This window comes from Pseudomonas frederiksbergensis, assembly GCF_003732665.1.
In the GTDB taxonomy this organism is placed as follows: domain Bacteria; phylum Pseudomonadota; class Gammaproteobacteria; order Pseudomonadales; family Pseudomonadaceae; genus Aquipseudomonas; species Aquipseudomonas frederiksbergensis_G.
Genome location: NZ_MOBP01000023.1, coordinates 1 through 57174, shown reverse-complemented (window position 1 = coordinate 57174; position 57174 = coordinate 1). Strand labels below are relative to the sequence as shown.

Below are 57174 nucleotides of genomic sequence, written 5' to 3'. Positions count from 1 at the left end.
GCGTAGTCTGTACAGAAAGGTAAACGAGGCCCCTATGACTGTACCTATCGCAATCATCGGCACCGGCATCGCCGGACTCTCAGCCGCCCAGGCCCTGACGGAGGCCGGGCATGTCGTTCAACTTTTCGACAAAAGCCGTGGCAGCGGCGGACGCATGTCGAGCAAGCGCAGTGACGCCGGTGCTCTGGACATGGGTGCGCAGTATTTCACGGCCCGGGACCGGCGCTTCGTCACCGAAGTGCAGCGCTGGCAAGCCAATGGCTGGGTCGCCGAATGGACGCCGCTGCTCTACACCTTCCAGGGCGGCCAGCTTAACCTGTCGCCGGACGAGCAGACACGCTGGGTCGGCACGCCACGAATGAGCGCCATCACCCGCGCACTGCTGGGGGATCTTGAAGTGCAATTCGCCTGCCGCATCACCGAGGTCTATCGCGGTGAAGAGCACTGGCATTTGCAGGATGCCGAAGGCTTCACTCATGGCCCATTCAGTCATGTGGTCATCGCTACGCCGGCGCCCCAGGCGACCGCATTGCTGGCCTCCGCGCCGAAACTCGCGGGTGCCGCCGCCGGGGTCAAAATGGACCCCACCTGGGCCATCGCCCTGGCGTTCGACACACCGCTGGATACGCCTATGGAAGGTTGCTTCGTGCAGGACAGCCCCCTCGACTGGCTGGCCCGCAACCGCAGCAAACCCGGACGCGACAACACCCTCGACACCTGGGTACTGCACGCCACCAGCGCCTGGAGCCGACAACACATCGACCTGTCCAAGGAAGCGGTGATCGAGCAACTGCACGGTGCCTTCGCCGAGTTGCTGCACAGCGCCATGCCCGCCCCGACCTTCAGCCTCGCTCACCGCTGGCTCTACGCCCGGCCTGCCAGCAGCCATGAATGGGGTGTGTTGGCCGATGCCGACCTGGGCCTGTATGTGTGTGGCGACTGGTGCCTGTCCGGTCGTGTCGAAGGGGCCTGGCTCAGTGGCCAGGAAGCCGCCCGCCGCTTGCACGCGCACTTGCAGTGAACCGCCTCAATCCGGGTAAATTGCTGCTGTCGAAGTGGACAGCAGCCCAGCCGAAAAACCGCGAAAAACATTTTCTGGTGACCGAACTGTTCCGTGATGAAGACGGCACGGTGCTGGCGGTCGAGTTGCAGGCGGTGCTGACTCAACGCAGTGAGCGCATCAATTGGCAAATCCTGAAAGACAGCAACACCTGGCTATTGGGCTGGAAGTAAATCCCCCTGTGGGAGCGGGCTTGCTCGCGAAGGCGGTGGGTCAGCACACATGTATTGACTGCCATGCCCTGTTCGCGAGCAAGCCCGCTCCCACATGAAAATCGCGAGCGCCTCAAAAACCTATACAAATAATTTGACTTGTACAGCTTCGAATCTATGATGAGGATTATGTTGTACAGAGTCGATGCTCTGTACAGGTTTAGATTCGAGGTGCTTCGATGTCCATCGCTCCCGCCAAACCGAAAATCGCGATCAGCGCCTGCTTGATGGGTGCCGAAGTGCGTTTTAACGGCGGGCACAAAGAATCGCGGCTGTGCAGTCGCACCCTCACCGACTATTTCGATTTCGTCCCGGTGTGCCCTGAAGTCGCGATCGGGCTCGGTATTCCCCGCGAACCGATTCGCCTGGTGGGCGACCCCGAGCGTCCCGAAGCCGTCGGCACGGTGAACCGCGAGATCAACGTCACCCAGCCGCTCGCTGAGTACGGCCGTCAAATGGCCGCCGAACTGAGCGACATCTGCGGCTACATCTTCATGCAGAAATCGCCGTCCTGCGGCCTGCTGCGGGTCAAGGTCTACCACGCCAACGGCGCCCCGGTGGACGGCGGCGGGCGCGGCATCTACGCCCAGGCGTTCTGCGAACAGCACCCGAATCTGCCGGTGGAAGAAGACGGTCGTCTCAATGACCCGGTGCTGCGGGAAAACTTCCTGACCCGGGTGTTCGCCTACAACGACTGGCAGCAATTGCTCGCGCAAGGCCTGACCCGCCGCAACCTCATCGACTTCCACTCACGCTACAAATACCTGCTGATGGCGCACCACCCGGTGCAATACAAAACCCTGGGCAACCTGCTGGGCAACATGGGCCAGACCGACCCCAGGGAACTCGGCCCACGCTATTTCAGCGAGCTGATGGAGGCGCTGAAAAAATGCGCCACGCGCCGCACCCACACCAATGTCTTGCAGCACATCAGCGGTTATCTCAAGCAGGCCATCAGCACTGAAGACAAACAGGAAATGCAGCATGTGATCGGCCAATACCGCCACGGCATCGTGCCGCTGGTGGTGCCGTTGACGCTGCTCAAGCATTTCTTTCGCCAACACCCGGATCCGTACATTGCGCAGCAGGTTTACCTGCAGCCGCACCCGGAAAACCTCAGCCTGCGAAATGCGATCTAAATGAACGACACGCCCGACACCAGCGCCCGCGAAGACCTCGGCGCCGACTTCAAGAAAGCCCTGGACGAAGGCTGGCTGCCGATTCGTGAAGTGGCGCGCCAGACCGGGGTCAACGCGATCACCCTGCGTGCCTGGGAACGGCGCTATGGGTTGATCGTGCCGCAACGCACGCCCAAGGGGCACCGATTGTTCTCGGCCGAACACGTGCAGCGGATTTTGACGATCCTCACCTGGCTCAATCGCGGTGTGGCCGTCAGCCAGGTCAAGCAACTGCTCGACACGCCCCAGGGCTTTACCGAATCGGTGGAGAACGATTGGCAACTGCTGCGCAACACCCTGCTGCAAGCGGTCGCGCAGTTGAGCGAACGCAGCCTGGACGACACCGTCAATCAGGCCATGGCGCTGTACCCGCCCCGGACCTTGTGCGAACAACTGCTGATGCCTTTATTGACCGAGCTGGAGCAACGCTGGCAGGGCCAGTTCGGCGCGCAGATGGAGCGGGTGTTCTTTTATTCCTGGCTACGCAGCAAATTCGGTGCGCGCATCTACCATAACAACCGTCAGTTGCGCGCCGCGCCGCTGCTGTTGATCAATCACTCGGATTTACCCCTGGAACCCCACCTGTGGCTCACCGCCTGGCTGATCAGCAGTGCCGATTGCCCGGTGGAAGTGTTCGATTGGCCATTACCGGCGGGCGAACTCGCCCTGGCGGTCGAACACCTGCAGGCCCGTGGCGTACTGCTGTATTCCAGCAAAGCCATGAACCTGGCGCAGTTGCCGAAACTTTTGAACGGCGTCAGTTGCCCAAAAATAATTGTCGGACCAACGGTATGCATCCACCACGCCGAGCTGTCCGTAAGAACTAACGAGATCGCTGATTTGTTCCTGGCCGAAGACCCGTTGTCGGCGCATCAGGACCTGGTTCAGCGTGGGCTTATTTAATGTCGAGCACGGACACCACCATGCAATTGATCTGGCTGCGCAGCGACTTGCGCCTACACGACAACACCGCCCTCTCGGCCGCTGCCGCGCGTGGCCCGAGTGTGGCGGTGTATCTGTTGAGCCCGGAACAATGGCTGGAACATGACGACGCACCGTGCAAGGTGGATTTCTGGCTGCGCAACCTGCGCAAACTGAGCCTGGCGCTGGCCAAACTCAATATTCCCTTGCTGATTCGCAAGGCGCCGCGCTGGGATAACGCGCCCCAGGTGCTGCTCGAACTGTGCCGGCAGTTGAAGATCGGTGCAGTGCACGTCAACGAGGAATACGGCATCAATGAAACCCGCCGAGATCAGGCGGTGGCCCAAACCCTGAAGGCGGCGGGCATCGAGTTTCACAGCTACCTCGATCAACTGCTATTCACCCCAGGCACGGTGCTGACCAAGACCGGCACGTATTTCCAGGTGTTCAGCCAGTTCCGCAAAGTCTGCTACGACCGGCTGCGCTATTCGCTGCCCAAACTGGTGAGCGCTCCCGGTATTCAAGCGCCGCTGCACCTCGACAGCGATGAAATCCCTGCCAGTGTCCAAGGTTTTGCAACGCCCACAGACAGCTTGATCAGCCTGTGGCCTGCCGGTGAAGCCGAAGCCCGACGCCGCCTCGACACCTTTGCCGACGCACAAATTGACTACTACCAGAGCGAACGCGACTTCCCGGCCAAGCCCGGCACCAGTCAACTTTCGGCCTATCTCGCCGCCGGGGTGATTTCCCCCCGCCAATGCCTGCACACCGCCCTGCAAAGCAATCAGGGCGAATTCGAAAGCGGCAAGGTCGGCGCGGTCACCTGGATCAACGAACTGCTGTGGCGCGAATTCTATAAACATATCCTCGTGGGCTACCCACGGGTCTCGCGTCACCGCGCCTTCCGCCCGGAAACCGAAGCCCTGGCCTGGCGCGAGGCGCCGGACGAACTCGCGGCGTGGAAAGAAGCGCGCACCGGCCTGCCGATCATCGACGCGGCCATGCGCCAACTGCTGGAAACAGGCTGGATGCACAACCGCTTGCGCATGGTGGTGGCGATGTTCCTGACCAAGAACCTGCTGATCGACTGGCGCGAAGGCGAACGCTTTTTCATGCAGCACCTGATCGACGGCGACCTGGCGGCGAACAACGGCGGCTGGCAGTGGAGCTCGTCCACCGGCACCGATTCGGCGCCCTACTTCCGTATTTTCAACCCGCTGAGCCAGTCGGAAAAATTCGACGCCGAAGGTGTGTTCATCAAGCACTGGCTGCCGGAACTGGCGGGGCTGAATAAAAAAGAAGTGCACAACCCGGCGAACGTCGGCGGGTTGTTCGGCGTTGCAGATTACCCATCGCCCATCGTCAATCTTGGCAAGTCGCGCGAGCGCGCCCTGGCCGCGTTCAAGAACCTGCCATCGCGACAAAACGCCGGAGGTGGGTATGAGTGATTTCCTGCAGCGCTTCGCCCGGCAGTTCGGCGACTTGAATAAAGACAACCTGCAACGCCTCAACCAGCTCTACACCCATGACGTGCAGTTCACCGATCCGCTGCATGAGGTGCAGGGCCTGGTGCAACTGCGCAGTTACTTTGAAGAGCTCTACGCCAACGTCAGCGAACTGCGTTTCGACTTTCACGGTTTTGACCAGATTTGCGAAGGCGAAGGTTACTTGCGCTGGGTCATGAGCTACCGCCATCCGCGCCTGGCCGGTGGCCGAGTGATTCGGGTCGATGGCTGCTCGCATCTGCTGTGGCGCGACAAGGTTTATCGCCATCGGGATTATTTCGATGCCGGGGCACTGCTTTATGAACATTTACCCGTATTGGGCCGGGCGATTGCCTGGCTGAAAAGGAGAATGGGATGAGCTTTACAACTCCACGTCGATACTGGTTAACGGGAGCCAGCAGCGGTATTGGTGCCGCGCTGGCCGAAGAAATATTGAAAACCGGGGCGCACCTGGCGGTCAGTTCGCGCTCGCTGGTGCCACTGAAAATCCTGTCCCAGCGTTATCCGGGGCAAGTGATGGTGGTCGCCGGGGACCTGACCAACAGCCAGACCGTGCGCGAAATCGGCGAACGGATCGCCGAGGATTGGGGCTCGCTGGACACGGTGATCCTCAACGCCGGCACCTGCGAATACGTGGATGCCAAGCAGTTCGATGCGTCGATTGTCGAGCACGTGGTACGCACCAATCTGCTGGCCAGCAGTTATTGCATCGAAGCGGCCCTGCCGTTGTTGCGCAAAGGCATCGCGCCGCATCTGGTAGGGGTCGCCAGTTCGGTGACCTACCTGCCGCTGCCCCGGGCGGAAGCCTATGGCGCGTCCAAGGCCGGGTTGCGTTACCTGTTCGAATCGTTGCGCATCGACCTGGCGCCGGAAGGCATCGAAGTCACGGTGGTCAGCCCAGGTTTTGTCGACACACCGCTGACGGCGAAAAACGATTTCCCGATGCCCCTCAGTTGGCCTGTGGATAAAGCTGCGCGGCACATCTTCGCCAAGCTCAAGAACCGGCCACTGGAAATCGCTTTCCCGGCGCTGTTCATGGCCGCCCTGTGGCCACTGTCGAAGATGCCGGCCCGGGTCAAACTGGCCATTGGCAAACGCATGGTGCGCAGCAATCCGCCGATCAAGGATCAACCGTGAACATCGCCATTATCGGCAGCGGTATCTCGGGGCTCACCAGCGCCTACCTGCTCAATCGCAGCCACGAGATCACCCTGTTCGAGGCCGGCGATTGGGTCGGCGGGCACACCCACACCGTGGAGGTGACCGTCGATGACCAGCGCTATGCCGTGGACACCGGTTTTATTGTGTTCAACGACTGGACCTACCCGAATTTCATACGCTTGCTGAATCAGCTAGGCGTGGGCTTCAAAGCCACTGAAATGAGTTTCTCGGTCACCGACCCGGACTCTGGCCTCGAGTACAACGGCAACAACTTCAACAGCCTGTTCGCCCAGCGACGCAACCTGCTGTCGCCGGGGTTCTGGGGCATGTTGCGCGACATCCTGCGCTTCAACAAAGAAGCCCTGCGCGATCTTGAAGAACAGCGGATCAGCGCTGACACCACCCTTGATCAATACCTCAAGGCGGGCGGCTACGGCGAGCGCTTTATCCTGCATTACATCGTGCCCATGGGCGCGGCGATCTGGTCGATGTCCATGGCCGACATGCTCGGTTTCCCGTTGCAGTTCTTCGTGCGGTTTTTCAAGAACCACGGTTTGCTCTCGGTCAGCAATCGTCCGCAATGGTGTGTGATCGAGGGCGGCTCGAGTGCTTACATCGCGCCGCTGACAGCCTCGTTCAAAGACAGGATTCGTCTCAACTGCCCGGTGACCCGGGTCGAGCGCGATGCCGATGGCGTGGTTATCCACAGCCCCGCCGGCAGCGAGCGTTTCGACAAAGTGGTGTTCGCCTGCCACAGCGATCAGGCGTTGAAGCTGCTGGCCAACCCCAGCGATGCTGAACAATCGATCCTCGGCGCCCTGCCCTACGCCGACAATGAAGTGGTCTTGCACACCGACACCCGCCTGCTGCCCTCGCGCAAACTCGCCTGGGCCAGTTGGAATTATCGCCTCAACGGTGCCGGGCACACCTTGCCCGCCGTCACTTACGACATGAACATCCTGCAAGGCATCCACAGCGACACCACATTCTGCGTCAGCCTCAACCAGAGCGCCGGCATCAGCCCGTCCAAGGTGCTCGCCAAATACACCTACGCCCATCCGCAGTACAGCCTCAAAGCCGTGGCCGCGCAGCAACGCTGGGAAGAACTGGACGGCGCGCTGCACACTTATTATTGCGGCGCCTATTGGGCCAGCGGCTTTCACGAAGACGGGGTGGTCAGCGCCTTGCGCGTGGCCCGGTCGTTCGGTGAAGTGCTGTGAACAGCGCCCTCTACAGCGGCTGGATTGCCCATCGGCGATTCGCGCCCCGGCGCCATGAATTCCGCTACCGGATCGGTTTGCTGTACCTGGACCTTGATGAACAGGACGCAGTGCTCGGCTTGTCACCTCTATCGGGGCGCAGCCGCTTCGCGCCGTTCTCGTTTCGCGAGGGCGACTACCTCAAAGCCTTCACCGCCACCGGCATGCGTTTGATCGACGCGGTGCGCCAGCAGGTCGGCCACGCCATCGGTCATGAGCCCCAGGGTTCGGTCTGCCTGCTGACCCAGGCCCGCAGTTGGGGCCTGTCGTTCAACCCGGTGAGTTTTTTCTATTGCCACGAAGCCGACGGTCAACTGGCGGCGATTCTCTGCGAAGTCACCAACACCCCGTGGCGCGAGCGTTATCACTACGTGTTGCCGGCCCGTTCGGTCGCGGGGCTTGAAAGCCAACATCAGCATTTCGCCGTGGCCAAGGCGTTTCATGTCTCGCCGTTCCTGCCCCCGGACCTGGAATACCGCATGAGCTTCAGCCCCGCCGCGCAAAAGCTCGGCGTGCACATGGCGGACTGGCAGGGTGAACTGAAACTGTTCGACGCCACGCTCAACCTGCAACGGGTCACGCTGGACCGCGCAAGTGTGCACCGGTACTTGCGGCGCTTCCCGTGGATGACCGCGAAAACCTGCCTGGCGATCTATTGGCAGGCCCTGCGCCTGCTGCTCAAGCGCACACCGATTTTTGCTCACCGAGCTGCCGATGGCAGCTTTCAAACCGCCATCGTCCCTCCACAGGATCGCCGCCATGAAATCCTCTAGCGTTTCGGCCAAAGCCAATCTGCTCAGCACCAACGGCTTGTCAGGCTCGCTGCTGCGTCGGGGCGTGTTGCGGCAATTGTCGCACCTCAAGCATGGGCAACTGGTGGTCGTCGAAGATGGCGAACGACACGTCTTCGGCACGCCTGGCGATCATCTGCTGGGGGAGATTCAGATTCTGGATGCCGCAGTGTGGGGACTGGTGGCGAGCAACGGTTCGATAGGCGCCGGCGAGGCGTTTATCCACGGCTACTGGACTTCGCCGGACCTGACGGCGGTGGTCCGGGTGTTCGTCAGCAACCTTGAGGTGCTGGATGCGCTGGAGGGTGGCCTGGCCAAACTCGGGCGGCCGCTCGTGCAAGGTCTGCATTGGCTCAACCGGAATACGCGCAAGGGCTCGCAGAAAAACATCGCCGCCCACTACGACCTGGGCAACGACCTGTTCGAACAGTTTCTCGACCCGACCATGATGTATTCGGCGGCGCAATTCCTCAGCCCCGACGACACCCTGGAACAGGCGCAGTTGAACAAGCTGCAACGGATCTGCCAGAAGCTCGACCTGCAACCCGGCGATCACCTGCTGGAAATCGGCACCGGTTGGGGCAGCATGGCGCTGTACGCCGCGCAGAACTACGGCTGCAAGGTCACCACCACCACGCTCTCCAAAGAACAGTACGCTTTTACCGCACAGCGGATCGAAGCCCTGGGTCTGCGGGATCAGGTCACCTTGTTGCTGTCGGATTATCGCGACCTCAGCGGTAAGTACGACAAACTGGTTTCCATCGAGATGATCGAAGCGGTGGGCCATCGTTTCCTGCCGACCTACTTCAAGCAATGCGCGCAACTGCTCAAGAGCAACGGCTTGATGCTGTTGCAGGCGATCACCATCCGTGACCAGCGCTACGAACAGGCCAAGACCAGTGTCGACTTTATCCAGCGCTACATCTTCCCCGGTGGCGCCTTGCCCTGTGTGCAGAAGATGCTGGAGATCGTCAGCCGCGACACCGACATGAACCTGCTGCACATGGAAGATTTCGGCCTGCACTACGCCCGCACCCTGCGTCTGTGGCATGAGAATTTTCGCCGCGCCCACGGTCGTTTGAGCGAATTGGGCTACGACGAATACTTTTTGCGGCTGTGGGAGTTTTATCTGTGCTACTGCGAGGGTGGCTTCCTGGAGCGCACCATCGGCACCGCGCAATTGCTGCTGGCCAAACCGGCGGCGATGCCTGCGCCACTGCTCGGCCGTTTCGATGCTTGAACGCCTGGCCAATGCGGCACTGTTCCAGCTCGGCTGGTTCGCCTGCGTGGTGGGCGGCAACAGCCTGTGGTTGCTCGTGGCACTGGCGGCGCTGGTGATTCATCTGCTGTGGATAAGTCGTTGGGTCGATGAAGGCCGGCTGATCCTCAGCGTGGTGTTGCTCGGCACCACGGTCGACAGTTCATTGCGCTGGCTGGGGGTGTTCGACTTCACCGATGTCGCGCCGTTGATCCCGCTGTGGCTGATGCTGCTGTGGGCGTTGCTCGCGACCACGTTGCGCCATTGCCTGATGTGGAGCGCCACCCCATGGTGGCTGGCCAGCGTGTTGGGAGCCATCGGCGGGCCGCTGTCGTATTACGCCGGCAGTCAGTTGGCGGGGGTGCATTTTCCCTACGGCCAAGTGCCGACGCTATTGGGCATCGGCCTGCTCTGGGCGCTACTGTTTCCTGTGCTGCACTTCATGGCACAGCGCCTGGCGACGAATCACCAGGACTGAGCGTCCGTCCGGGCTTTCACACAGCAACGGTCCACTGGCTTACACTGCGCCCCATGAAAACCATCCCCCATAAGCAAATCGCCGAACCGGCGGTCACTTGCTCGACCTGCTCAGCCTGTTGCTGCCAGCTCGAAGTCATGCTGATCACGGAAACCGGCGTGCCCGAACGTTTTATCGACACCGATGACTGGGGCGGGGAAGTAATGTTGCGCCTGGATGACGGCTGGTGCGCGGCGCTGGATCGCAACACGATGATGTGCACCATCTACGAAAAACGCCCGCTGATCTGCCGGGAGTTCGAGACCGGTTCCCCGGAATGCCTGGAGGAACGGCAGGGGATTGTTTCGGTGTATCGCTAATACCGAAACCGATGAAGATCCCATGTGGGAGCGGGCTTGCTCGCGAAGGCGAACTGACAGTCAACTTAGAGGTTGAATGTTAAATCGCTTTCGCGGGCAAGCCTCGCTCCTACAGGATTTCGTCGTTTTCATGATCGACACCAATCCTGTAGGAGCGAGGCTTGCCCGCGAAGCTTTTGACGTTACAACGGCATCGTGTAGTGCAACGCGTAGCTTTCCACACCGTCGTTGTTGCTGTTCAGCCCGGCATTGGAGTAGTGCGTCGCCCGGATCCCGACTTCATGCCCGCCGGCAAAGCGCAGGCCGAAGCCGAAACGGTCTTCGAATTGAAAGGCCTGGCCAATGTTGTTGTCTTCCAGTTTGGTATTGGAGAACAACGCCACACCGATCCCGGCTTCTACGTAAGGTTTGACGTTTTGCCCGGCAAACTCGTAAACAAACACCGGAGAGAACGACAGGCTGCTGGTGCCCGACGTCTTGTCGCCTTCCCAATAGGTATAGGCGCCGCTCCAATAACCGGTCACTCGACCGACATCACTTTGCAGCCAGCTCTTGTCCCAATCGAATTGCATGCCCAATCGGTAGGTCATGGTCGAGTCGCTGGTGGCGCCCACCCCGAACTCGACCCCTGCCGCTTGCGCAGCCAAACTTTGCCCCATTAGTGCGGCCGCAATCGCGGCCAAGCAGAATAGTCGCTTCATTAGAAACTTCCTTTTCCGGAACGATTTCGTGTGGATTCTTTTTTGCAGCTCACAGACACAGCTATAGAATTCGACGTTTAATCAGAAGTTCACCCCAATTACCCGCTTGCCCCAGCCTTTTTTTCTAGTATTTGAAGCTTTGCACAATGCCAGCCGAATTCCACAGTACCGGCAGGATATTTCTAAAATGTTCCGGATCGGCGCTGGTCCAGAACTGCGCGGCTCGAACCGGACCTTGCGCCAGTAATTCACGCTCGGCCAACAGACGCTGAAGTTGCCGTGCCACAGCGGCGCCGGTGTCGATCAAGCTGATGTCCTCCGGGATCATCTGCCTAAGCAACGGCTTTAGAAAGGGGTAATGCGTGCAGCCGAGGATTATCGTATCGGCGCCTGCGGCCAGCAGCGGTTCGACGTAACTCTGGAGCAACTGGCGCAGGGTGGCGCTGTGCAGATCGCCGCTTTCAATCAGCTCCACCAGGCCGGGGCAAGGCTGGGTAATCACACGCACATCCGTGGCAAAACGGTCGAGTAACGCGGCGAACTTGGCGCTCTGCAATGTGCCGGTGGTGGCGAGGACGCCGACCACGCCACTGCGGGTGGCGGCGGCGGCCGGTTTGACCGCCGGCTCCATGCCGACGATGGGCCACTCAGGATAATCCCGACGCAGATTGGCCACGCCAGCGACGGTGGCAGTGTTGCAGGCCAGTACCAAGGCCTTGGCGCCCTGCTGCTGGAAGAAGTCGGCGATGGCGCTGCAGCGTTGCTGGATGAAGGCCGGGGTTTTCTCGCCGTAGGGAATATTCCCGCAATCGGCGACGTACAGCAGCGACTCGTTGGGCAGCAAACGCTGGATCTCGGCCAGCACCGAAAGGCCACCGACGCCGGAGTCGAACACGCCAATCGGCGCTTCACGCATGGGCCGTACCACAGACGCTGCAACCCGGATCACGCTTGACCCGCAATTCGCGGAAGCGCGTGCCCAAGGCATCGATCAACAACAGGCGCCCCACCAATGGCTCGCCGAAACCGGCCAGCAACTTCAACGCTTCGAGGGCTTGCAGGCTGCCGACCAGGCCCACCAGCGGACCGATCACCCCGGCTTCGCTGCACGTCAGTTCGGCTTCGCTGCCGTGCCCGTATAAACAGTGGTAGCACGGACTTTCAGCACGTCGCGGATCAAACACCGACAACTGCCCTTCCAGTCGAATCGCCGCGCCGCTGACCAAGGGTTTGCGCGCCATCACGCACGCAACATTGACCGCCTCGCGGGTGGAGAAATTGTCGGAGCAGTCGAGCACCAGATCCACCGCCGCCACGGCAGCGGCCAGGGAATCTTCGTCCAGCGCCGCACGGTGGGCGACCAGTTGAATCTCGGGGTTGATCGCGCTCAAACGGCGGATCGCCGAATCGACCTTGCTCACGCCGACGCTGTCGGTGTCGTGAATAATCTGGCGTTGCAGGTTGGTCAGGTCGACCGTATCGAAGTCCGCCAGATGCAGCTCGCCAACCCCGGCCGCCGCCAGGTACAGCGCCACCGGCGAACCGAGACCGCCGAGGCCGACGATCAGCACACGGCTTTCCTTGAGCCGCAATTGACCGTCGATGTCGACGTGTTGCAACAGAATCTGTCGGCTGTAGCGCAACAATTCCTGATCATTCAGCACGGCAGGCGCCCCAGGCTGATCCGTTGATGACCGCCCAGATCGGTGCGGCTGTGAACCTCTTCAAAACCACGGGTCAGCAGCAAATCCCGCACCGCCTCGGCTTGGTCGTAACCGTGTTCCAGCATCAACCAGCCGCCGGCTTCGAGGTAATCCGGTGCCTGGGCGACGATAAAGCGCAGATCGTCGAGCCCGTCGACACCGGCAACCAACGCGCTGGCCGGCTCGAAACGCACATCGCCTTCCACCAGATGCGGATCCGCCGAAGCAATGTACGGCGGGTTGCTGATGATCAGTTGAAAACGCTGGCCTTCCAGGGCGCTGAACCAATGACTGCTCAGCACCGTGGCGTTGTTCAGGTGCAGGCGTTGGCGATTGCGTTCGGCCAACGCCACGGCTTCGAGCACGCGGTCCACGGCGGTGACTTTCCACGCCGGACGCTCGCTGGCCAGGGCCAAGGCAATTGCGCCGCTGCCGGTGCCGAGGTCGAGGACCCTGGCCGGTGTCGCGGACAACAGTTCCAGCGCCGCTTCCACCAGCAGCTCGGTGTCCGGGCGCGGGATCAGCGTGTGCGGCGCGACTTCCAGATCAAGTTTCCAGAAACCTTGCTGGCCCAGAATGTAGGCCACCGGCTCGCCGCCGCGACGCCGTTGCAGATACTCGGCAAAGGTCAGCGCCGCTTCGCTGGGCACGATGCGCTCGGGCCAGGTGTGCAAAAAGCTGCGGCTCTTGCCCAACGCAGCGGCCAGCAACAGCTCGGCATCCAGGCGCGCCGTCGGCGAGTCGGGCAGGTCGGCAGCACGCAACAAACTGGCAATGATCGTCATTTATTCACCTATCGCCGCCAATTGGTCGGCCTGGTATTCGGCCAACAACGGCTCGATCACAGCATCGACGCCCCCGGCGAGGATTTCGTCGAGGGAATACAGCGTCAGGTTGACCCGGTGGTCGGTAACCCGGCCCTGGGCAAAGTTGTAGGTGCGGATCCGCTCGGAGCGATCCCCCGAACCCACCAGCAGTTTACGCTCGCTGGCGATGGCATTCGCTGCGGCGGTGGTCTGCTGGTCGTTGAGCTTGGCCGACAGCCAGGACATCGCCCGGGCGCGGTTCTTGTGCTGGGAACGTTCTTCCTGGCACTCCACGACAATACCGGTGGGCAAGTGCGTGATGCGGATCGCCGAGTCGGTCTTGTTGACGTGCTGGCCACCGGCGCCGGAGGATTTGTAGGTATCGACCCGTATATCCGCCGGGTTGATCTCGATGGCTTCCTGCTCGTCCGGCTCGGGCAACACCGCCACGGTGCATGCCGAGGTGTGGATGCGACCCTGGGATTCAGTCGCCGGAACCCGTTGCACACGGTGGGCGCCGGATTCGAATTTCAACTTGCCGTAGACGTTATCGCCTTCGACCCGGGCGATGACTTCCTTGAAACCGCCGTGTTCGCCGATGTTCTCCGAGAGGATCTCCACCCGCCAGCCACGCCGCTCGGCGTAACGGGAGTACATGCGGAACAGGTCGCCGGAGAAGATCGCCGCCTCGTCGCCGCCGGTGCCGGCGCGGATTTCGAGGAACACGTTGCGCCCGTCGTTCGGGTCCTTGGGCAGCAGCATGCGCTGCAGCCGGGCTTCGATTTCGATCAGTTGCTCTTTGGCCTCGCGCACTTCTTCCACGGCCATTTCGCGCATGTCCGGGTCGCTGTCCTTGAGCAATGCCTGGGCACCTTCGAGGTCGCCCTGCACTTTGAGCAACTGTTTATAGGTGTCGACGATCGGTTCGACCTCCGCGTATTCCTTGGAATAGGCGCGGAATTTGGTCTGGTCGGAAATGACTTCGCCATCGCCAAGCAGAGCGGTCAATTCCTCGAACCGGTCCTGGAGGATGTCCAGCTTATTGAGCAGTGACGCTTTCATTGCGGTTTTTTATCCGAGCTATCCGACGAGCCCTCACCGAGGGCAAAGAGTTCCTGGGCCATGGCCAGCGCATCGAGGCGGCCTTCGGCAGTCAATTTTTTCAACTGCACGCTTGGGGCGTGCAGCAGTTTGTTGGTCAAGCCACGGGCCAGTTGCACCAGCACGTCTTCGGCGCTGCTGCCGTTGGCCAGCATGCGCTGGGCCTTTTGCAATTCTTCGTCACGCATGCGCTCGCTTTGCTGGCGGTAGGCCTTGAGCACATCCACCGCCGCCAGCTCGCGCAGGCGCACCATGAAATCGTCGGCGCCAATCGACACCATCTCTTCCGCCGCTTGGGCAGCGCCTTGGCGACTCTTAAGGTTTTCAGCGACCACTTCGTGAAGATCGTCGACGCTATAGAGGTAAACGTCGTCCAGCTCGCCGACTTCAGGCTCGATATCCCGCGGGACGGCAATGTCCACCATGAAGATCGGCTTGTGCTTGCGCAGCTTCAGAGCACTTTCCACCGCGCCTTTACCCAGGATCGGCAATTGGCTGGCGGTGGAACTGATGACGATGTCGCTGCGCACCAGCTCGGCCGGGATATCCGACAGCAGCACCGCGTGGGCGCCGAACTGTTCGGCCAGAATACTGGCGCGCTCCAGGGTGCGGTTGGCGACGACGATGCGCTTGACCCCCAGCTCATGCAGATGACGGGCGACCAGGGTGATGGTCTCGCCGGCACCGATCAACAAGGCCTGGCTGCGTTGCAAGTCGCTGAAAATCTGTTTCGCCAGGCTGACCGCGGCAAACGCCACGGACACCGGGTTTTCACCGATGGCGGTGTCGGTGCGCACTTGTTTGGCGGCATTGAAGGTTGCCTGGAACAGCCTTCCGAGCAGCGGACCTATGGTGCCGGCCTCCCGGGCCACGGCGTAAGCCGATTTCATCTGGCCGAGAATCTGCGGTTCGCCCAACACCAGCGAATCGAGCCCGGAGGCGACCCGCATCATGTGACGAACTGCCGCATCATCTTCGTGCACATAAGCGCTCGCGCGCAGCTCATCGAGGCTTAAATGATGATAATCGGCCAGCCAGCGCAGGATGATGTCCGCCGAAAGGTGGTCCTGCTCTATATAAAGCTCACTGCGATTGCAGGTGGAAAGGATCGCAGCTTCGCGGCTGTCGGTGAGTCGGCAGAGCTGTTGCAAGGCCTCCACCAACTGCTCAGGGGTAAAGGCCACGCGCTCGCGGACGTCTACTGAAGCAGTCTTGTGGTTAATACCGAGTGCAAGAAAGGCCATTCAAGGTCGCTGATAGTGACGTGAAGCCGGCAATTGTCCTACTTCGACACAGACAGAACAACTACCGCCGACTATTGTCCCAATCACTTGCCTCTATAAAGGCATCAATTGAGACTCGGTTATGTTTGGCCGAAGGCTTGTGTCATGATGATCCGACCGCAGGTTAGTCGTCCTTCTCCTATATGAATAGATCTTCCGCGTTGCTCCTCGCTTTTGTCTTCCTCAGCGGCTGCCAGGCTATGGCCCCCGTTTCGTCGGACGGCACGCCGCCGACTGAAGACAGCACTCCAGCCCCTGAAAAGCCCAAGGTCTACAGCTCCTTCAGCGAAGAAACCGTCTTCAGCCTGTTGAGTGCCGAACTGGCTGGCCAGCGCAATCGTTTCGACATTGCGCTGGACAACTACGTGACCCAGGCCATCAACACCCAGGATCCGGGCATCTCCGAGCGCGCCTTCCGCATCGCCGAGTACCTGGGCGCCGATCAGGCCGCCCTCGATACCGCGCTGATCTGGGCGAGAAACGCCCCGGACGACCTCGAAGCGCAGCGCGCCGCCGCCGTGCAACTGGCACGCGCCGGGCGCTATGACGACTCCATGGTCTATATGGAGAAAGTCCTGCTGGGCAAGGGCGACACGCATTTCGACTTTCTTGCTCTGTCCGCGGCGGATACCGACCAGGACACCCGCAACGGCCTGATGAAAAGTTTTGACCGTTTGTTGCAGCGCCATCCGAAGAATGGCCAGCTGATTTTCGGCAAGGCCTTGTTGATGCAACAGGACGGCGACGCCAAGGGCGCACTGAGCCTGCTGGAAGACAATCCGCCTGAAGCCGGCGAAATCGCACCGATCCTGCTGCGCGCACGCCTGCTGCAAACCCTCAACCGTGGCAGCGAAGCCCTGCCACTGTTGCAAAAAAGCATCAAGAAATACCCGGACGACAAACGCCTGCGCCTGACTTATGCGCGCATGCTGGTCGAACAGGACCGCATGGATGACGCCAAGGTCGAGTTCTCCAGCCTGGTTCAGCAGTACCCGGAAGATGACGAATTGCGTTACTCCCTGGCGCTGGTGTGCCTGGAAGCCAAGGCCTGGGACGAGGCCAAGGGTTACCTGGAAGACTTGATCGCCCGGGAAAGCCATGTGGATTCGGCGCACCTGAACCTCGGCCGGATCGCCGAAGAGCGCAACGACCCGCAAGGTGCCTTGATCGAGTACGCCCAGGTCGGCCCCGGCAATGATTACCTGCCAGCGCAGTTGCGCCAGGCCGATATCCTGATGAACAACGGCAAGACCGCCGAAGCCCAGAGCAAACTGTTGGCCGAGCGCGACGCACAACCGGATTACGCGATCCAGTTGTACCTGATCGAAGCCGAAACCCTGTCCGCCAACAACCAGGGCGACAAGGCCTGGGGCGTGTTGCACAAAGCCTTGCTGCAATACCCGGACGACCTGAATTTGCTCTACACCCGGGCCATGCTCGCGGAAAAACGCAATGACCTGGCGCAGATGGAAAAAGACCTGCGCCTGATCATCAAGCGCGACCCGGACAATGCCATGGCGTTGAACGCCCTCGGCTACACCCTGTCCGACCGCACCACCCGCTACGAAGAAGCCAAGGCCCTGATCGAGCACGCACACCAGCTCAATCCGGAAGATCCGGCGGTCCTCGACAGCCTTGGCTGGGTGAATTTCCGCCTGGGCAATCTCGATGAAGCCGAGCGTTTGCTGCGCCAGGCCCTGGAGCGTTTCCCCGATCAGGAAGTCGCCGCTCACCTGGGCGAAGTCCTGTGGGCCAACGGCAAACAGCGCGAAGCCAAGCAAATCTGGGGCAAGTTCCTCAAGGATCAGCCCGACAGCCCTACCCTGCGCGGCACCATCAAGCGCCTGACCGGATCAGAGACTCTTTAAGATTATGTTTTTGCGCCACGTTATTGTTTTCAGCTTCATCGCCCTGCTCGCCGGTTGCGCGGGTTTCGGCGCTCGTGAGTCGGTCCAGGGCCAGGGCAACCCGGCCCAATGGAACACCTACAAACAGCAGATGACCGCCCTCGACGGCTGGCAGATCAACGGCAAGATCGGCATTCGCGCACCCAAGGACTCGGGCAGCGGCACGCTGTTCTGGCTGCAACGTCAGGATTACTACGACATCCGCCTCTCCGGTCCATTGGGTCGCGGTGCCGCACGCCTGACCGGGCGTCCTGGCAAGGTGTCGCTGGAAGTCGCCAACCAGGGCCGCTATGACGCGACCTCTCCCGAAGCCTTGCTCGAAGAACAACTGGGCTGGAAATTGCCAGTGTCCAACCTGGCCTGGTGGGTTCGCGGGCTGCCGGCCCCGGACAGCAAGAGTCGCCTGACCCTGGACGCCGACAGTCGCCTGGCCAATCTGGAACAGGATGGCTGGCAGGTCGAATACCTGAGCTACGCCGAGCAAAACGGCTATTGGCTGCCCGAGCGGATCAAACTGCACGGCACCGACCTTGATGTCACGCTGGTGATCAAGGAATGGCAACCACGCAAACTGGGGCAGTGACCATGACTGCTCCGCGCTTGACGCTGCCCTCGCCGGCCAAACTCAATCTGATGCTGCACATTCTGGGGCGCCGTGAAGACGGCTATCACGAGTTGCAGACGATTTTTCAGTTTCTCGATTACGGCGACGAAATCACCTTCGCCGTGCGCGATGACGGGGTGATTCGTTTGCACACCGAATTCGACGGCGTGCCCCACGACAGCAACCTGATTGTCCGCGCCGCGAAAAAACTTCAGGAGCAATCCGGTTGTGCGCTGGGCATTGATATCTGGATCGACAAAATCCTGCCCATGGGCGGCGGAATCGGTGGCGGTAGCTCGAATGCCGCGACTACTCTGCTCGGCCTCAATCACCTGTGGCAACTGGGTTGGGATGAGGATCGACTGGCCGTGCTGGGCCTGACGCTGGGTGCCGACGTCCCGGTTTTCGTCCGTGGCCACGCGGCTTTTGCCGAGGGCGTGGGGGAGAAACTGACCCCTGTAGACCCCGAAGAACCGTGGTATCTCGTGCTCGTGCCGCAAGTATCTGTAAGTACAGCAGAAATTTTTTCAGATCCTTTGTTGACACGTAACTCTTCTGCCATTAAAGTGCGCCCCGTTCCCAAGGGAAACAGTCGAAATGACTGCTTACCGGTAGTAGCAAGACGTTATCCAGAGGTACGTAACGCCTTGAATTTGTTAGGTAAATTTACCGAAGCAAAACTCACCGGAACTGGAAGTTGTGTGTTTGGGGGCTTCCCAAGCAAAGCTGAAGCTGATAAAGTCTCGGCCCTTCTTACAGAGACCCTTACAGGGTTTGTAGCAAAGGGAAGCAACGTTTCGATGTTGCATCGCAAGCTGCAAAATCTGCTCTAAAGGAATCGATTACTGGGTAATCGTTGCAACAGATACAGGGGCGTCGCCAAGCGGTAAGGCAGCAGGTTTTGATCCTGCCATGCGTTGGTTCGAATCCAGCCGCCCCTGCCATTTTCCTATACTCATCCAGGTTACCCTCAGCCTTCAGGTACTGCGCGTGTCCAAGATGATGGTCTTTACGGGGAACGCTAACCCCGATCTGGCTCGGCGTGTTGTACGTCAGCTGCATATCCCTCTCGGTGACATCTCTGTCGGTAAGTTCTCCGACGGCGAAATTACTGCCGAGATCAATGAAAACGTCCGCGGTAAAGATGTCTTCATTATTCAGCCGACTTGCGCTCCGACCAACGATAACCTGATGGAACTGGTAGTGATGGCTGATGCCTTCCGCCGCTCCTCGGCTACTCGTATCACTGCTGTTATTCCTTACTTTGGTTATGCCCGTCAGGATCGCCGTCCGCGTTCCGCACGTGTGGCTATCAGCGCGAAAGTCGTTGCTGACATGCTTACCGTAGTCGGCATCGACCGTGTTCTCACGGTTGATCTGCATGCTGACCAAATCCAGGGTTTCTTCGATATTCCAGTAGATAACATCTACGGCTCCCCGGTTCTGGTGGATGACATTGAAGATCAGCGCTTCGAAAACCTGATGATCGTGTCCCCGGACATTGGTGGCGTCGTGCGTGCACGGGCTGTTGCCAAATCCCTGGGCGTGGATCTCGGGATCATCGACAAACGCCGTGAGAAAGCCAATCACTCTGAAGTGATGCATATCATCGGTGATGTCGAAGGGCGTACCTGTATTCTGGTCGATGACATGGTCGATACCGCCGGCACTCTGTGCCACGCGGCCAAGGCCCTGAAAGAGCATGGCGCTGCCAAGGTTTTCGCCTACTGCACACACCCTGTGCTGTCCGGTCGGGCGATCGAAAACATTGAAAATTCCATGCTGGACGAACTGGTGGTGACTAACACCATCCCGTTGTCCGCTGCTGCTCAAGCCTGCTCGCGTATCCGTCAACTGGATATCGCGCCGGTAGTTGCCGAGGCGGTCCGCCGCATCAGCAATGAAGAATCGATCAGCGCGATGTTCCGTTAAGGGCCCTGCCCTTCTCGAATGTCTCGTTGACGAAAAGCGCCCCGCCCCGGCATTCCTGTCGGGGCGGGGCTTTTTTGCCCATATCGCCTTTAGCGCTGGTCGCAACCGCTGGGGCGAATGTGGTTATTTTGGAGATACAACATGAACGATTTTACTCTGAATGCTGAAGTGCGTTCCGACCTGGGGAAAGGTGCGAGCCGCCGCCTGCGTCGTCTCGCAAGCCTGGTTCCAGCTGTAGTTTACGGTGGCGACAAAGCCCCTGAATCCATCAGCATGCTGGCTAAAGAAGTTGCCAAACTGCTCGAAAACGACGCGGCTTACAGCCACATCATCGAGCTGAACGTTGGCGGCACCAAGCAAAACGTAATCATCAAAGCCCTGCAGCGTCACCCGGCCAAAGGCCACGTGTTGCACGCTGACTTCGTACGCGTAGTAGCTGGCCAGAAACTGACCGCTATCGTGCCTGTACACTTCGTTGGCGAAGAAGCTCCGATCAAGAAAGGCGGCGAAGTTTCGCACGTTGTTTCCGAAATCGAAGTGACCTGCCTGCCGAAAGATCTGCCTGAGTTCATCGAAGTCGACCTGGCTAACGCTGAAATCGGTTCGATCATTCACTTGTCCGACCTCAAAGCCCCTAAAGGCGTTGAGTTTGTTGCTCTGGCACACGGTGATGACAAGGCTGTTGCCAACGTCCACGCTCCACGTGTTGCTCCAGAAGCTACCGAAGAAGGCGAAGCAGAGTAATTTACTCTGTTCGCCGGAGTGACCGGAAACATCGCGGACTAGAGCGTAGCGAGAAAGCGGGCGAGAACGCGGAGTTTACATAATGGTAAATGAGCACTTGTCGTCCACTTTTGCCGCACTCCCTGATTGCGGCGATGTTATCCACCACTCCAAGGAAGGGCCCCTATCGTGACTGCCATCAAACTGATCGTTGGCCTGGGAAATCCAGGCGCTGAATACGAACAGACCCGGCATAACGCAGGGGCCCTTTTTGTTGAGCGCATCGCGAACGCGCAAGGTGTGAACCTTGTGGCCGATCGCAAGTATTTCGGCCTGACCGGGCGCTATTCGCATCAGGGTCAGGATGTTCGTCTGCTGATTCCCACCACGTACATGAACCGCAGCGGCCAGGCCGTGGCGGCACTCGCCGGTTTCTTCCGCATCACGCCTGAAGAAATCCTCGTGGCACATGACGAACTCGACCTGCCTCCGGGCGTTGCCAAGCTCAAACAGGGCGGCGGCCATGGCGGTCACAACGGGTTGCGCGACATCATCGCGCAACTGGGCAATCAGAATACCTTTCATCGCTTGCGGCTTGGCATTGGCCACCCGGGCGTTGCCAGTATGGTTTCAAATTTCGTCCTGGGTCGTGCGCCACGCGCCGAACAGGAAAAACTCGATGCCAGCATCGACTTTGCCCTCGGCGTGCTGCCGGATATCCTCGCCGGGGAATGGAACCGTGCGATGAAAAACCTGCACAGCCAGAAGGCCTGACTCTAATCCGAGGGGATACACCATGGGATTCAATTGCGGCATCGTCGGCCTGCCTAACGTCGGCAAGTCCACCCTATTCAACGCCCTGACCAAATCCGGGATCGCGGCCGAGAACTTCCCCTTCTGCACCATCGAGCCGAACACCGGTATCGTGCCGATGCCGGATCCACGCCTGGAAGCCCTGGCGGCCATCGTCAATCCAAAGCGCATCCTGCCGACCACCATGGAATTCGTCGACATCGCTGGCCTGGTTGCCGGCGCCTCCAAAGGTGAAGGCCTGGGCAACAAGTTCCTCGCCAACATCCGTGAAACCGATGCCATCGCCCACGTAGTCCGCTGCTTCGAAGACGAGAACGTGATTCACGTCTCCAACAGCGTCGACCCGAAACGCGACATCGAAATCATCGACCTGGAACTGATCTTCGCCGACCTCGACAGCTGCGAGAAGCAACTGCAGAAAGTCACCCGCAACGCCAAGGGTGGCGACAAGGACGCCGTGGTCCAGAAAGGCCTGCTGGAGCAGTTGATCGCTCACTTCACACTCGGCAAGCCTGCGCGCACCCTGATGAAGAACATGGGCGCCGACGACAAGGCCGTGGTTCGTGGCTTCCACCTGCTGACGACCAAACCGGTCATGTACATCGCCAACGTCGCTGAAGACGGTTTCGAGAACAACCCGCTGCTGGACATCGTCAAGGCCATTGCCGAAGAAGAAGGCGCCATGGTGGTTCCGGTCTGCAACAAGATCGAAGCCGAAATCGCCGAGCTGGAAGACGGCGAAGAGAAAGACATGTTCCTCGAAGCCCTGGGCCTCGAAGAGCCTGGCCTGAACCGCGTGATCCGCGCCGGCTACGAGATGCTGCACCTGCAGACCTACTTCACCGCCGGTGTCGAAGAAGTCCGCGCCTGGACCGTACGCGTCGGTGCCACCGCACCACAAGCCGCTGGCGTGATCCACACCGACTTCGAAAAAGGCTTCATCCGCGCCGAAGTCATCGCCTATGACGACTTCATCCAGTACAAGGGCGAAGCCGGCACCAAAGAAGCCGGTAAATGGCGTCTGGAAGGCAAGGACTACATCGTGAAAGACGGCGACGTGATGCACTTCCGTTTCAACGTTTAAAAACAGCCAGCAACAAAAAGCCGCGTTTGATACGCGGCTTTTTTGTGCCTCAATGTTTTACCCGCCACACCACCGAACACCTGTGGGAGCGGGCTTGCTCGCGAAGGGGCCATCAGCTTCAACATCACTGTTGGCTGACACACCGCTTTCGCGAGCAAGCCCGCTCCCACAGGGGGATTGATGTTAGGTCAGGCCTTTTTGGTTCTCGGCAGGAAGATCGCCAGTACGCCAAACAGCGGCAGGAACGAACACAGGAAATACACGTATTCAATCCCGTGCACGTCCGCCAAATGCCCCAGCAGCGCCGCGCCAATCCCGCCGAAACCAAACATCAAACCAAAGAACACCCCGGCAATCATCCCGACATTGCCCGGCACCAACTCCTGCGCGTACACCACGATGGCGGAAAACGCCGAGGCCAGGATGAAGCCGATGACCACGCTGAGAATGCTGGTCCAGAACAGGTCGACATGGGGCAGGATCAAGGTGAACGGCGCCACGCCGAGGATCGAGAACCAGATCACCGCCTTACGCCCGATCTTGTCGCCAATCGGCCCACCGAAGAAGGTCCCCGCCGCCACCGCGCCCAGGAACAGGAACAGGTGCAGTTGCGAACTGGCCACCGACAGGTCGAATTTCTCGATCAGGTAGAAGGTGAAGTAACTGGTGAAACTGGCCATGTAGAAATACTTGGAGAACACCAGCAAGCCCAGTACCACCAGCGCGCTGATCACTCGGTTTTTCGACAAACCGTGGGTCGCCGCCTGGCCTTGCTTGAGCTTGAACAGGTTCAAGTGGTTGGCGTACCAGCGGCTGATGCGATAGAGCACGAACAACGCAAACACCGCGAACAGCCCGAACCACGCGACATGCCCCTGACCGTAGGGAATGATGATCGCTGCGGCCAGCAAGGGACCGAAGGCCGAGCCCGCGTTACCGCCAACCTGGAAGGTCGATTGCGCCAGGCCAAACCGCCCGCCCGAGGCCAGTCGCGCCACGCGAGAAGCTTCCGGGTGAAAGGTCGAAGAGCCGATGCCGATCAACCCGGCGGCCAGCAGAATCATCGGGAAGCTGCCCACTTCCGACATCATTAAAATGCCGATCAATGTGCACACCGTCCCGGCCGGTAACAGCCATGGCTTGGGATGGCGATCGGTGTAGTAACCGACCCACGGCTGCAACAGCGAAGCGGTCAGCTGGAACGTCAGGGTAATCAAACCGACCTGGGTAAACGTCAGGCCATAGTTGGCCTTGAGCATCGGATAAATCGACGGCAACACCGACTGAATCAGGTCGTTGATCAAGTGCGCCAGCGCGACGGCGCCGATGATGCGCATGACTAATGGACTGCTTTGGGGAGTCGCGGACGCCGGCGTACTGCCGGTCTGGGCATTGCTGATAGCCATGGGGATTTCCGTACTACAGATGGGTGCACACGGGCAGGTGCGTCAATGTGCCATTTTTCAGTGCAGCAGCGCCATCCCCTTAGCCAGCTAACGACCTTAACGTTCATCGAAGAGTGGGTGATAGCGCAACGCCATGGTCTAAATCTTGCCTTGTTTATCCCCTTCAACGCGGCCCCCTTACAAAGGGGATCGAGAATGGGAAGTTTCGCTACAGAGTCGGCCTACAGAGCTGGCGAGGGTGAACTTTCGAGGCCTTTTAAAAGGGCACAAGTCGCGGTCGCAACGATCACGACGCACGCTAATGGTGCGTGGTGTCCAGAGGAGTCATGGGGCATGCAGGCTTTTTTATCACCGGGGATCGGGCTGCTGGGGCGTTTTGGCTTCGCACGCAAATTTCAGCTGCTGTTTCTGCTGTTCATCCTGCCGCTGGGCGGCAGTCTGTGGATGATCGGCCAGGATTATCGGGACAAACTGCAGCTCATATCCGGCGAACGTGCCGGGGTTCGTCAACTGCTGGCCCTGGATGCGCTGGACAACCTGCTCGCCGCCCAGCGTGACCGCGCCGCCCGTTGGCGCGCCACCGAAACCAATCGCCAGCCGACACCGGCCACCATCGCCGCCATGGGCGCTTTCGACGCCGTGCAACCCGCCGTCGCCCAAGCCACCTCGGAGCTGGGCGATGCCCTGAAAACCGAAGGCGCCGAGGGTGAAACCCTGACCCGTTACCAAGCGCTGCAAACCGCCCTGAATGGCCTCGATTCGAAAAGCCTCAGCGGCGTCGGCTGGTGGCCGGACGGTTATGATCGCTTCACCAATGCCTTGAGCGCCCTGCAAGCCTTGCGCGAACAAATCGCCATGGACAATCGCCTGACCCTGGCACCCTGGCTGGAAACCTATTTGCTGACGCAGATTTCCACGCAGCACGCGCCGGACCTGATCGAACGGGTCGGACGCCTCGCAGCGGTCGGCCAGGCGTCGGTGGTGTCCGGGCAGTTCACCTTGCAAAGTCGCCTGCAACTGCGGGACTTGCGCGGTCGCATCGGTGATGCCCGTGAGCAGCTTGTGAAAACCGCGAGCCTGCTGGAAGCGCGCCTGCCCAGCGCCCTGCAAACCTGGGCCGGGCAATACCATGACAGCCTCAAGCATCTCGATGGGACCTTGAAAGTCCTCGACGACGGCGTGTTTGGCGGCAGCATCAACCTCAAGCCGGACGACTTCGAACGTAATCTCGACTCGCTGCTGACCGACCTCGCCTCCCTGCGCCAGCAATCCCTGGTGTCGCTGGATCAACGTCTGGATTATTACCACACCTCGGCCATCCGCCAGTTCATCCTGGTGGCGACGATCTTCGGTTGCCTGTTGCTGGCCGCGCTCTATCTGTTCGTGTGTTTGCAGGCTTCGATCCGCCGCAGCGCCAGTGGCATCACCGTGCTGGCCGAAGCCTTGCGTGACGGCAACCTGAGCCTGCAAGTGCCGGTGCAAGGTCGCGACGAATTGGCGGCAATCAGTACCGCGCTCAACGTCGCGGTGGTGCAACTGCGCAACAGTTTGCTCGGGGTCGATCACGAAACCTTGCAACTGAGCAACGCCGTGCGCACCCTCAACGATCATTCCAGCGGCGCATTGGGCGAAGTCGAGGCCCAGCAGATTCAAATCAGCCAGATCGCCGCGGCTGCCACGCAACTGGCCGCCACCTCCCAAGGGGTCGCCCAGAGCTGCGAACAAGCGTCCGGCAGCGCCCAGCACACGCAGCGCATCGCCGCCGACAGCAGCCGCGACAGCCAACGCACCACGGCGAGCATTCAACAGCTCAATCAGCGCCTCAACGACACGGCGGCGGCATTGGGTCGGGTCAGCGAGCAAGGACAGCAGATTCAACTGGTGGTCGACACCATTCGCGGTGTGGCCGAGCAAACCAACCTGTTGGCACTCAACGCTGCGATCGAAGCAGCGCGGGCGGGTGAACAAGGTCGCGGCTTTGCCGTGGTGGCCGATGAGGTGCGCAGTCTGTCACAGCGCACGCAATCGTCCACGGCGCAGATTGCCGGTACTGTCGACAGCCTGCGCAACACGGTGAACGAAGCGGTGAGCTTGATGGAAGCGGCCTGCGGCCAGGCTCAGTCCGACGCCGAAGCCGTCACGGGCCTCGGTCAACGCCTGGGGGAAATCGCCAGCGCCGTGCAGAGCGTCACCGACACTCTGGCGCAAATCGCCACCGCCGTCGAAGAGCAGGCGAGCACCGCCGATGAGGTCAGCGGCAACATCCAGCAGGTCGATCAGGCCGCCGTCAGGTTGCTGGAAGGCGCACGGGCGGTGAACCTCGCGGCAGACACCTTGAGCCAGGGCAGCAAGGCCTTGAGCGCGAATACCGGGAGATTTCAGCTCAGTTGACGCCCTGCCCCGCGCCGGTTTTTCGGCTCAGGACGATAAGCGGTTGAAAGTGTAGAGAAATATTTTAGATTTACGCTTGACGCATCTGCATTACCGGTGAATAATGCGCGCCACTTGGCTACATAGCTCAGTTGGTTAGAGCATAGCATTCATAATGCTGGGGTCCGGGGTTCAAGTCCCTGTGTAGCCACCAAGTACTAAAAACGGCTTACCGAAAGGTAGGCCGTTTTTTTATGCCTCGAGAAAAGTGCCCGCCCCGTCAGGCATGCATCGTCGATAACGCGGACAAACCTCGCTCCCAAATCTGCCAGGTGCGCAGCCACACCATGGCCTGCCAATCAGGGTCCGCAGGATAAAACTGCTCCAGCAGATTGAGCTTGATCCCGCGCCCGACCGCATCACTCGGATTGCCATGCAGATGCAACCAGTGGTCATCGCGCAGATGTCGATGAACCGCCGCACCTGGATACGTCCCGCACTCGATCACAAATGGCATCAGCCGCACGTTCGGCAAGGCATTGAGCAGCGCTTGCGAGGTGTAGCCGGTGGCGGTCGCGGCCACGCCGGTTTCGCTCGTGGTGTTGGCGCCGGTGTGCAGAGTGTAGAGCCATGGGCCGTAAATCGCCTGGGCATCGTCCAGCGCCGGGTACGCCGCTTCGGTGATAGTCAGCAGCATCGGATGACCGTATTCACCGGCGCCGGTGTGCAAGTCGAAGCACATGGCGACGTCAGCATGGGCGATGTGTTTCTGAATGATCTGGTGCAACGTGCGGTTCGACCAGCTCGGCGCCAAACCGCCATAGAACAAGCCATCGGGATGACTGTGCTGGCCGCCCTCGACAATCGACATCACTGCCGGCCATCCGTGTTCATTGATTTGCGCATCGAGCAAGGCATCGGCGCGATCACGCTCGGGTCCGTTCAGCTGCGTGCAAGCATAGATTTCATGCAGCGACGCGTAGGCCTGGTTGTCCGGCAATGGTTGTTCGTAGTTCAGGTGGTTGCGGTTGAGGTCGATGTTGTCTTCGTTGACCCGACGCAACCACGCCGTGCCCCACGGGTTGATCAGATGGATTACCACCACCGCCACATCCGCCGGTAGTGAACGCTTGCCCAGATCCTGCAACCACTTGATCTGGCATCCCGAGCCATAGAAGCCTTCGACCCCGTGGGTGCCGCTCAACGCGATCAACAAACGCTTGGCCTTCGGATCACCGATTACCGCCACATCGGTGCTCAACGGTTCACCGAACGGCCCTGTGAGTGGATGCGGATACGCGGTCAATGTCGCTCCGGCAGCAGTGGCCGCCGCGAGAAATTGTTCACGTTGGCCACGGTAACTTGGCTGGGTAGGAAACTCAGTCTGCATGTGTGCCTCTTGTAGGTTTTCTGGCCGCTGTGTTGCTCTCGACCCTACAGAAAATTCGCCAACTCATGAAGGATAAAAACGTTGTGGCGCTCGGACGCGGTTTGCGTCGTACCTTGTCGGTCGATAAAGTCCCCAAACCTTTTTCCCACGGACGGAGTGCCCCCACGTGTTCCCAGCCTTCCACTTGAGCCGCTATCGCCTGTCAGCCCTGTCGCTGATCGCCACCGCGCTGACCCTCGCCGCGTGCAATGCCCCTCCGGCTTCAACGCTGCCCATCGCGCCAGAAGCCGCCTCGGGTTATCGCACCGACCTGCAAACCCGCCATGCTTCGAAACACATGGCGGCAGCGGCCAACCCGCTGGCGGCCGAGGCCGGGCGGGAGATGTTGCGTCAGGGTGGTTCGGCCATCGATGCGGCCATCGCGATGCAAGCGGTGCTGACCCTGGTGGAACCGCAATCCTCGGGTATCGGTGGCGGCGCGTTGATCGTGCTGTGGGACGGCAAAGCCGTGCGCACGTATGACGGTCGGGAAACCGCTCCGTCCGGCGCCACCGAGAAACTTTTCCTGCAAGCCGACGGCACACCGATGCCGTTCACCCAGGCACAGATTGGCGGTCGTTCGGTGGGGACGCCGGGGGTGTTACGCGCACTGGAACTGGCGCATCAGAAACACGGGCATTTGCCCTGGGCGAAGCTGTTCGAGCCGGCGATCAAACTCGCGGAGCAAGGCTTTGCCATCTCGCCGCGCTTGCACCAGTTGATTGCCTCGGACTCGTCGATGCAGCGTTCACCGGACATGATGGCGTACTTTCGCAATGCCGACGGCAGCCCGAAAGCCGTCGGTACGCGGCTGAAAAATCCGGCACTGGCTGCCGTGCTTAAACGCATCGCCAACGAAGGACCGGACGCGCTGTACAAAGGACCGGTTGCCGAAGAAATCGTCGCCAAGGTCCAGGGTCATAAAAATCCCGGCAGCCTGTCGCTGAACGATCTGCAAGGCTACCAGGCCAAAGAAAGGGCGCCGCTGTGCACCGACTACAAACGCTGGCAAGTCTGCGGCATGCCGCCACCATCGTCAGGCGGGATTGCCGTGGCGCAGATCCTCGGCACCCTGCAAGCCCTGGAAACCCGCGACCCGCGCCTGGCCCTGGCGCCACTCAAACCACACAAGACTGATAAACCCGCCGGCATCGAACCCGCCCCTGAAGCCGTGCACCTGATCTCTGAAGCCGAACGCCTGGCCTACGCCGACCGCGCTCAGTACGTGGCCGACACCGACTTCGTGCCCGTGCCAGTCAAAGGCCTGGTAGATCCCGCTTACCTGGCTAGCCGCGCCGCCCTGATCGGCGACCGCAGCATGGGCACGGCCAAACCCGGCACACCGCCGGGCATTCAAGTCGCCTACGCGCCGGACCGCTCGCCCCTGCGCATCTCCACCTCGCAGGTGGTCGCCGTCGATGACGAAGGCGGTGCAGTGTCCATGACCACCACCGTCGAATCGGCGTTCGGCTCGCACCTGATGGTCCAGGGCTTCATGCTCAACAACCAGATGACCGACTTCTCATTCATCCCCGAAGAGAACGGGCAAAAAGTCGCCAACCGCGTCGAACCCGGCAAACGCCCGCGCTCGTCCATGGCGCCAACCCTGATCTTCGACCGCCAGAGCGGCGAATTCCTCGCCACCATCGGCTCCCCGGGCGGCTCGCAAATCATCGAATACGTCGCCAAATCCACCATCGGCCTGCTCGACTGGAACCTCGACCCGCAAGCCGCCATCAACCTGCCGAACTTCGGCAGCCGCAACGGCCCGACCGAACTGGAACAAGGGCAATTCAGCCCGGTGCTGATTCAGGGGTTGAAGGACAAAGGGCATGTGGTGAATGAAATCGACATGACCAGCGGCACCCAGGCGATTGTTCGGGTCAAGGATGCGCAGGGGAAGGCTTCGCTGGCAGGTGGGGCAGATCCGCGGCGCGAGGGGGAGGCGTTGGGGGATTGAGTCTTACGCAGGAATGAGAAAAGGCTTACCGGGAGGTAGGCCTTTTTGATATTGCCTGCCAGACAGTTGCGCGCCGAGAGGCGATGTCGCGGAGTAAATCGTTACCAAGCCTAGCGACTGATCTTCAACGCCTGCCGCGCCTGGTGCTTTTCCAGCGCCAGATCGATCAAGCGGCTGACCAGTTCGCTATAGGTCATGCCCGTGGCCTGCCACAGCTTGGGGTACATGCTGATGCGGGTGAAACCGGGCAGCGAGTTGATCTCGTTGATCAGCACTTCGCCACGGTCGGTCAGGAACACGTCGACCCGCGCCAGCCCTGAACAGCCCAGCACCTGAAAAGCCTCGACGGCCAAGGCGCGAATACGCTCGCTCGCTTCATCGCTGATGTTGGCCGGCACCACCACTTCGGCGGCCTGGTCGTCGATGTATTTACTGTCGTAGGAATAAAAACCGCTGCGCACCACGATCTCGCCGCAACCACTGGCAATCGGCTGATCATTGCCAAGTACCGCGCATTCGATCTCGCGACCGCTGACGGCGGATTCGATCAGGACTTTTTCGTCGAAGTCCAGGGCCAGGTTGATCGCGGCCGTGTATTCAGCTTCATCGGTCACCTTGCTCACGCCCACGGAAGAGCCCTGGTTCGCCGGTTTGACGAACAGCGGCAGGCCGAGCTTGGCTTGCACCTCGGCGAACCCGGTGCGCGCAGCAGTGGCGCGGTTCAGCGTCACAAAAGGGGTCACCGCAATCCCGGCGTCACGCAGCAGGCGTTTGCTGATGTCCTTGTCCATGCACACCGCCGAACCCAGCACATCGGAGCCGACAAATGGCAAGTCCGCCATGCGCAACAAGCCTTGCAGGCAGCCGTCCTCGCCGAGGGTGCCGTGGACGATCGGGAAGATCACATCGACGTGGCCGAGCAACTCCTGGCTGGAGGTTTCCACCAATTGCTGACTGGCCTTGCCCGGCACCACCGCCAGTTCGCGATTGGATTGATTGAGGGCAATCAGCGCCGGGTTTTCCTGATTGAGCAGGAAGTTCGAGGGGTCGTTGAGGTGCCAGTGGCCTTGTTTGTCGATGCCGATCAGCACCGGTTCAAAGCGCGAACGGTCCAGTGCATCGACGATGTTCTTTGCCGATTGCAGCGACACTTCATGCTCCGCCGAACGGCCCCCGAAAATAATCCCAACCCGCAGTTTGCTCATTGCCTGGCCTCATTTTGAATGTGATGTTTCATACCACGGCAGCGCCGATGAGTTAAAGGCTGAAACTTCGCGCTGCGTCCACCAGTCATTGTTTATGCGCAGCACGCTTATGCGTTCCCACCACGCCGAGGCCGCCCTTGAACGCTCCGACCGATCGTCGCAACACGCTCTCCCTGGACGGGCTCAACTTCTTTCTCGCCGATGTGCGCGACGGACTCGGCCCTTACCTTGCGATCTATCTGCTGGCGGTGCATCACTGGGACCCGGCCAGCATCGGCCTGGTGATGACCCTGGCAGGGATTGCCGCGTTGCTGACCCAGACCCCGGCCGGTGCGCTGATCGACCGCACCCGGCGCAAGCGCGGCGTGATCATCGTCGCCGCGCTGCTGGTGACGGTGAGTTGCCTGCTGCTGCCCTTCATTACGTCCTTTACGTTCGTGGCGCTGACCCAGGCCTTGAGCGCTGTCGCGGCCTCAGTATTTGCCCCGGCTATCTCGGCCATTTCACTGGGCATCACCGGGCCTCGGGCCTTCACCCGACGCACCGGGCGCAATGAAACCTTCAACCATGCCGGCAATGCAGCCGCCGCATTGCTGGCCGGTGGCTTTGCCTATTTGTTCGGCCCGGTGGCGGTGTTTTACCTGATGGCGGTGATGGCGTTGGCCAGCGTGGTCGCCATCAGCTTCATCTCGCCCCACGCCATCGATCACGATGTTGCCCGAGGTTTCGACCCGCAAGGCCCGCCCCATGGCGAGCAGCCCTCGGGGCTGAGTGTGCTGCTGCACAACCGGCCGTTGCTGGTGTTCGCCATTTGTTGTGGGCTGTTTCACCTGGCCAATGCAGCGATGCTGCCGCTGGTGAGTCAGAAATTGTCCCTGGTGAATTTGCAGATGGCCACGCCACTGACGTCTGCGTGCATCGTCGCCGCACAATTGGTCATGGTGCCGGTGGCGTTGCTGGTGGGGTGGAAGGCCGATGTCTGGGGACGCAAGCCGTTGCTGCTGGCCGGGTTCCTGATCCTGCCATTGCGCGGGGTGCTTTATACCCTGTCGGATGATCCCTACTGGCTGGTCGCCGTGCAGTTGCTCGACGGCGTCGGGGCCGGGATCTTTGGCGCCTTGTTCCCGGTGGTGATCAAGGACCTGACCCAAGGCACAGGGCGCTTTAATGTGAGCCTGGGCGCGCTGTCGACGGTGTTCGGTTTGGGCGCGGCACTGAGCAATGGATTGGCCGGTCTGGTGGTGCAGCAGGCCGGCTACAGCGCCGCATTCCTGACCTTGGCGGCGGTGGCGGCGACTGCGCTGGTGTTGCTGGTGGTGGCCATGCCCGAGACACTGAATCGCGCCTGCGTGGCTAACGATCGACCGATCGCCACGGCGCTGACCTGATCAGCGACTGGCCACCAGATGCGCACCAAACAGCAGGTAGCAACTGCCGGCAAAACGGTCCAGCCACTTGCGCGAACGATCATAAGCCTCTGCCACCCGACGGCTGGCAAACAGCAACGCCACGCTGCAATACCAACTGAATGACAGGCTGGCCATGGTCAGCACCGCCAGCGCCAGCAACATTGGTGGGGGCGAGGCCGGCATGGCAGTGGCGAAAATCGTCGCGACGAACAACGCAGCCTTGGGGTTAGTCATATTGCCGACAAAACCCCGGCCATACGCCGACAGCAGCGTGCGCCCTGCCCCACCCAGCGCATCATGACCGCCCGGCACCATCGCCGGTTTGCTCTTGAACTGCTTCAAACCCAGATAGATCAGGTAACAGCCACCGGCAATCTTGAACGTCAGGTACAGCGTTGGCGCCGCGCTGAACAGCGATTTGATCCCCAGGCCACCGGCCAACCCCCACAGCACCGTGCCGGTCGCCACACCCAGCGCAGCCACCACGCCATGCCGTCGCGAGCAACTGGCCGCCAGTTGCGCAGTGTTGAAGAAGTTCGGGCCGGGGGTCACGACAGCAACCGTCCACAACAGGGCCAGGGACAATAACGGCGCGGCGTAACTCAATGGGGTCGGTTCCATGGCAGGGATCGCCTTCGTGTGTCTCAGAGAAGCCTTACCTTGCAACATTTACTGACGACTTTCTAGCGGTCGCGCTGATGCCACCGGTCGCAGACAGACCGACCGTTGCTGGGTTAACGTGTGCTGAATCGAGCCCAAGACACGCCACCATGGCCAAGCAACTGCCTTCCAGCGATTGGTTTCACCGCACGCCCAACATCGGCGGGCTGGAGCGTATCGAAGCGTTTTTTGCCGGCCATGGCTACGACCTGCACCGTCACGACACTTACGCCATCGGTCGCACCCTGGCCGGTGTGCAGAGTTTCCAGTACCGCGGCGGCTGGCGCCACAGCCTGCCGGGCGGCACGCTGGTGCTGCACCCGGATGAAGTCCACAACGGCGAGGCCGGCACCGACAGTGGTTTCCACTATCGAATGATGTACATCGAGCCAGCGCTGATCCAGCAGATGCTCGGTGGCCAGCCACTGCCGTTCATCAAGACCGGTTTGTCCACCGATCCGCGCTTGTTCGCCGCCACCGATGTGCTGATGCGTAGCCTGGATGACCCGCTCGATCCGCTGGAAGAACAGGACGCCTTGTTCGACCTGGCACAGGCCCTGAGCACCGTTTCCGGCGCGCCGGACAAGCGCCAGCGCTTCGACTATGTGGCTGCCGAGCGCGCCCGGGAGTTCATGCACAGTGCGCTGGATCGTACCGTGACCCTGGACGAACTGGCGCAACACGCCGGTCGGGATCGCTGGAGTCTGTCCCGGGATTTTCGCCTATTGTTTGGCACCAGCCCCTACCGCTACCTGACCATGCGTCGCCTGGACCTGGTCCGTGCGCTGCTGACTCAGGGCCAGTCACTGGCCAGTGCCGCACTGATTGCCGGCTTCAGCGATCAAAGCCACATGACCCGCCAGTTCAGCAAGACCTACGGCCTGTCGCCGGCCCGCTGGATGAAAATGCACCGACGCTGAGCCTCGCACAATCGTTCAAGAATCACACCGATACGCTGGTTATCGTGGGCTCGGAATCAATCTGGAGAACCACCTGATGAACACGTTCAAAAGCCTGAACTTTTTGCAGAAAATCGACCTGATTGAGCAACACTGGTCACCCCGGGTCATCGCCGAAATGAACGACTACCAGTTCAAAGTGGTGAAGTTGCTGGGGGATTTCATCTGGCACGATCACCTGGACACCGACGAAACCTTCATCGTCCTCGAAGGGCAATTGCGCATCGATTTTCGTGACGGGCATGTGCTGGTTTCAGCAGGGGAAATGTACGTCGTGCCCAAAGGGGTCGAACACAAACCGTCGGCGGAACAGGAAGTGAAGCTGTTGCTGATCGAACCCAGGGGCGTAGTGAACACCGGAACTGAAGGCGGCGAACTTACGGCGGTGAATGATCTGTGGATTTGAAAAAGGCCGCAAATACGCAGACTGTGGTCACCGTGATCACTTGACCGACTTTGCGGCCGAGGAATAAGGACATTCCATGAGCAACTTCCCGAGCATCGAAACACCGCGCCTGCTGCTGCGTGAAATCGTAACGGCCGATGCAGCGACATTGTTGGCGATTCACGGTGACGGCCAAGCCATGCGCTGGTTTGGCATGGACCCGATTACCGACATCGCCCAGGCCCAAGCCTTGGTCGACACCTTCGCTGAAGCCCGCACTCAACCGAACCCCGGCATCCGGTGGGGCATCCAGTACAAAGAACACGAAGAGTTGCTTGGCAATTGTGGCTTCTTCAAATGGAACCGCGCATGGAAAAGCTGCGCGTTGGGTTTCGCGCTGGGGCAGTCAGCCTGGGGCAAAGGCGTGATGTCAGAAGCGCTACAGGCCACTTTGGTCTGGGGGTTTGAACAGATGCAGCTCAATCGGATCGAGGCCACTGTCCATCCAGAGAACCAGGCGTGCTTGAAGTTGCTCGAACGCCTGGGTTTCGTCCAGGAAGGACGCCTTCGACAGGCGGGTTTCTGGTTGGGGGAACATCACGACTTGCTGCAACTTTCGTTGTTGCGCGCCGAGTTTGAACCGTCGCCGATCAGCGCTCTTTAGTCAGACTCGCCCAGGGTCTTGCCATCCACCGGGTCACCGATCTTCAGGAAGTGTCCACCGGCGACATGGTGCAAGGTGCGCAGCGCGTCATGCCCTTCGAAGTGCCAGCGGCCGTCGCTGAAAACGCGTTCATCCGCCTGTGCGGCAATCACTTCGGCGAGAAACAGATCGTATTGCTGGTGATTGTGCGGCTCCGGTAATAGTCGGCATTCCAGCCACGCAACGCACCCTTCGAGCATCGGCGCTTCGATCAGTTCGCCGCTGAAGGTCTGCAAACCATAGGCCTGGAATTTGTCCTGGCCTTGATCTTGAGTCAATGCCAGGCCAGAGGTCGAGCCCACGGTTTGCACGACATCAGCCTGGGCGACGCAGGGCACGTTCACCACGAACGTACCTGAGGCTTCCAGCAGTTGCCGGGTCCAGGTGGACTTGTCCAGCACCACGGCGATTTTTGGCGGTTCGAAATCCAGCGGCATGGCCCAGGCCGCGGCCATGATATTGCGCTGGCCGTCGTGGGTGGCGCTGACCAGCACGGTCGGCCCGTGATTGAGCAGGCGATAGGCCTTGGACAACGGAACCGCACGGCGATGGGAAACGGTCATATGTCTGCTCCTGAGGAAAACGCCGATTGTAGCGGGATCGCCCGGGCAAACATCAAGTCGCCAGTTGATTGGCAAACTGCCCGACCGCGTTCACCACTTTCTGCGCGCCGTCCTGAATCTCGACGATCACCGTGCCCGCCTCCGCCGCCAGCGCCAAACCTTGCTCGGCCTGTAGCTTGCCGTCCGTCATCAGGGCCACGGCGTTGCGCGCCATGTCCTGGTTCTGCCGCACCACGCCGACAATCTCATCCGTCGCCTGGCTGGTGCGTGACGCCAGTTGCCGCACTTCGTCCGCCACCACCGCAAAACCCCGGCCCTGCTCACCGGCCCGCGCCGCTTCAATGGCCGCGTTGAGCGCCAACAGGTTGGTTTGCTCGGCAATGCCGCTGATGGTCTTGACGATGGTGCCGATCACCAGCGACTGCTCGTTCAGCGCTTCGATGCCTTCGCCGGCGGTTTGCATATGCTTGGCGAGGTCGCGCATCACGCTCACCGCCTGAGTCACCACCGCCGTGCCGCGCTGGGCGCTGTTATCGGTCTGGATCGACGTGCTGTAGGCGATGTTGGCCGCCTCGGCGACCGCTTGTTCCTGATTGACCTGATCGGTAATCACCGTGGCGAATTTCACCACTTTGTAGAGTTTGTTATTGGCGTCGACCACCGGGTTGTAGGACGCCTCCAGCCAGACTGTACGACCGTGGCTGTCGACGCGCTTGAAACGGTCGGCCACAAACTCACCATTGTTCAAGCGACGCCAGAAGTTCTGGTACTCCGCGCTGTTGTACTCCTCAGGTGTACAAAAGGTGCGGTGATGTTTGCCCTGAATCTGCGCCAGGCTGTACCCCATGCCGTTGAGGAAGCGCTCGTTGGCAGTCAACACGTTGCCGTTGAGGTCGAACTCGATCACCGCCGTCGAACGCACCAGCGCACCGATCAGGTTCTCGTGCTCGCGGGACGCTTCGATGGTGCGGGTCAGGTCGCTGGAGTAAATCGAGTAATGCTTGATCCGACCGTCCGCCGAACGCACCGGTTGCAGGATCGAACGCAACCAGGCCTCGACGCCATTCCCCCGCAGCAAGCGCACGGTGCCGGCAAAGTGCTCGCCACGGGTCAGCGCGCTTTTGAAACGCTGATGGAACTCACCCGACTTCACATGGGCCGGCACGATGTCCTCGATGTGCCGCCCGATCAGGTCGTTGCTCTTGTAGACCATCTCACCGAGGAAATTCTGATTGACCGATTGCACCCGCCCGTCGGGATCCAGGGTCAAGACCAGCATCTCGCTTTCCAGGCTGTCCTTCACTTGGAGAAGGCTGGAGAGTTCTTCGCGAAGAGCCGACAGCTCCTGCTTCAAGCGTTTATTGAACATGGGAAAGCACCGATGGACAGGGATGAAAAGCGGTATGCAGCTTAGCCATCGGCCTTGGGGATGTTTTCTGAAGAGGGGTTGAGGGTTGTCCTACAAAAATAAGGGTGGCGAGCCAATTCGCTTATCGACCGCCCGCGTAGGCAGGTTACAAAACCCACCGCTCTACCCCGCCCACTTCAGGTATTCTCCGGTTAAATTGCAACAACATGTTGCAACGGTATCTACCCGATAAGGAGTCCCGTTTTGGAGTTATCGACTGCTGCCTGGATGGTTCATGACACTCGTTTGATCCTCTGCTGCCTGTTGGCGATTGCGACGATTATCGTGTTGATCAGCGCCACCAAACTCCCGCCCTTTCTGTCGATTCTGATCGGCACCTTCATTGCCGGTGTCGGTGCTGGTTTGCCGCCGGAAGACGTGGCCAAGGCGTTCAGCAAAGGGGCCGGGGCGATTCTCGGTGAGGCGGGGATCATCATTGCGTTGGGGTCGATGCTCGGAGCGCTAATGGCGGAATCCGGGGCCGCCGACCGGATCGCTTCGACCTTGCTCGGGCTCGGTAAGGGCAAGTCGTTGCCGTGGGTGATGGCGTTGGTGGCGATGGTGATTGGCCTGCCGCTGTTCTTTGAAGTGGGCCTGGTGATGATGGTGCCGATCATCTTCGTCATGGCCCGTCGCTCGGGTCAGCCGTTGCTGAAGATCGCCATTCCGGCGCTGGCCGGGATGACCACGTTGCACGCCTTGATGCCACCGCATCCGGGGCCGCTGATTGCCGTCAGCGCGTTGCACGCTGACCTTGGCCTGACCATGTTGCTGGGTTTCAGCATCGCCATTCCGGCAGTGATCCTGGCCGGCCCGCTGTATGGCAACTGGCTGTCGAAACGCATGCACGTCGAGGAACCGGCTGAGCTCGGCGCCCTGTTCAGCGCTCCGCCCAAGGCCCCGCGCCAGCCGAGCTTCGGTATGTCGTTGCTGATTATTCTGTTGCCGGTGTTGCTGATGCTCGGCAGCACCTTGGCGAAAGTTGCCATGAGCCCGGAAAGCACCGTCGCCCTGACCCTCAAGTTCCTCGGCGAACCGCTGGTGGCGCTGGGCATTGCGGTGATGGCGGCGGTGATCTGCCTTGGCTGGGCCAATGGCATGCGCCGCGAAGAAGTCGGCGGTACGTTGCGTAAAAGCCTGGCGCCGATTGCCGTGTTGCTGCTGACCATCGGTGCCGGCGGTGGCTTGAAGCAAACGTTGCTGGATGCCGGCGTCAGCCAGACCATCAGCAAAGTCGCCGAAGGCGCGCACATGCCGTACCTGCTGCTGGCGTGGCTGATCGCCGTGGCGTTGCGTCAGGCCACCGGTTCCGCGACGGTCGCGACCACCACCACGGCGGGGATTCTGGCGCCGATGATGGCGGGGCTGGCGGCGACGCAAAGCTCACTGGTGGCGCTGGCGATTGGCGCGGGCTCGGTGTTTTTCTGCCATGTGAACGATGCGGGGTTCTGGATGGTGCGCGAGTACTTTGGCTTGCAGCTCAAACAGACGATCTGGGTCTGGTCGATCCTGCAAACCATCGTGTCGGTGGTCGGGTTGGTGGGGACATTGTTGTGGTGGCATTGGTTGACGTGATGGCCGCCCCGTCCCCCGGCTAGCTACAGACAGGGCGCCACGGAGCGGCTCCCGACCTTGGGAATGCGCGCGCCGAAATACGCCGCGCTGCTTACCCCCACCGCGCCCATCACCGCGCAGAAAATCACACAGATCCACGGACTCCACGGCATCAGACCGATCAACAACAGCGGTGTGATACTTGCCCATGCCGCGTAGGCAATGTTGTAGGTGAAGGAAATCCCGGACACGCGAATCCGCGCCGGGAACAGGCTGACCATCACCGATGGCACGGCACCGACCACGCCACAACCGAGGCCGGCAATCGCGTAGGCCAGACCAATCCAGTCACCGCCGATGATCAGGCAGGTGTAGAGCACGCCGATACCCAGCGGCAGCAAAAGGCTATACAGCATCACCGTGCGCCAGGCGCCGATACGGTCGACCAGCAACCCGGCGAGCACACAACCGATGTTCAGGAACACGATGCCCAAGGCGCTCAGGGCGAAGGTGTGGCTGGCGGTCATGCCGAAGGTTTTCTGCATCATGGTCGGGGTGATGACGACGAACACCACCACGGCCGAAGTCAGCACGCAGGTGAGGATCATCGCCGGCAGCATCGCCAGCCGATGTTCGCGCAGCACCGTGCGCAGTGGCAATTCAACAGCTTCATCGCGACGGGCCTGCATCGCCATGAACACCGGGGTTTCGCTGAGCCAGCGCCGCAGCCACACGCCGATCACACCGAACACGCCACCGAGCAGGAACGGATAGCGCCAGGCGAAATCGAGGATTTCCGTCGGGGTGAAGGCCTGGGCGAGGAAGGTCGCGGTCAATGCGCCAATCAGGTAGCCGAACGTCAGCCCGGCCTGGAGGAAACCGAGGGCATAACCGCGATGACCGGCCGGCGCGTGCTCGGCGACAAACACCCAGGCGCTCGGCACTTCACCGCCCACTGCCGCGCCCTGGAGGACGCGCAGCGCCAATAGCAGCAATGGCGCGAAATAGCCGATCTGGGCGTAGGTCGGCATGATTCCGATCAGTAGGCATGGCAGCGCCATCATCAGGATGCTCAGGCTGAAGACCTTCTTGCGCCCCAGTTTGTCGGCGAAGTGCGCCATCAGGATGCCGCCCAGCGGTCGCGCCAGGTAACCGGTGACGAAGATCCCGAAACTTTGCAGCAAACGCAGCCACTCGGGCATTTCCGGCGGGAAGAACAACTGGCTGAGGGTCAGGGCGAAGAATACGAAAATGATGAAATCATAGATTTCCAGGGCCCCGCCGAGCGCCGCAAGGCCCAGGGTCTTGTAATCCGAACGGGTAAACGGCGCCGGGCGCGTTTCGGTATTGGCAGTCATGAAAAGAACTCTGGCACGGGCAAAAAACCAAGGCGCCCATGGTCTACGCAAATGGGCCGGTGGACAAGCCGTTAGACCATAGTCCGATTCCCACAAAACAGCGTCACAAAAACAGGCGGATTGATTTACTGTTGGCACCTGACCAGACGGGCCTTTGCGGCCCGAAACATCACAATAATCATAAAAATCCGAGGTGCTCCCGTGGCCGCTGATATCGACGATAGCCGCTATGCCCGTTTTGCCCTGCGCTGCTCAAGTTTTGCCGAACGCTGGTTCCCCGATTCCTGGGTGTTCGCCGCTCTGGCGGTCATCATTGTGGCCCTGGCGACCATGGCCATGGGCGCCAAACCCACCGATGCTGCCATGGCGTTCGGTGACGGGTTCTGGAGTTTGATTCCGTTCACCATGCAGATGGCGTTCGTGGTGATTGGCGGTTATGTGGTCGCCAGTTCGCCGCCCGCCGTGAAGCTGATTGACCGCTTGGCAAGGATCCCGAAAAACGGTCGATCGGCGGTGGCTTGGGTCGCGTTGATTTCGATGGTTGCGTCGCTGCTGAACTGGGGGCTGTCACTGGTGTTCGGTGGCTTGCTGGTGCGTGCCCTCGCCCGCCGCACCGACCTGAAAATGGATTACCGCGCCGCCGGTGCCGCCGCTTATCTGGGCCTTGGCGCGGTGTGGGCGCTGGGCCTGTCGTCGTCCGCCGCACAGTTGCAGGCCAACCCCGCCAGCCTGCCGCCGTCGATTCTGTCGATCACCGGCGTCATTCCGTTCACTCAAACGATCTTTCTCTGGCAGTCCGGCGTGCTGTTGCTGGCGCTGATTGTGGTTTCGCTGATCATCGCCTACGCCACCGCGCCCGGCCCGAATTCCGCCCGGGATGCCAAGGCCTGCGGCATCGACCCGAGTTTCAACCTGCCACCGCTGCAACCGCGCACCCGCCCCGGCGAATGGCTGGAGCACAGTCCGTTGCTGACGATTTTGCTGGTGCTGCTGGCGGCGGGTTGGCTGTTTCATGAGTTCTCGACCAAACCGGCGATCAGCGCGATCTCCGGTTTGAACACCTACAACTTTCTGTTCCTGATGCTCGGCGCCCTGCTGCACTGGCGCCCGCGCAGCTTCCTCGATGCCGTGGCCCGGGCGGTGCCGACCACCACCGGCGTGCTGATCCAGTTCCCGCTGTACGGTTCAATTGCCGCGCTGATGACCACCGTCAAAGGCACCGACGCCCAGACCCTGGCCCACCACATCTCGACCTTCTTCGTCCAAATCGCCTCCCACGACACCTATGCTTTATTAATGGGCGTGTACTCGGCGATTCTCGGCTTCTTCATCCCGTCCGGCGGCGGCAAGTGGATCATCGAAGCGCCGTACGTCATGCAAGTGGCCACGGACCTCAACTACCACCTGGGCTGGGCGGTGCAAATCTACAACGCCGCCGAAGCGCTGCCGAACCTGATCAACCCCTTCTACATGCTGCCGCTGCTGGGCGTACTCGGATTGAAGGCGCGGGACTTGATCGGGTTTTCGTTTGTGCAGTTGCTGGTGCATACGCCGCTGGTGCTGTTTCTGCTGTGGGCGCTGGGGACGACGCTGGTTTATACGGCGCCGGTGATGCCTTGACCGGAGGACTGCACCTGCTCGGGAGAGTGGGTGCAGTCACGTCTGATGGGTAGGTAACACCTTCAATAGCTCAGGCAACGCTGCCTGAACCGTATCCCACACCACATCAAGATTGATATCGAAGTAGCCGTGAGCAATGCGATTGCGCGCATGCTTCGCCATGGCACTTGGGTGTTCTGCGTAGCGAACTCCCCGTAGCGATCCATGATCTTGGTCGCTGCCTCGCCAATGATAATGAGGCTCATGATGACGGCTTGTTGAGTACGCTTGTCGTCGAAAAACTCTTCCTTGCTCAGTCCTTCGACAAAAGTCAGCGCATCGGCCGACGCCTGGCGCATATGGTCAAGGTAATCACCGAGACGGTTCTCTTTCATACGGGCCGAGCCTGCTCAAGCACCTGCTGACGAAACTTCAATGGAAGATCTCCGGGGGTCAGCAGGTCAACTGTTACGCCAAGCAAGTCCTCAAGCTCGACCTGAAGTCCGCCGAGATCAAAAAGTGTGGCGCCGGGCAGTGCATCGACCAGCAAATCAAGATCACTTCCCTCTTCATCCGTTCCGAGCAGCGCCGAACCGAAGACACGAGGGTTGGACGTACGGAATCGACCGACAACCTCGCGCACGGCTGCACGTTTTAGATCAAGAGCTGCGGAGGGTTTCATGATTCACCTTTGCCAGGTTCTGTATCGCGCCAGTCTAGCAGTGCCTGAAGATGGTAAACACCACGCACCGTTACAGATGCGTGCCGGACATCGCAGTGCCAACCAACCGAAACTCTCGTGTAACCTCCCCGTCACATCGCGCTGCTAGCGTCCCGCCGAAACACATTGCAACAATTTCGCGAAAAGGAATCGAAATGGCCGACGAAAACGACGGAAACGACCTCCCTTCCCCCGACGCCGATCAACCTGTCGATACCAGTCGCCGCCGCTTCCTGGGTGGTGTTGCGGTATTGGGTGTCGGAGCAACCCTGAGTGCTTGCGGCACCAAAGGCGATGACGCCGGCAAACCGGTCGAGCGGCCACTGACGCCGACCGAGCTGGACAAAGCCCTGCACGAAAACGTGAAGAATGTCGTGGTGATCTACGGCGAAAACCGCAGCTTCAATAATCTGTTTGCGGATTTCCCGGGGGTCGAAAAACCGTTGTCGGCGCTCAAACCCCAGGACTACGCGCAAAAGGATCGCGACGGCAATGTGTTGGCGACCTTGCCGCCGGTCTGGGGCGGATTGAACCAGGTCGGCCCGCAGACCCTCGATGGCGTGATCTACCCCGCCGGCACGCAATTCCAGGAACACCTGCCCAACGCGCCCTACGCCCTCAAAGGCCCGCAAGGTGAAGACTTGCCGCTGAGCCTGGTGACCCGGGATCTGTGGCATGTGTTCTATCAGAACCAGATGCAGATCAACGGTGGCAAGAATGACGGCTTTGTCGCTTGGGCCGATTCCGGTGGTTTGACCATGGGTCATTACACCCAGACTCGCTATTCCCTGCGCCTGTGGGATGTGGCCCAGGAGTTCGTGCTCTGTGACAACTTCTTCCAGGGCGCTTTCGGCGGTTCGTACCTGAACCATCAATACCTGATCAGCGCCCAGGTGCCGTTTTACCCGGATGCCGCCAACTCAATCGCCAAGCCCAACATCGCCACGCTGCAAAGCGATGACCCGACCGATAACCGCCTAAAGCCACTGGACGCCTCGCCCGCCAGTGCCATGACTGGCCCGCCGCAGTTCGGCCCGAGTCTGCTGACACCCGATGGCTACGCGGTAAACACCATGGCGCCGCCCTACTGGCCGACCTGGATTCGCGATCCCGAGCGCCCGGACTACGCCAAGCCGCTACCGAGCGTATTGGTCCCGCAAACCCACGAACACATCGGCGACAAGCTGTCGAAGAAGAACATCGACTGGGCCTGGTACGGCGGCGCGTGGCAAGCCACGATCGATGAATACAAGGATTCGGGCAACATCCCGAAAATCCCCAACTTCCAGTATCACCACCAGCCGTTCAACTACTTCAAGCGCCAGGGTCCGGAAAACCCGGCCGAGCGGGCCAAGCGTCTGCGCGACGGTGGTTTGGGCGATGAGTCGAGCACCAACAAATTCCTGGCGGATGCCGAAGCGGGCAAGTTGCCAGCGGTGAGTTTCTACAAGCCCCAGGGCAACCTGAACATGCACGCCGGTTACGCCGACATCGCGTCGGGCGACCGGCATATCGTCCGCGCGCTGAAAGTGCTGCAGCAAAGTCCGCAATGGAAAAACATGGTGGTGGTCATCACTGTCGACGAGAACGGCGGCTGGTGGGACCACGTTGCGCCGCCCAAGGGTGATCGTTGGGGGCCGGGGACACGAATTCCGGCGCTGGTGATTTCGCCGTTTTCACGCAAGGGCACGGTGGATCACACGGTCTACGACACGGCCTCGATCCTGCGCCTGATCACCCGCACCTTCCAGTTGGAAACCCTCGACGGGATCAAGCTGCGCGATGACGCGATGATTGCCCGGGGGCAGAAGCCGATGGGGGATTTGACCAACGCCCTGCATTTTCCGGCCTGATTGATTGCGGATAAAAAAGAATCGCAGCCATTGGCTGCGATTTTTCGTATGGACACTGGACCGCCTGACACAACTGGTTTCAGTATGTACCGCCCCCACCTACGAGGGCCCTCACGCTGAAAAGGATCTGAGCATGTTCAAACTCGCAGGACTTACCCTCGCCGCCCTCACCCTGAGTGCCGCCGCCCACGCCGATGTCGATCTCAAGCTGGGCAGCACCGAGCGCGTCACCCGACTTTTCGCTTACCCCAACAATTGCAACGTGATCTGCTTTCGCAACTGGACGCTGGAGCAAACCGTCGAGCATTACCTGACCCAGAGCGTGCAGCGCGACGGTTACAGCGCCGCAAAAGTCCGGGTAAAAACTGACAACCATCAGCTCTACGCCGAAATCACCGGCGTGCCCAAGGGTTATGACAAACCCCTGGCGGCGCTGCTGGATGCCGGGGATCTGGCCTACAACGGCGCGAAAAAGCTCAACATTGATGGCAAATGGGCTTATAGCTGGTATCTGTTCCTGCCGTTGGGCATGGCCCTGGAAAACCGCAAAAGTGTCGAACTGCTGCACTTCCCGCCGGATTACTCCCTGACCCAGGCCCAAGACTACCTGGAATCGGCCACCACCGATCGTTGGGCCACGCTGCTGGTCGACAACGGCATTCCGGCCGCACAGACGCCGGCCTACCAGACCATCATCGACATCGCGCCAATCGCCGCGCCGTCCAGCGCCGGCAAGGATCTGGAAGGGGTCTACGACTACTTCAAGGACTACCAGACCACCATGGTCAAGGAAGTCAGCCAGAACGGCAAAGGCGCCGCGTTGCCGATGGTCGCGTTCGGTGCGCCGGTGCGTAACTGGATCAAGGCGCAATACGGCGTAACGGTGGGGGTGCTGGGTCTGGCAACGATCAGCCCGAGCGCCGGGGTGAAGGTGCCGGTGCTGGGTTCCAACCATCCGAGCTACATCTGGTACGCCGCAGATCCGGCCAGCTACACCGGTCCCGATGCCCAGGCCAAGGCTGATGCCGCCGGCCTCACCGTTATGGGCCAGGATTTGAGCGCCGCGTGCTGGCAGGCGGGGATGGGCAGCAAGCCGGGCAGCGATCCAGCGGCGCAGCTCAAAAGCTGCACCCAGACCTGGCAAGTGACCCAGAAAGAAAAAACCTGCGAGCTGTTCTACACCTCGATCCGCAACCTGACACCGGCCGACGCCGCAGCCAAGTGCGCCACGCCACCGGTCAAGTCGCAGCTGCAACAACTGCAAGCCCCGGCCCCGGCGCCCGCAGTCCCTGCACCGCATCTCTGAAACGATAAAGGCCCTTTGCGTGAGTTGCGCAAAGGGCCTTTAGCTCAGGGGTTACATCGCCCCGACCGGACGCAGGCGATACTGCGGCGGCAGTTGCTCGAAGCCGCTGATGGTCGCGTTCAGGCTTTTCCAGCGACCGTCCTTGATGCCATAGATGCAACCGTGGATCGACAGGCTCTGCCCGCGATGCCAGGCGTTTTGCACAATGCTGGTGTGGCCGACGTTGGCCACTTGCTGGATCACGTTCAGCTCACAGAGGCGGTCGACCCGCTCTTCTTCGGTGGGCAACTGGGCCAGCTCTTCACGCTTTTCATAATAGAGATCACGAATCGAGCGCAGCCAGCCATCGATCAGGCCCAACTGACGGTCCTGCATCGACGCCCGCACACCGCCACAACCGTAGTGGCCGGTGACCAGAATGTGTTTGACCTTGAGTACATCCACCGCGTACTGAATCACCGACAGGCAATTGAGGTCGGTGTGCAGCACCACGTTGGCCACGTTACGGTGCACAAACAGGTCGCCGGGCAGCATGCCCACGATCTCGTTCGCCGGCACCCGCGCGTCGGAACAACCGATCCACAGGTATTCAGGGGTTTGCTGGCGCGCCAGTTTGGCGAAGAAGTCAGGATCTTCTTTGGTGATCGCGTCAGCCCAACGCTCGTTGTTATCAATCAGATCTTGTAATTCGTTCATGCAAGGAAGCCTCAAGAATGATGCGCAACTTTGACAGACGACCGCCCGTCGGGGTCACGCCCGTGATGCAGATAGCCGGTCTTCCAGGCCGGCGGAATTCTCAGGAGTACAGTGGGTCCACCCTAGTAAGGCCCACAGTATGAGGAATTGCCATGACTGAATCACGACGTCCGTACGATGCGGTGCAACCCGAGCCCATCGATGACAACGAAGACCGTATGGGTTCGATGCACGAACTGGACTTTAACGAAGAAGAACCCAGCGCGAAAATCGGTGACGAACTGCCGGAAAACGAACGCGAACGCCTGATGCCCAAGGGGCGCGTGCGCGAAGCTGGCATGACCGGGGCCTCGACCGATGACCACGAGTCTACCGACGATGACATGAGCCCGGAAACGCTGATTCTGGAAGACGGTGCGCGGGATGCCCAGGAAGCGGGCGAAGTCGATCCGGCTGATTGGGATTTGAGCAATGTCGATGAAGACGATATTGGCGGCGGGAATGGGTTGGATGAGGCGGAGTTGGCGCGGCGCGATCCGTTGGATGGGAAGCGTTGAGCTGTAGCGCCTGAGAGGCCGCCTTCGCGAGCAAGCCCGCTCCCACACGTGACCGGTTTCTACCAGAGAAATGCGGTCGAATGTGGGAGCGGGCTTGCTCGCGAAGCTGTTAAAAACCCTCAATCCACCAGGGTACAGGCCATGACCACCGCGTCTTCGCGCCCACCCACCGCCGGATAATAATCCCGGCGCCGCCCAATCTCGTTAAACCCATACCGCTCATACAACTTGAACGCACCACGGTTGCTGTCGCGCACTTCCAGAAAGCACTCCCGCGCCTTGGCGTCATATGCCCGCGACATCAAATGCTCCAGCAACGTCAAACCCAGGCCTCGGCCCTGGTTTTCCGGTTTGACGGTGATGTTCAGCAGGTGCGCTTCATCCAGAATGATCTGCACCACACCGTGGCCGACCTGTTGCGAGCCTTCGAACATCAGCCAAATCTGGTACTTGCCCAAGCCATCGAGAAAAATCCCGCGGGTCCAGGGGTGGCTATAGGCCGCGTATTCGATCTTCAGTACAGCGTCCATGTCCGCCTCGGTCATCGGGCGGAACGATACAGCGTCACTCATTCGATTCTTTCCAACGCGCCATCAGCCGACGCATGGCTTGCCAGACATCAGCCTTACGCTGTGGCTCTTCCATTAATAATTCCAGGCCCGGCAGGGCCCAGACCGAGCCCAGGCCTTCGACCTGGAGTTCACGGTTGAAGGATTCGGCGTTCGCCTCGCCGGCAAACCGCACCGCCGGCAGACCGATCAGCCACAGGCACACGCAGGGTGCGTCTTCGAGCCGGGCCGAGAGAAAGCCCTGGACGAAATCCCGCGCCGCTTCCGGCCCCTGGTCCATGGTGCCGCGGACCAGCAACGGCCAGCGCACCGGCTCGCCGACGATCTGCGGGCTGTCCGGCAGACCGGCGGCGCGCAGCATGTCCTTGAGCAACATGTACGCGGGATCGCGAGTCTGGAACGGTTCGCCTGTGGGTAACTCCACCAGCAGCAGGCAACGCCCGGCCCGCAACAATTGCAGGGCAAAGCGCGGCGGCGGCACGACCGGTGCCTTGGCCACCACCGGCGCCGCTTCTTCTTCGACCTTGGCATTGGTGCGCGTGCTGGCCAGCGATGGCCGTGGCACCTCGATTTTCACCCGCTCGGCGGGTTTGACCACCGGTTCCACCGGCGCCTCGGCCACGATCGCCTGCACCACCGGGGCGGCGACCAACGGTTCGGGCGCTTCCAGCAGTTCTGGCCGCGAGGGCGCGGCAAAGGGCAATTCGGTGCGCGGCAGCCAGTTGACCACCTGCATGGCGGTCAAATAAGCGCGACGACGGGACTCGATAAGCAAAGGTCGGCCACTTGTGGATAACTAATAGTGCGCTGATTCTACCGCCCTTCGCTCAAGATCGCCCGCCCTTGATCGATACTCTTGCCCACAGAAACAGCGACTGCCCGTCCCGCGAGTGAATCGCAACCGGCGTGATGCAGTACAATCGCTGCTTTTATTCGACAACCAGCCGGCCATCCCGATGATCGAACCCAAGCGCGTCTTGCGCGCCCTCGCTGAACACTGGGCACTTCTGGAGCCACTGTGCGAGCACTTCGACCAAGGCACCCTGAGCCTCAACGAACTGCGTTCACAGTTGGCCGCCCAGCAACTGGACAGTACCCCGCAGGACATCACCAGCCTGCTGGACGTGTGGATCCGTCTCGACATTCTGGTGCCTGTGGCGAAAAGCCCGAACCGTTTCGAGCTCAATGCGCAGATCCACGACTTCCTCGCCTACCTGCGCCGTGAGCATCGCCTGGGCCTGTGCCTGGAAATCGAAGCCTACCTGCGCCACCTCGAACGCCTGGCCGGTTACATTCAGGACGCCTTCGACATCCGCGACGGCCACGACCTGGCGCGCCAGTTGCGCCTGCTCGACATGCGCGTACGGGACGTATTGAAGAAACTCGCCAACGACGAACAGGCCCTGGTGGCCGTCGCCGAACGGGCGAAGACCAGCGACCGACAGATTCCGCTGCGTCAGCGCTACGCTGAAGTACTGGCGACCTGGGACGAATACGTCGAGCCGATGATCCAGTTGGTGAACGCCGACGGCGCCTTCGAACAAGGCGTGCGCAAGGTCGAGAACGTACTGTTGCGCATGCTCACCGAACAGCAACGCCTCGGCCATCTGGTCGATGACGACATGCTGTTGCGCACTCATGCGCGCATCCTCGAAATGCAGACCAGCGCCCAGCTGACCCTGCGTCACGCCCGGGAACTGCTGCTGCCGTTGCGTGAAGAAGCCCGCCGGCACAACGCCGTGACCCGCGGCGCGGCGCTGGCCCTGTCGGCCATTCGCCGTAAAGGCATCGATGCGGTGCCCCAAGCCGCGATGCCGATGTTTACCCGGCCGCAAAGTACCTTCCTCGGCAGCGCCAGTCAGGTCGAAGCCTATGTTTACGCCTTGGCCCGTTTCGAGCCAAAACCGGCGCGTTTCCCCAAGGCCCACAAGACCCAGAAAGGCGAAGCCCCACGCGCGCCGCGCACAGTTCGGGAAATGCTTGAGCGTTGTGAAGACGCTCTGCCGATGCCGGACCTGATGACCTGGCTGCTGGAGCAGGAACCGGACGGCGCCACCGACGAATTGCTGTATTGGTTCTCGCGCCTGTCCCGAGAAAAACGCTTCACCCGCGAGCGTCTGGAACGCCGCGATTACCACACTCATGAGCACCAGGTCAGCCTGCGCTCCTTCGCCCTGCTCTCGGCCCGCGACAGCGCCGCCGAGGATTCTGCGAGCACACCCCATGCATCTTGATCTATCCGAACTGTCCCAACTGGCGCCGATCTTTCGCGAGTTGTTCAAGGGCTACCACGTCAGCCGCCGCGACCCGGAGCTGTACGCACAACTGTCGAACTTCCAGGACCAGTACCGCACGCTGTTTCGGGCGCTGGGGTTTGAACTGGTCTGCGACACCCGTGGTTTCTACTACTTCGTGCCGGAACTCGCCGCTGCTGCGGTGAACAAGACTGCGCAACGTCTGGCGCTGTTCACCTTCATCCTCGTCGAACACCTGGCCGACCAGGGCCGCGACCCGGTGGCCGTGCTCGACGGCGGCAGTCTTGGCCGTGATGAGTTGCCGTCGCTGCTGGAGAAGTACCGCGACCTGTTTATCCAGGCCGAAGTACAGACCGTCGAAGAACTCGAAGAAAAAATCATGCGCCGCATGACTCAGCTCGGTTTCGCCGGCGAAGAAAACGGCATCTACCGATTCCTGCCGCCGATGCACCGTTTCCTCGACGTCTGCCTGTCGGTCCAGCAAGACCGCGATCTGGCGGCCAGCCTGCACAGCGTCTTGCCGTTGCCGGTGCCGGTATTGATCGATGACGACAGCGACGAAAAACTGCTGCAAACCGATGATCCGCTCGACTTGAGTGACTTCGAGGAAGAAAGCGAAGAAGACGCCATGGCCCGCGCCATTGCCGAAGAACAGGAGACCGACGCATGAGTAAGGAACGCTACGGCATTCGCCGCTTCGCCCTTTTGAACACCGCCGGTTACAGCCTCGGCCTGTTCCCGCTGGAAGAACCACTGTCGGTCTACGGCGCGAACAACCTCGGTAAATCCGCCTCGATCAATGCCTTGCAGTTCCCGATCCTGGCGCGCATGTCGGACATGAGTTTCGGCAAGTACAGCCTGGAACAATCCCGGCGCTTCTACTTCGCCTCGGACACCAGTTACATCCTGGTCGAAGTCTCGCTGCCCCATGGCCCGCACGTAATCGGCGTGGTCGGTCGCGGCCCGGGCGGTGGTTTCGGTCACCAGTTCTTTGCCTATGCCGGCAAGCTGGACCTGGCCCATTACCAGAAAAACGACACCTGCCTGCGTCAGAAAGAGTTGTTCACCAACCTTGAGCGCGAAGGCCTGAAAGCCTACGAACTCAAGCCCGATGAACTGCGGCGTTTGCTGGTCGGCGGCCACACCTCGATTCCGCTGGACCTGACTTTGATCCCGCTGCGCTCCACCAGCGAACAGAGCCTCAAGACCTTCCGTGCGTTGTTCATCAACCTGCTGCACATGCGCGAAATCACTGCGGCCAAGCTCAAGCAATTGTTCCTCGATGCCTTCGAACACAGCCTGCGCTCCGGTAGTGTCGATTACATCGCCGCGTGCGAAGAAGCCTTCCGCGATGTACGACGCATGGAGCAGGACTACAACTCGCTGGTCACCGCCGGCCCGTTGGTTGAAGCACTGGCCTCCGGCGTTGCCCAGCGCAATATCCTGCGCGGCAAGTTGCATCGCATTTCGCCGCTGCTGGATTCGTTGCTCGGCACCTGGTCGGACTACGCCAGTGCGCGCAAGGAAGAGCTGACCATCCAGGCCGAGCACTACCGCAACGAGCAGGACGCCCTGCAAAACGATCAGCGTGGCGGCACTCAAGAGCTGATGCGCCTGGAGCGGGAAATCACCGGAATCCAGCGCTGGCTCGGCGAATTGTCGGTGCTCAAGCATCGCTTCGCATTGGTCACCGACGTCAAAGTCCTTGAGCAGCAATTGTTGGCCGCCAAGGATGCCCACGATGAACTGGCCGGTGCGCTGGCCCAGTCCCGGCAGTTCAGCGCCGAAGACCTGGACGAGCGTCTGCGGGATTTGGAAAAACGCCTGAAGTCAGTGAAGCAGCAACTCGATCACGCCGACAACAACAGCTACGCCCGCCTGCGCGAAGAGTTCTCGCAACAGGATGTCGAGCGCCTGATGCGCCTGTTCAACAGCGCGCTGTTCAGTCTGCCCCTGGGTGAACACGGGATTACGCTGGACGAGGACGGCAAATGGGTCAAATCCCTGGAACTGATCCTCGATGGCTTCAAGGGCGAGCGATTCGACGTGCCAGGCCTGTCCATCGACATCTCGCACATCGAGCCGCCAGCCCTGCAAGCCCTGGCTGACCGCGCCGCGTTGCGCGATCAGAAAGAGCGCTTGGAGAAAGAGCTCAAGCAACTGAAAACCCAGGCTGCCGTGGTCGCCGACCGCGCGGCGAGCAAGACCCAGACCGAAGCGCTGTACCAGCAAGTGCTGGACGCGCAGAAAGCCCTGGAAGATTTCCGCCGCTCACAAACCCTGAGCGCGGAAGAAGACGACAAGCTTGAGCAACTGGCGCAGATGGAAGCGGCCCAGGAAGAGTTGAAGCGCTCCAGCGATGCCTTCACCGAACGCGTCCAGCAACTGTCGGCCAAGCTGCAACTGGTGGGCCGGCAAATCGGCGACATGGAATCCAAGCAACGCACCCTCGACGACGCTTTGCGCCGCCGTCAGTTGTTGCCGGCAGACTTGCCATTCGGCACGCCGTTCATGGACCCGATCGATGATTCCATGGACAACCTGTTGCCGTTGCTCAATGACTATCAGGACAGTTGGCAGGGCTTGCAGCGCAGCGATGGTCAGATCGAAGCGCTGTATGCGCAGGTGCGCCTCAAGGGCGTGGCCAAGTTCGACAGCGAAGACGACATGGAGCGCCGTCTGCAACTGCTGATCAACGCTTACGCGCACCGTACCGACGAAGCCCTGACCCTGGGCAAGGCGCGGCGTGCCGCCGTAACGGACATCGCCCGGACCCTTCGCAACATCCGCAGCGACTACGACAGCCTCGAGCATCAACTGGCGCTGTTCAACCGCGAGATCAACAAGCGTCAGGTGTCCAACCTGCAGAGCTTCCGCATCGTCCTCGCGCCGAACAAGGAAGCCCTCAAGCACATCGACCAGATCATCCACAGCGCTGGCCAATACGAAGAAGGCGAAACCCTCTCCGTGTTCGACCTGAGCCAAAGTGCCGATCAGGACAACAAGAACGAAGAGGCCAAGGAATACCTGGCACGGCTGGTGGCGGCGAACCACAACCAGCTCGGTCTCAAGGACTTGTTCGAACTGGCGTTCGAGATCACCAAGGTCAACGGTCAGCCGGTCATTCACACCGACATCGACGGTGCGGCGTCCAACGGCACCACCATGACCATCAAGGCGCTGACCAACATGTACTTGTTGCTGCACTTGATGGACCGCGACCAGGCCGGTCGCGTGCGCCTGCCGTACTACCTCGACGAAGCGGCGGACATCGATGAGAAAAACCAGGCTGCGCTGCTGGAAACCAGCCTGCAACTGGGCTTCGTGCCAATCCTGGCGAGTGTGAAGCCGCAGGTCTGCGCCAGCGTGGCGATTGACCTGGAAGGTGGCAGCGGGCCGAACGGGATCTACATCGATGAGGCGGACTGGAAGTACATTCGTCGGCATGACGAGGTGAAGGCGACGGTGAACGCTGAAGCGGATGAGCCGGAGTTGGATGCGGTTTGATTGGCTTTAATCGATGACAAATAAAAAGGCCGCGATCCAATGATCGCGGCCTTTTTTATTGAAGGTTTTTCAGTGGCTTTGAGGGCCTCTTCGCGAGCAAGCCCGCTCCCACATTGGTTCTGCGTGGTACACAAATCCAATGTGGGAGCGGGCTTGCTCGCGAAGGCGGCCGCACAGACGCCGCAGGTCTACTTGCCGAGTGAAATCTTCGGCGCCCAGGTCAGCCACTCATCTTCAAACTTGTCGAACAACGGGAACGTCTGCTCTGGCCGGGCCGGAGTGCCCATACGCTCAACGTCCGGCGTAGCGAAAGCGATACCGCCCTGAATCAGTGTCTCCAGCGATTCGGTCCGCACCGTCGCGCCTTTGAACAACCCGAAGTCCAGGCCGAAACCGCTGGTGTTCCAGAACCGCGTACCGCTGCGCACCAACGGCGCGTACTTCGGTTCGATCAGGATGTGTACCAACACGCGATCCGCCGTCGAACCCAACTCATAACCGGTCACTTTGCCCACGGTGATTTCGCGGTAGGTCACCGGTACGCCAGTCTTCAGCGAACCACGGCGAGCCGCGCTCAATACCAGGCTCAAGCCTGCCTCCACCTTGGCCGACTCCGGCGGATTGGCCAGGGCGACAAAGTTCTTCTGCGGGCCGAGGTTCTTCGCCGCCGGTTGCACTTCGATGTACTGACCGGTAACCAACGTTTCGAGGTTCGACGTTTTGATCAACCCCAGCTCAGGCTTGACCACCCAGAACTGGCTGCCTACCCGCGCAATGCGTTCCGGCACTTCGGTAATCCGTGCGGTCAGCATCACCGACTGCAAATCATCCGTGAGGTCAACGTCCTCGATCTTGCCGACATCCAGGCCTTTGAAACGGATGGGCGTGCCGGTACGCAAACCGTCGGCGCGATCGACCTTGATGGTGACCACCGCGCCTTTCTGGTTCGCCTCGTCATGGCTCGGGAACAGACGGAAACGCGGGATTTTCTTCTGCAACGGTGCCTTGGCTTCCGGGGTTTCGAAAGCGATACCGCCGGCCATCAGGCTTTGCAGCGATTCACTCTTGACCTGGATGCCACCGGTCAAACCACCGCTGAGCGTAATGCCGCTGGCGTTCCAGAAGCGCGACGAGGCGTTGACCAGCCCCTCGTATTCCTTTTCGATGTGAACGCCGATCACCAATTGTTTCTTGGTCTTGGAGAACTGATAACTCTGGACCGAACCGACCTTGACCTGCTTGTAGAGCACCGGGCTGCCAACTTCCAGGGAACCGAGGTTTTCAGTAAACAGCACCATGTGCAGGCCCGGTGAGCGCAAGTCCAACGGCGGCGCCTTGGCCCTCGCGACAAACTCGCGTTGCGGCGCACCGCCCTTGTCGCCAGGACGAACAGCGATGTAGTTACCTTTGACCAAGGCCTCCAGACCGGTGATACCCGCCAAAGAAATCGACGGTTTTACCACCCAGAACTGAGTCCCCGTCACCAGGTAATCTTCGGCCAGCGGGTCGAGGGTCAATTCCGCAGTGGCGCCCGATAAATCAGGATCGATCTTCAGCGCCTTCAGGTTGCCGACCTGGATGCCTTTGTACATCACCGGCGTACGGCCCGCCTGCAAGCCTTCGAAGTCGCTGAGTTTGACCTTGACCCGAATACCGGCGGCGGCTGCATCGAAGTCTTCGTAGAGACGGAACGGCAGGCTCGGATCGGTGGGAGGGCTGTCCTTGCGGTTTTCCGGCGTGGCGAACGCGATACCGCCGGCGACGATGCTGGCCAGGGATTCGCTGCGGATCTTCACCCCGGACAGATTGGCGTCGATGCTGATGCCGCTGGAGTTCCAGAAACGCGTGTGTTTGCGCACCAGGCTGGCGTAGGTCGGCTCGATGAACACTTTGAGCTCAACCGTGCTTTGGTCTTCGGACAGCAAGTAGCTTTTGACCTGGCCAACTTTAATCTGCTTGTAGAACACCGGGCTGCCGCGGTTCAACGAGCCCAGGCGATCAGCCTTGATGGTCAAGTGCAGACCCGGTTTGGAGTCGGACAGCGGTGGCTCTTCGGCCAGGGCCTTGAACTTGCGGGTCGGCTCGCCTTCACCAGGACTGACCGCGACATAGTTACCCGAGACCAGGGTTTCCAGCCCAGTAATACCGGCCAGGCTTACGCTCGGCTTGACCAGCCAGAAACGGGTGCTGGTCTTGAGGTATTGCTCCACGTCCTTATTCATTTCGATGGTGGCGATAACCCCTTTGGAGCTGCCTTCATCATCGAGCTTGAGGGTCTTCACCTTACCGACCGACATGCCTTTGTAGACCACTTCGGTCTTGTTGGCTTGAATGCCTTCGCCGCTTTCAAAGCGCACCTGAATCTCGATACCGGTTTCGTTGTAGGCACGCCAGCCGAGCCAGCCACCAATGATCAGGGCGATCAGTGGCAGGACCCAGATAGCAGACCAGTTCGAGGCCGGTCGGGTTTTCGCTGTAGGCAAATCAGTCATGGTCGTCGTCCGACTCCGTGTTATCCCAAATCAGTCGGGGATCGAAAGTAACTGCGGCAAGCATCGTCAGAATCACCACACTGGCGAAGGCGATGGCGCCAAGATTGGCTTCGACGCTGGCAAGCCGTCCGAAATTAACGACCGCCACCAGGATGGCGATCACAAAGATATCCAGCATCGACCAACGGCCGATGAACTCGATAAAGCGGTACATCACAATCCGTTGGCGCGCCGACAGTGGCTGGCGGCGCTGCACCGAAAACAGCAACAGGGCGATGCCGACGAGTTTGAACGTAGGCACCAGAATGCTGGCGATAAAAACCACGGCGGCGATAGGAATCATGCCGTGCTGAACCAGTTGGATCACCCCGGACATGATGGTGCTTGGATCACCCTTGCCCAAGGAGCTGACGGTCATGATCGGCAGCACATTGGCGGGGATGTAGAGAATCGCCGCGGTGACCAGCAACGCCCAGGTGCGCATTAAGCTGTTCGGCCGACGGGCGTGAACCAGCGCACCGCAACGGTTGCAGACCTGTTCGTCGGTGTCGGCTTCCTGCTTGTTCAACTCGTGGCATTCGATACAAATCAGAATGCCTGCATCAATCGCCCGCATGGGCATCTTCTCCTGATAAAGCCTGCCAGATCTGGTGAGGCGACATCACAACCTCCAACCACACCTGGACCAACAACAGACTGATGAAGCACGCCAGCCCGAGACCGACGGTGATGGCTGCCATATCTGCCAGTTTCACAATCGCAACCAGCACGCCCATGAGGTAAACCTCGAGCATTCCCCAATCCCGCAGGTGGTGATAAATGCGGTAAAGCAACAAACCGTAGCTGCGCCCGATATCGAAACGAATGCTCAGGAGCACCAGCAACTGACAGAGCAACTTGAGCAGCGGAATGCCCATGCTGCACAGGAACACAACGACCGAGACGCCTTGCATGCCGGTATTGAACAGACCGACAACGCCGGTCCAGACAGTGTCTTGCGACGATTGCCCGAGTAGATTGAGCTGCATGATGGGTAAAAAGTTCGCCGGGACATACAACAACAGTGCGGCGATGACCAGGGCGAGGCTGCGCTGGACCACGTTATGCCGATGAGCATAGAGCTCATAGCCGCAGCGCGGGCAGAGGGCTTTCTCGCCATGGGCGAGTTCGGGCTTGCGCATCAGCAGGTCGCACTCATGACACGCCACCAGGTCGTCCAGCGGTAAATCTGACAGCCCTTGGGCGTCAACCGAGTCTGGCATAAAAGGCTCTTGCTCCGAAAAAGGTGGGCCTATTCTAGTGTTCCGGATCGAAAATAACTGTGCAAATTTGTGCGGCTGTCGAGCGCACTTTCTCGCAGGCAAAACAAAACCCCTACCTGCATACGCAGATAGGGGTTTCGGAATTTAAT

At 60.4% G+C, this 57174-nt stretch carries 52 protein-coding genes, 2 tRNA genes and 3 pseudogenes; 35 read left to right on the top strand and 22 right to left on the bottom strand.

The genetic code is table 11. The annotated features are described in order from the left end of the window. The first annotated feature begins 34 nt into the window (after positions 1-34). The 12 genes from BK665_RS29960 to BK665_RS29905 all read left to right on the top strand — a co-directional run bounded on the left by BK665_RS29960 (position 35) and on the right by BK665_RS29905 (position 10182). Complete coding sequence (locus BK665_RS29960) at positions 35-1021, top strand: NAD(P)/FAD-dependent oxidoreductase (RefSeq protein ID WP_123410114.1); 987 nt, start codon at positions 35-37, stop codon at positions 1019-1021. After that, positions 1018-1233, top strand: a complete 216-nt coding sequence (locus tag BK665_RS29955; RefSeq protein ID WP_123410113.1) for a TIGR02450 family Trp-rich protein — start codon at positions 1018-1020, stop codon at positions 1231-1233. Before BK665_RS29960 ends, BK665_RS29955 begins: the two co-directional genes overlap by 4 nt. 218 nt (positions 1234-1451) lie before the next feature. Beyond that, positions 1452-2411 (top strand): YbgA family protein, encoded by a 960-nt coding sequence (locus BK665_RS29950; RefSeq protein WP_123410112.1) that lies wholly within the window; start codon positions 1452-1454, stop codon positions 2409-2411. Next, a complete protein-coding gene (locus tag BK665_RS29945) occupies positions 2412-3353 on the top strand; it encodes a MerR family transcriptional regulator (RefSeq protein WP_123410111.1) in 942 nt (313 codons plus the stop codon). 20 nt (positions 3354-3373) lie between these two features. Next, positions 3374-4819: a deoxyribodipyrimidine photo-lyase gene (gene phrB / locus BK665_RS29940; protein WP_123410353.1), complete on the top strand. Its 1446-nt coding sequence runs from the start codon at positions 3374-3376 to the stop codon at positions 4817-4819. Continuing rightward, positions 4812-5234, top strand: coding sequence for a nuclear transport factor 2 family protein (locus BK665_RS29935; protein ID WP_123410110.1), 423 nt, complete (start codon positions 4812-4814; stop codon positions 5232-5234). The genes phrB and BK665_RS29935 overlap by 8 nt, the downstream gene beginning before the upstream one ends. Further along, the gene (locus BK665_RS29930; protein WP_123410109.1) at positions 5231-6013 is read left to right on the top strand and encodes an SDR family NAD(P)-dependent oxidoreductase; all 783 of its coding nucleotides are present in this window, start codon (positions 5231-5233) and stop codon (positions 6011-6013) included. Before BK665_RS29935 ends, BK665_RS29930 begins: the two co-directional genes overlap by 4 nt. Continuing rightward, positions 6010-7257, top strand: coding sequence for an NAD(P)/FAD-dependent oxidoreductase (locus BK665_RS29925; RefSeq protein ID WP_123410108.1), 1248 nt, complete (start codon positions 6010-6012; stop codon positions 7255-7257). The genes BK665_RS29930 and BK665_RS29925 overlap by 4 nt, the downstream gene beginning before the upstream one ends. Next, entirely contained in the window at positions 7254-8069 is an 816-nt protein-coding gene (locus BK665_RS29920) for a DUF1365 domain-containing protein (protein ID WP_123410107.1), read from the top strand. The genes BK665_RS29925 and BK665_RS29920 overlap by 4 nt, the downstream gene beginning before the upstream one ends. After that, complete coding sequence (locus BK665_RS29915) at positions 8056-9327, top strand: SAM-dependent methyltransferase (protein ID WP_123410106.1); 1272 nt, start codon at positions 8056-8058, stop codon at positions 9325-9327. The genes BK665_RS29920 and BK665_RS29915 overlap by 14 nt, the downstream gene beginning before the upstream one ends. After that, positions 9320-9823 carry a DUF2878 domain-containing protein gene (locus tag BK665_RS29910; protein WP_123410105.1) on the top strand — a complete coding sequence of 168 codons (504 nt, stop codon included), beginning with the start codon at positions 9320-9322 and terminating at the stop codon, positions 9821-9823. The genes BK665_RS29915 and BK665_RS29910 overlap by 8 nt, the downstream gene beginning before the upstream one ends. A gap of 53 nt (positions 9824-9876) precedes the next feature. Continuing rightward, positions 9877-10182 (top strand): YkgJ family cysteine cluster protein, encoded by a 306-nt coding sequence (locus BK665_RS29905; RefSeq protein WP_123410104.1) that lies wholly within the window; start codon positions 9877-9879, stop codon positions 10180-10182. A 182-nt stretch (positions 10183-10364) separates the two neighbouring features. Here the strand turns inward: BK665_RS29905 and BK665_RS29900 are convergent, their stop codons facing one another. From BK665_RS29900 to hemA, 6 genes are all read right to left on the bottom strand, one after another. Beyond that, the gene (locus BK665_RS29900; RefSeq protein ID WP_123410103.1) at positions 10365-10883 is read right to left on the bottom strand and encodes an acyloxyacyl hydrolase; all 519 of its coding nucleotides are present in this window, start codon (positions 10881-10883) and stop codon (positions 10365-10367) included. A gap of 124 nt (positions 10884-11007) precedes the next feature. Continuing rightward, positions 11008-11799: a glutamate racemase gene (gene murI, locus BK665_RS29895; protein ID WP_123410102.1), complete on the bottom strand. Its 792-nt coding sequence runs from the start codon at positions 11797-11799 to the stop codon at positions 11008-11010. Continuing rightward, a complete protein-coding gene (locus tag BK665_RS29890) occupies positions 11792-12547 on the bottom strand; it encodes a molybdopterin-synthase adenylyltransferase MoeB (protein ID WP_123410101.1) in 756 nt (251 codons plus the stop codon). Before BK665_RS29890 ends, murI begins: the two co-directional genes overlap by 8 nt. After that, the gene (gene prmC / locus BK665_RS29885) at positions 12541-13371 is read right to left on the bottom strand and encodes a peptide chain release factor N(5)-glutamine methyltransferase (protein ID WP_123410100.1); all 831 of its coding nucleotides are present in this window, start codon (positions 13369-13371) and stop codon (positions 12541-12543) included. The genes BK665_RS29890 and prmC overlap by 7 nt, the downstream gene beginning before the upstream one ends. Further along, a complete protein-coding gene (prfA, locus tag BK665_RS29880) occupies positions 13372-14454 on the bottom strand; it encodes a peptide chain release factor 1 (RefSeq protein ID WP_123410099.1) in 1083 nt (360 codons plus the stop codon). After that, positions 14451-15737: a glutamyl-tRNA reductase gene (hemA, locus tag BK665_RS29875; RefSeq protein WP_123410098.1), complete on the bottom strand. Its 1287-nt coding sequence runs from the start codon at positions 15735-15737 to the stop codon at positions 14451-14453. Before hemA ends, prfA begins: the two co-directional genes overlap by 4 nt. A 182-nt stretch (positions 15738-15919) precedes the next feature. On the opposite strand from hemA, the gene BK665_RS29870 reads away from it, so the two are divergent. The 8 genes from BK665_RS29870 (at position 15920) to ychF (ending at position 22839) form a co-directional block, all read left to right on the top strand. Further along, positions 15920-17644 carry a tetratricopeptide repeat protein gene (locus tag BK665_RS29870; RefSeq protein WP_123410097.1) on the top strand — a complete coding sequence of 575 codons (1725 nt, stop codon included), beginning with the start codon at positions 15920-15922 and terminating at the stop codon, positions 17642-17644. A 4-nt stretch (positions 17645-17648) separates the two neighbouring features. Next, the gene (gene lolB / locus BK665_RS29865; protein WP_123410096.1) at positions 17649-18266 is read left to right on the top strand and encodes a lipoprotein insertase outer membrane protein LolB; all 618 of its coding nucleotides are present in this window, start codon (positions 17649-17651) and stop codon (positions 18264-18266) included. Between the two features lie 2 nt (positions 18267-18268). Beyond that, the gene (gene ispE, locus BK665_RS29860; RefSeq protein WP_123410095.1) at positions 18269-19120 is read left to right on the top strand and encodes a 4-(cytidine 5'-diphospho)-2-C-methyl-D-erythritol kinase; all 852 of its coding nucleotides are present in this window, start codon (positions 18269-18271) and stop codon (positions 19118-19120) included. A gap of 36 nt (positions 19121-19156) precedes the next feature. Further along, positions 19157-19231 (top strand) — tRNA-Gln (locus BK665_RS29855). Between the two features lie 46 nt (positions 19232-19277). Next, complete coding sequence (locus tag BK665_RS29850; protein ID WP_003208392.1) at positions 19278-20219, top strand: ribose-phosphate pyrophosphokinase; 942 nt, start codon at positions 19278-19280, stop codon at positions 20217-20219. Between the two features lie 141 nt (positions 20220-20360). Next, entirely contained in the window at positions 20361-20963 is a 603-nt protein-coding gene (locus tag BK665_RS29845) for a 50S ribosomal protein L25/general stress protein Ctc (protein ID WP_123410094.1), read from the top strand. A 168-nt stretch (positions 20964-21131) separates the two neighbouring features. Continuing rightward, positions 21132-21716, top strand: a complete 585-nt coding sequence (gene pth, locus BK665_RS29840) for an aminoacyl-tRNA hydrolase (protein ID WP_008153430.1) — start codon at positions 21132-21134, stop codon at positions 21714-21716. A 22-nt stretch (positions 21717-21738) separates the two neighbouring features. Continuing rightward, positions 21739-22839 carry a redox-regulated ATPase YchF gene (ychF, locus tag BK665_RS29835; RefSeq protein WP_054045704.1) on the top strand — a complete coding sequence of 367 codons (1101 nt, stop codon included), beginning with the start codon at positions 21739-21741 and terminating at the stop codon, positions 22837-22839. Positions 22840-23027: 188 nt separating this feature from the next. Here ychF and BK665_RS29830 read toward each other — a convergent pair whose 3' ends face one another. After that, complete coding sequence (locus tag BK665_RS29830; RefSeq protein ID WP_123410093.1) at positions 23028-24245, bottom strand: MFS transporter; 1218 nt, start codon at positions 24243-24245, stop codon at positions 23028-23030. 333 nt (positions 24246-24578) lie between these two features. On the opposite strand from BK665_RS29830, the gene BK665_RS29825 reads away from it, so the two are divergent. Continuing rightward, the gene (locus BK665_RS29825) at positions 24579-26636 is read left to right on the top strand and encodes a methyl-accepting chemotaxis protein (protein ID WP_123410092.1); all 2058 of its coding nucleotides are present in this window, start codon (positions 24579-24581) and stop codon (positions 26634-26636) included. A gap of 116 nt (positions 26637-26752) precedes the next feature. Then, positions 26753-26829, top strand: a tRNA-Met gene (locus BK665_RS29820). A gap of 66 nt (positions 26830-26895) precedes the next feature. On the opposite strand, the gene BK665_RS29815 is transcribed toward BK665_RS29820, so the two are convergent. Further along, entirely contained in the window at positions 26896-28005 is a 1110-nt protein-coding gene (locus tag BK665_RS29815; protein WP_123410091.1) for a DUF2817 domain-containing protein, read from the bottom strand. A 166-nt stretch (positions 28006-28171) separates the two neighbouring features. Between BK665_RS29815 and ggt the strand changes: the two genes are divergently transcribed. Beyond that, positions 28172-30004: a gamma-glutamyltransferase gene (gene ggt / locus BK665_RS29810; RefSeq protein WP_123410090.1), complete on the top strand. Its 1833-nt coding sequence runs from the start codon at positions 28172-28174 to the stop codon at positions 30002-30004. A gap of 110 nt (positions 30005-30114) precedes the next feature. Here the strand turns inward: ggt and ddlA are convergent, their stop codons facing one another. Continuing rightward, entirely contained in the window at positions 30115-31209 is a 1095-nt protein-coding gene (gene ddlA, locus BK665_RS29805) for a D-alanine--D-alanine ligase (RefSeq protein ID WP_123410089.1), read from the bottom strand. A gap of 137 nt (positions 31210-31346) precedes the next feature. On the opposite strand from ddlA, the gene BK665_RS29800 reads away from it, so the two are divergent. Further along, positions 31347-32597: an MFS transporter gene (locus BK665_RS29800; RefSeq protein WP_123410088.1), complete on the top strand. Its 1251-nt coding sequence runs from the start codon at positions 31347-31349 to the stop codon at positions 32595-32597. Here BK665_RS29800 and BK665_RS29795 read toward each other — a convergent pair whose 3' ends face one another. Further along, positions 32598-33239: a LysE family translocator gene (locus BK665_RS29795; RefSeq protein WP_123410087.1), complete on the bottom strand. Its 642-nt coding sequence runs from the start codon at positions 33237-33239 to the stop codon at positions 32598-32600. It lies immediately after the preceding gene. A gap of 149 nt (positions 33240-33388) precedes the next feature. Between BK665_RS29795 and BK665_RS29790 the strand changes: the two genes are divergently transcribed. The 3 genes from BK665_RS29790 (at position 33389) to BK665_RS29780 (ending at position 35286) form a co-directional block, all read left to right on the top strand. Then, the gene (locus tag BK665_RS29790) at positions 33389-34198 is read left to right on the top strand and encodes an AraC family transcriptional regulator (protein ID WP_123410086.1); all 810 of its coding nucleotides are present in this window, start codon (positions 33389-33391) and stop codon (positions 34196-34198) included. 76 nt (positions 34199-34274) lie between these two features. Continuing rightward, positions 34275-34643: a cupin domain-containing protein gene (locus tag BK665_RS29785; protein WP_123410085.1), complete on the top strand. Its 369-nt coding sequence runs from the start codon at positions 34275-34277 to the stop codon at positions 34641-34643. Between the two features lie 76 nt (positions 34644-34719). Then, entirely contained in the window at positions 34720-35286 is a 567-nt protein-coding gene (locus tag BK665_RS29780; RefSeq protein ID WP_123410084.1) for a GNAT family N-acetyltransferase, read from the top strand. Here the strand turns inward: BK665_RS29780 and BK665_RS29775 are convergent. The 3 genes and pseudogenes from BK665_RS29775 to BK665_RS35465 all read right to left on the bottom strand — a co-directional run. Next, on the bottom strand, positions 35283-35888 hold the full coding sequence (locus tag BK665_RS29775) for a flavin reductase family protein (RefSeq protein WP_123410083.1): 606 nt from the start codon (positions 35886-35888) through the stop codon (positions 35283-35285). The two genes, BK665_RS29780 and BK665_RS29775, sit on opposite strands and share 4 nt — an antisense overlap. Before the next feature lie 52 nt (positions 35889-35940). Then, a pseudogene (locus BK665_RS35470) lies at positions 35941-36369 on the bottom strand (methyl-accepting chemotaxis protein); the annotation flags it as partial. 159 nt (positions 36370-36528) lie between these two features. Further along, a pseudogene (locus tag BK665_RS35465) lies at positions 36529-37167 on the bottom strand (PAS domain-containing protein); the annotation flags it as partial. 333 nt (positions 37168-37500) lie between these two features. Here BK665_RS35465 and BK665_RS29765 point away from each other — a divergent pair. Next, a complete protein-coding gene (locus tag BK665_RS29765) occupies positions 37501-38871 on the top strand; it encodes a GntT/GntP/DsdX family permease (protein WP_123410081.1) in 1371 nt (456 codons plus the stop codon). A 23-nt stretch (positions 38872-38894) separates the two neighbouring features. On the opposite strand, the gene BK665_RS29760 is transcribed toward BK665_RS29765, so the two are convergent. Beyond that, positions 38895-40208 carry an MFS transporter gene (locus BK665_RS29760; RefSeq protein ID WP_123410080.1) on the bottom strand — a complete coding sequence of 438 codons (1314 nt, stop codon included), beginning with the start codon at positions 40206-40208 and terminating at the stop codon, positions 38895-38897. Positions 40209-40409: 201 nt separating this feature from the next. Between BK665_RS29760 and BK665_RS29755 the strand changes: the two genes are divergently transcribed. Next, positions 40410-41828, top strand: a complete 1419-nt coding sequence (locus BK665_RS29755; protein WP_123410079.1) for a short-chain fatty acid transporter — start codon at positions 40410-40412, stop codon at positions 41826-41828. Between the two features lie 36 nt (positions 41829-41864). Here BK665_RS29755 and BK665_RS29750 read toward each other — a convergent pair. Both BK665_RS29750 and BK665_RS29745 read right to left on the bottom strand, forming a co-directional pair. Further along, positions 41865-42166: pseudogene (locus BK665_RS29750) on the bottom strand (HepT-like ribonuclease domain-containing protein). Between the two features lie 32 nt (positions 42167-42198). Continuing rightward, on the bottom strand, positions 42199-42489 hold the full coding sequence (locus BK665_RS29745; RefSeq protein ID WP_123410078.1) for a nucleotidyltransferase family protein: 291 nt from the start codon (positions 42487-42489) through the stop codon (positions 42199-42201). 194 nt (positions 42490-42683) lie between these two features. Here BK665_RS29745 and BK665_RS29740 point away from each other — a divergent pair, with 194 nt between their 5' ends. Further along, positions 42684-44381, top strand: a complete 1698-nt coding sequence (locus BK665_RS29740) for an acid phosphatase (protein WP_123410077.1) — start codon at positions 42684-42686, stop codon at positions 44379-44381. A gap of 133 nt (positions 44382-44514) precedes the next feature. Further along, positions 44515-45687, top strand: coding sequence for a hypothetical protein (locus tag BK665_RS29735; RefSeq protein ID WP_123410076.1), 1173 nt, complete (start codon positions 44515-44517; stop codon positions 45685-45687). 51 nt (positions 45688-45738) lie between these two features. Here BK665_RS29735 and can read toward each other — a convergent pair whose 3' ends face one another. Beyond that, a complete protein-coding gene (gene can / locus BK665_RS29730) occupies positions 45739-46383 on the bottom strand; it encodes a carbonate dehydratase (RefSeq protein ID WP_123410075.1) in 645 nt (214 codons plus the stop codon). A gap of 152 nt (positions 46384-46535) precedes the next feature. On the opposite strand from can, the gene BK665_RS29725 reads away from it, so the two are divergent. Beyond that, complete coding sequence (locus BK665_RS29725; RefSeq protein ID WP_123410074.1) at positions 46536-46940, top strand: serine kinase/phosphatase; 405 nt, start codon at positions 46536-46538, stop codon at positions 46938-46940. A gap of 119 nt (positions 46941-47059) precedes the next feature. Here the strand turns inward: BK665_RS29725 and rimI are convergent, their stop codons facing one another. Together rimI and BK665_RS29715 are read right to left on the bottom strand one after the other, a co-directional pair. After that, on the bottom strand, positions 47060-47512 hold the full coding sequence (rimI, locus tag BK665_RS29720) for a ribosomal protein S18-alanine N-acetyltransferase (RefSeq protein ID WP_123410073.1): 453 nt from the start codon (positions 47510-47512) through the stop codon (positions 47060-47062). Continuing rightward, a complete protein-coding gene (locus BK665_RS29715; RefSeq protein WP_123410072.1) occupies positions 47505-48245 on the bottom strand; it encodes a P-loop NTPase family protein in 741 nt (246 codons plus the stop codon). Before BK665_RS29715 ends, rimI begins: the two co-directional genes overlap by 8 nt. Positions 48246-48465: 220 nt before the next feature. Between BK665_RS29715 and mksB the strand changes: the two genes are divergently transcribed. From mksB to mksF, 3 genes are read left to right on the top strand one after another with little or no spacing between them, the layout of a single operon-like run. After that, positions 48466-49743 carry an Mks condensin complex protein MksB gene (gene mksB / locus BK665_RS29710; RefSeq protein WP_185076680.1) on the top strand — a complete coding sequence of 426 codons (1278 nt, stop codon included), beginning with the start codon at positions 48466-48468 and terminating at the stop codon, positions 49741-49743. Next, on the top strand, positions 49733-50434 hold the full coding sequence (gene mksE, locus BK665_RS29705; protein ID WP_123410070.1) for an Mks condensin complex protein MksE: 702 nt from the start codon (positions 49733-49735) through the stop codon (positions 50432-50434). The genes mksB and mksE overlap by 11 nt, the downstream gene beginning before the upstream one ends. Beyond that, positions 50431-53271 (top strand): Mks condensin complex protein MksF, encoded by a 2841-nt coding sequence (mksF, locus tag BK665_RS29700; protein WP_123410069.1) that lies wholly within the window; start codon positions 50431-50433, stop codon positions 53269-53271. The genes mksE and mksF overlap by 4 nt, the downstream gene beginning before the upstream one ends. Positions 53272-53459: 188 nt before the next feature. On the opposite strand, the gene BK665_RS29690 is transcribed toward mksF, so the two are convergent. Genes BK665_RS29690 through BK665_RS29680 form a run of 3 tightly spaced genes read right to left on the bottom strand, consistent with a single transcriptional unit; the run spans position 53460 to position 57025 of the window. Continuing rightward, positions 53460-55763: a PqiB family protein gene (locus BK665_RS29690; RefSeq protein WP_123410067.1), complete on the bottom strand. Its 2304-nt coding sequence runs from the start codon at positions 55761-55763 to the stop codon at positions 53460-53462. Next, entirely contained in the window at positions 55756-56379 is a 624-nt protein-coding gene (locus BK665_RS29685) for a paraquat-inducible protein A (protein ID WP_123410066.1), read from the bottom strand. Before BK665_RS29685 ends, BK665_RS29690 begins: the two co-directional genes overlap by 8 nt. Then, positions 56366-57025: a paraquat-inducible protein A gene (locus BK665_RS29680; RefSeq protein WP_123410065.1), complete on the bottom strand. Its 660-nt coding sequence runs from the start codon at positions 57023-57025 to the stop codon at positions 56366-56368. Before BK665_RS29680 ends, BK665_RS29685 begins: the two co-directional genes overlap by 14 nt. Positions 57026-57174: the final 149 nt, after the last annotated feature.

Bases quoted from the DNA above. Each gene is read 5' to 3' on its own strand.
- BK665_RS29960 (WP_123410114.1), top strand. From the start codon at position 35: ATGACTGTACCTATCGCAATCATCGGCACCGGCATCGCCGGACTCTCA.
- BK665_RS29950 (WP_123410112.1), top strand. From the start codon at position 1,452: ATGTCCATCGCTCCCGCCAAACCGAAAATCGCGATCAGCGCCTGCTTG.
- BK665_RS29945 (WP_123410111.1), top strand. From the start codon at position 2,412: ATGAACGACACGCCCGACACCAGCGCCCGCGAAGACCTCGGCGCCGAC.
- phrB (WP_123410353.1), top strand. From the start codon at position 3,374: ATGCAATTGATCTGGCTGCGCAGCGACTTGCGCCTACACGACAACACC.
- BK665_RS29935 (WP_123410110.1), top strand. From the start codon at position 4,812: ATGAGTGATTTCCTGCAGCGCTTCGCCCGGCAGTTCGGCGACTTGAAT.
- BK665_RS29930 (WP_123410109.1), top strand. From the start codon at position 5,231: ATGAGCTTTACAACTCCACGTCGATACTGGTTAACGGGAGCCAGCAGC.
- BK665_RS29915 (WP_123410106.1), top strand. From the start codon at position 8,056: ATGAAATCCTCTAGCGTTTCGGCCAAAGCCAATCTGCTCAGCACCAAC.
- BK665_RS29910 (WP_123410105.1), top strand. From the start codon at position 9,320: ATGCTTGAACGCCTGGCCAATGCGGCACTGTTCCAGCTCGGCTGGTTC.
- BK665_RS29905 (WP_123410104.1), top strand. From the start codon at position 9,877: ATGAAAACCATCCCCCATAAGCAAATCGCCGAACCGGCGGTCACTTGC.
- BK665_RS29900 (WP_123410103.1), bottom strand. From the start codon at position 10,883: ATGAAGCGACTATTCTGCTTGGCCGCGATTGCGGCCGCACTAATGGGG.
- murI (WP_123410102.1), bottom strand. From the start codon at position 11,799: ATGCGTGAAGCGCCGATTGGCGTGTTCGACTCCGGCGTCGGTGGCCTT.
- prmC (WP_123410100.1), bottom strand. From the start codon at position 13,371: ATGACGATCATTGCCAGTTTGTTGCGTGCTGCCGACCTGCCCGACTCG.
- prfA (WP_123410099.1), bottom strand. From the start codon at position 14,454: ATGAAAGCGTCACTGCTCAATAAGCTGGACATCCTCCAGGACCGGTTC.
- hemA (WP_123410098.1), bottom strand. From the start codon at position 15,737: ATGGCCTTTCTTGCACTCGGTATTAACCACAAGACTGCTTCAGTAGAC.
- BK665_RS29870 (WP_123410097.1), top strand. From the start codon at position 15,920: ATGAATAGATCTTCCGCGTTGCTCCTCGCTTTTGTCTTCCTCAGCGGC.
- lolB (WP_123410096.1), top strand. From the start codon at position 17,649: ATGTTTTTGCGCCACGTTATTGTTTTCAGCTTCATCGCCCTGCTCGCC.
- ispE (WP_123410095.1), top strand. From the start codon at position 18,269: ATGACTGCTCCGCGCTTGACGCTGCCCTCGCCGGCCAAACTCAATCTG.
- BK665_RS29845 (WP_123410094.1), top strand. From the start codon at position 20,361: ATGAACGATTTTACTCTGAATGCTGAAGTGCGTTCCGACCTGGGGAAA.
- ychF (WP_054045704.1), top strand. From the start codon at position 21,739: ATGGGATTCAATTGCGGCATCGTCGGCCTGCCTAACGTCGGCAAGTCC.
- BK665_RS29830 (WP_123410093.1), bottom strand. From the start codon at position 24,245: ATGGCTATCAGCAATGCCCAGACCGGCAGTACGCCGGCGTCCGCGACT.
- BK665_RS29825 (WP_123410092.1), top strand. From the start codon at position 24,579: ATGCAGGCTTTTTTATCACCGGGGATCGGGCTGCTGGGGCGTTTTGGC.
- BK665_RS29815 (WP_123410091.1), bottom strand. From the start codon at position 28,005: ATGCAGACTGAGTTTCCTACCCAGCCAAGTTACCGTGGCCAACGTGAA.
- ddlA (WP_123410089.1), bottom strand. From the start codon at position 31,209: ATGAGCAAACTGCGGGTTGGGATTATTTTCGGGGGCCGTTCGGCGGAG.
- BK665_RS29795 (WP_123410087.1), bottom strand. From the start codon at position 33,239: ATGGAACCGACCCCATTGAGTTACGCCGCGCCGTTATTGTCCCTGGCC.
- BK665_RS29790 (WP_123410086.1), top strand. From the start codon at position 33,389: ATGGCCAAGCAACTGCCTTCCAGCGATTGGTTTCACCGCACGCCCAAC.
- BK665_RS29785 (WP_123410085.1), top strand. From the start codon at position 34,275: ATGAACACGTTCAAAAGCCTGAACTTTTTGCAGAAAATCGACCTGATT.
- BK665_RS29780 (WP_123410084.1), top strand. From the start codon at position 34,720: ATGAGCAACTTCCCGAGCATCGAAACACCGCGCCTGCTGCTGCGTGAA.
- BK665_RS29775 (WP_123410083.1), bottom strand. From the start codon at position 35,888: ATGACCGTTTCCCATCGCCGTGCGGTTCCGTTGTCCAAGGCCTATCGC.
- BK665_RS29760 (WP_123410080.1), bottom strand. From the start codon at position 40,208: ATGACTGCCAATACCGAAACGCGCCCGGCGCCGTTTACCCGTTCGGAT.
- BK665_RS29745 (WP_123410078.1), bottom strand. From the start codon at position 42,489: ATGAAACCCTCCGCAGCTCTTGATCTAAAACGTGCAGCCGTGCGCGAG.
- BK665_RS29740 (WP_123410077.1), top strand. From the start codon at position 42,684: ATGGCCGACGAAAACGACGGAAACGACCTCCCTTCCCCCGACGCCGAT.
- BK665_RS29735 (WP_123410076.1), top strand. From the start codon at position 44,515: ATGTTCAAACTCGCAGGACTTACCCTCGCCGCCCTCACCCTGAGTGCC.
- can (WP_123410075.1), bottom strand. From the start codon at position 46,383: ATGAACGAATTACAAGATCTGATTGATAACAACGAGCGTTGGGCTGAC.
- BK665_RS29725 (WP_123410074.1), top strand. From the start codon at position 46,536: ATGACTGAATCACGACGTCCGTACGATGCGGTGCAACCCGAGCCCATC.
- rimI (WP_123410073.1), bottom strand. From the start codon at position 47,512: ATGAGTGACGCTGTATCGTTCCGCCCGATGACCGAGGCGGACATGGAC.
- BK665_RS29715 (WP_123410072.1), bottom strand. From the start codon at position 48,245: ATGCAGGTGGTCAACTGGCTGCCGCGCACCGAATTGCCCTTTGCCGCG.
- mksB (WP_185076680.1), top strand. From the start codon at position 48,466: ATGATCGAACCCAAGCGCGTCTTGCGCGCCCTCGCTGAACACTGGGCA.
- mksE (WP_123410070.1), top strand. From the start codon at position 49,733: ATGCATCTTGATCTATCCGAACTGTCCCAACTGGCGCCGATCTTTCGC.
- mksF (WP_123410069.1), top strand. From the start codon at position 50,431: ATGAGTAAGGAACGCTACGGCATTCGCCGCTTCGCCCTTTTGAACACC.
- BK665_RS29690 (WP_123410067.1), bottom strand. From the start codon at position 55,763: ATGACTGATTTGCCTACAGCGAAAACCCGACCGGCCTCGAACTGGTCT.
- BK665_RS29685 (WP_123410066.1), bottom strand. From the start codon at position 56,379: ATGCGGGCGATTGATGCAGGCATTCTGATTTGTATCGAATGCCACGAG.
- BK665_RS29680 (WP_123410065.1), bottom strand. From the start codon at position 57,025: ATGCCAGACTCGGTTGACGCCCAAGGGCTGTCAGATTTACCGCTGGAC.